Consider the following 57671-nt stretch of genomic DNA (forward strand, 5'->3'; position numbering starts at 1 on the left):
TCAAGCGTTGAATCAAACTTAATGTCGTTCGTTTTCAACCCTTGTGACCGTGAGCGCCTTGCCCCGTGTCAGTGGATGCGCATTATAGGGACCGGCGGATTTTGCGCAAGGGCTTTTTTGTGAAAAAGATAACCTTTTAGTGAGTTTGTCTAAAACTCCATCAAAGTGGCTTTTTTTAGAGCTTTTCTTCCTCCACAACCCGCTCGCTCTGACCCACTCGAGTCACCAGCAGCTGATCGATCTTGTAACTGTCGATATCGACCACCTCGAATTTATAGCCGGCGTGCAGCACAAAGTCGGTACGTTTGGGGATCTTGCGCAGCATGAACATCATAAAGCCGGCAATGGTCTCGTAGTTTTCGTCGTCGGGGAAACTGTCGATACTCAGCACGCGCATTACATCGGCCAGGGGAGTCAGTCCTTCCACCAGCCAGGAGTTGTCATTGCGTGCCACTATCTGCTCTTCCTGAGATTGCACCAGTTCGCCCATCACTATGCTCATCACATCCTTGAGGGTAATGATGCCGACCACCAATGCATATTCATTCATGATGATGGCGAAATCCTCTCCCGCTGTCTTGAAATGCTCCAGCACCTCATACATCGACAGGGTATCGGGGATGATCAGTGGGGTACGGATAATCCCTTCTTTTTGCAATGAAATGGGTTGCTGGTGAAGTACCTGCATCAGGATATCCCGGGAGTCTACATAGCCCACCACCTTATCCAGACTGTCTTCACATACCAGAAACTTGGCATGGGGGTGTTCCGCTATCTTGGCTTTGATATTTTCCTGACTTTCCTTGAGAGTGAAATAGATCAGGCTTTCTCGTGCGGTCATCGCCGAGGTAACGGTACGCGATTCCATCTCGAATACATTTTCTATCAGATGATGTTCCTGCTGCTGGAGCACCCCCGCCTGGGCACCGGCATCCATCATGGCAATGATATCTTCCGGGGTAATCTCGTCCTTGCGCATGGTCGGCACCTTGAACAGACGAAAGAACAGGTTAGCCAGACCATTAAAGAACCATACCAGGGGCTTAAGCAGCAGGATGAAATAGCCCATGGGACCAACCACGGCCACGGCAATGCGTTCTGGCGCTATCATGGCCAGGCGCTTGGGCATCAGATCGGCAAACAGGATAAACAGTGATGTAACGATAAAGAAAGAAGCGATAAAGGCGGCCTGAGGGATCCAGGCACCATCAAAAAACAGTCGCAGCAGTTCGGTGCAAAAGGGGGTAAAGGCCGCCTCCCCCAAAATACCGCCGAGGATCGCCACCGCATTCAGGCCGATTTGCACCACGGTAAAGAAGTTGCCCGGCTGTTCCTGCAGCCAGAGTACCTTTTCAGCATTGGTATCACCATCACTGACCATCAAACGCAGCTTCATTTTTCTCGCTGCGGCCAGGGCAATTTCAGATACAGAAAAGAAGGAACTGATGGCCACCAGCAAGGCGATCACCAATAAATTCTCGAACATGCTCATAGTGATGTACACCAATAACAATAGGAAGAAGGAGAGTATAAAGCCGGGACAAGCGGGCCTGCAGGCTATAAAATTGTATAAAATTTAACAGAATCTGGCTATTTGTGCCATACAGACCAAACAAGGTCACTTCCTCCGTCCGGTGACCTTAGGAGGCGGCTGTGTTGACGATGAGTTCAGGTTTAAAAGATAACCAGATATTTATTCAAATTGGTATAACCCGCCTTGTTACTGCCTCAACTCACCATAAAAAGTTAATATTCAAATGAGGCTTTTTTGCACTACACTGAATCCCTAATCCATATAGCACCTGGATGAGAATGCTTATAAGCCGATTACTTGCCGGTTGGCTACTGACAGGCATGCTGCTCTCTTTACAGGTTTCGGCCGAAAGCCCCGAGTACTGGTCATTCCAGGAGTACCTGCAGACCTTTCCTGAACAACAGCAGAGGTTCAATGCCTTCTCGGTGCGGGTTCGGAACCCCGCCCTCCCCCGGGAAGCGCCGGGAGAGCGACCGGTGCATATCGCTATGATCTATCCCGGAGAGCAGGTTTCGGATTACTGGTATCGCAGCCAGCAAAGTTTTACCGCCCGCCTGCAGGAAATAGGCATTCACTATGCGTTAGAGAGCCATTTTTTTCGACCCGACACCGCGCTCAGAGAGCAGGAGCGGCAGATAGCCGCCGCCCTGAAAAGTGATCCGGACTACCTCATCTTTACCCTCGATGCTCAGCGACACCAGGTATTGATAGAAAAAATCATGGCGCGTGGCCGCCCCAAGCTTATCTTGCAGAATATCACCACCCCCCTGAAACGCTGGAGTGCGCGGCAGCCCTTTTTCTATGTGGGGTTCGATCATGCCACCGGTACCCGGTTACTGACCGAAGCCATAAAAGAAAAAACCGGCGGACAAGCCAATTACCTGATGCTGTATGGCACCCGTGGTTATATCAGCCAGGCAAGGGGGGATGAGTTCATCCGGCTAACCTCTGAGCTACCCGGCTTTGCCCTGCGCCAGACCTTCTACACCGATATCAACAGGAAAAAAGCAACCCGGGCAGTACTTCAGGCCCTGGCAACTGAGCCGGATATCAACCTGATTTATGCCTGTGCCACGGATATCGCCATCGGTGCCATCGACGCCCTGAAAATACTGGGCCGGGAAGATGACGTTATCATCAACGGGTGGGGCGGCGGCAGTGCCGAGCTCGCGGCCCTGCAGCAGGGCTCCCTGGATCTGACCGTCATGCGCATGAATGACGATAATGGCGTCGCCATGGCGGAAGCGATTCGCCTTGATATAGAGGGGAAAAATGACCAGATCCCCCAGGCTTACAGTGGGGACTTTGTTATCATCCACCAGGATACCCCCGCAGCCGAACTGGAGCGACTGCAAGCCTATGCCTTCCGTTACTCAAGATAGTACCCGTGCCAGGCCACTTATCAGGCTGATGCTGCTGGCCCTGCTCCCGGCCTTCTTTTTGCTGGCTATCTCCTTGCTGATATTGACCTACCATAGCGCTTCCCGGGTTATCGATGAAGGAATGCAGAGCCAATTCCAACAGGTCAGCAACCGCCTGCAGCTCAACCTCGACGGCCACCTGAACGAACTGAACACCCTGCTGTCGACCACCGCTGAACATCCTCGCCTGGCTTCCCTGATGTCGGCTAACGATGACACCTCAGTCAACCAGCTGCTGCAAGACACACTACAGAAACAAGGCGGAGAGAATCTGGATATCCTGATGCTGACCCGGCAAGGAAAATATTGGACGGATCTCAACTCTTCCTTCTACGACCTGACACACCCCCTGGGCCAGCTGACGGACGCCTTCCCCATGCATAACCGCTGGTCCTGGCTCGAACTGGAGGCAGCAACGCCCCCCTTAAGCATACTGGTGCATAGCTATCCCGTTCTGTCGCCGCTGTCGGGTCAGGTGGTGGGTTCCTTGCTCGGGGGCCTGGTCCTTGACGACAACCTGACGCTGTCGCATCTACTGGGCCAGGGTATCGAAAATTTCAGCTTTCAGCTGATCATGCAGGGCAAGCCGGTGGGCCCCAGGTATGACAAGGGTGAATTCCCCGCCACCGTGCTTGAATCGGCCTTGGCCAGCCGACTCTCGTCGGGTCAGATCCAGGACTACTATTTCAGCCGACATACCTTACGCTTTGATGATGAACAGCAGCAATTGCAAGTCTTGCTGCTTACCGACAACAAGGCGTTTCAGCAACTGCAGCAAGCCTACTGGAACAATACCCTGCTGGCGCTGTTGCTGGTGTTGGTGGCCGCCCTGGCCCTGGCTCTCTACACCCTTAAGCTGATTTCTTCTCCCCTCGCCAGACTCACCGACTTTGCCGAGCGGGTCAGCCACGACCGGCAGACAGCCTTCAAGCCCGGCCGCATCAAGGAATTCAACTTCCTCGGCCAAAACCTGGAGCAGATGGTCGAAGGCCTGCAACGCAAAAAACAGGATTTCGCCAACCTCTTTAACACCGCAAACTCCGCGACCATCATCCTGGATGACAACGAACGCATTCAGGCCATGAACCCTGCCGCCATACCCCTGTTCGGGCAGGCCAGTGATAGGGTCATTGGTACCGAGCTTGCCCGGCATTTTACCAGCGAACAGCTTTATCCTCTGCAGCAAGCCATCAGCCAGGTGCGAAGGGGGCAAAAAATAAGCGATGTGGAAGCACGACTGACGCCATCCCAGGAACATCCCCGCCATCAGCTCTGGACCCTGGCGCCGATTTTTGAAAACGGGGTGGTCACAGCCGTCCAGGCCCAGGGACAGGACATCACCCGCCTGAAGCAGGCCGAAGCATCATTGCATCTCAATGGGCTGGTGTTAAAAAATATTCTTGAGGCCGTGGTGATCTTCGACCATACACTCAGACCCACCTATGTGAACCATGCCTATACCAAAATTACCGGCTATACCCTGGCCGAAGTGGCCGGTAAGTCGCCATCGAGCGTTCTGCACCTGGAAAACCGGACCCGAGAACTGCAACTCTTATGGCAAACGGTGAATGCGGCCGGATACTGGCAGGGAGAAATCTCCGGATACAGAAAAAGTGGCAAGCGCTATCCACTGTGGTTATCGATTACGGCACTCCGCAACAATAACGATGAAATAAGCCACTATGTCGCCGTTTTTTCCGATATATCCATTCTCAAGGACTCTCAGAGCCAGCTACAAAAAATGGCCCATTACGATCAGCTGACCGGGCTGGCCAACCGCAACCTGTTCAGCAAGCGGCTCGCCCAGTTTCTTGAGCAGGCCGAACAACAGGGTGGCAGCCTGGCCATGTTGTTTATCGACCTGGACAGATTTAAACAGATCAATGACAGCCTGGGCCACCAGGCGGGAGATGATCTGCTGAAGGCGGCCGCCGGCCGAATCAGCCACCATACTCGAAAGGAGGACTTACTGTGCCGGTTTGGAGGGGATGAGTTTATTCTGGTAATCACCAACACCCTATCCCCGCAACAGGCCAGGGGGGCTGCTCAACGCATCATCGACACCTTTGCCACCCCCATGCAGATACGAGGACAAAGCCTCTATGTCAGTGTCAGCATCGGACTGGCTCTCTATCCACAACACGGCATGGATGAAGCAACATTGATGCAGAGCGCAGACATTGCCCTCTACCAGGCCAAAGAAAAGGGACGTAATCAGGTACAGTTATTTGACGCCGAAATGAATACCCGGGCCATGTCCTTGATGAAAATAGAAAATGAATTACGATGCGCGCTGGAACAGGGGCAGCTGGAGCTTCATTACCAGCCTCAGTTCAACCTGAAGAACGGCCGACTGGTCGGGGTAGAGGCACTGGTTCGCTGGAACAAACCGGGGGTAGGCCTGGTCTATCCGGGAGATTTTATTCCTCTCGCCGAACAGAGCGGGATCATAGTTCCCCTGGGACGATGGATACTGGAGACAGCCTGTCGCCAGCTACACCTCTGGCAGCAATCCGGATTTTATAACATCAGGATGGCCGTCAACCTATCGGCCCCTCAGTTCAGACAATTCAGCCTGGCCGGCGACATCGCCGACATACTGAGACAGCTGGCGCTGGATCCCGACCTACTGGAGCTGGAAATAACCGAAAGTATGCTGATGGAGGATATGGATATTGCCATCACCACCATGACAGAGCTAAACCGTCTGGGCATGCATCTGGCCATAGACGACTTCGGGACCGGCTATTCCTCCCTCGCCTATCTGAAAAACTTTCCGGTACGCCGCCTCAAAATCGACAAGTCCTTCGTCAAGGATCTAGCCACCAAGACCGGAGATGCGGCCATCGTCAGTTCCATCATCAGCCTGGCCCACAACATGGGCATCGCCGTTATCGCCGAAGGAATTGAATATCAATCCCAACTTCAGCATCTGCGCCAACTGGGGTGCGACGAGGGACAGGGCTACCTGCTGGCCAAACCGATGCCAGCCGTCAGGATAGACAGACTGCTCAAAGGGGAAAGTGGTCAGTCGTTGACCGGAATAGCTCAACACCGTTAAAAAACCAACCCGGCGGTTGTGTTGCGCCGGGTTGATTGACAAGACATTTGCCGCGAACGCGGCCAGGCCTACTCGACCGTCACCGACTTGGCCAGGTTGCGCGGCTGATCCACGTCCGTACCCTTGATCAGCGCCACATAGTAAGACAGCAACTGCATCGGCACCGTATAAACAATGGGGGCAATCGCCTCGTCTACATGGTTGAGCTGCATCACCCGCATGGTATCGTCACCACGGAAACCGGCCTCCTTGTCGGCAAACACATAGAGGATGCCACCCCGGGCCCGCACCTCTTCCACATTGGACTTCAACTTCTCCAGCAGATCATTATTGGGCGCCACCACGATAATCGGCATGTCCGCATCGATCAGCGCCAGCGGGCCATGCTTTAGCTCGCCGGCGGCATAAGCTTCCGCATGGATATAGGAAATTTCCTTAAGCTTGAGCGCCCCTTCCATGGCGATGGGGTACTGATCGCCCCGCCCCAGGAACAGGCTGTGCTGCTTGTCGGCAAATTCTTCCGCCAGCCCTTCGATATCCTTGGCCAGGGCCAGGGTATCGCTGATGTGGGCCGGAACGGTACGCAATGCCTGTACCAGTTTGGTCTCGGTGTCGGCATCCATATTGCCCCGACAACGGCCGACAGCCGCCACCAGCATCAGCAGACCGGCCAGCTGGGTGGTAAAGGCTTTGGTCGAGGCCACGCCAATTTCGGCACCTGCCCGGGTCATAAAGGCCAGATCCGACTCCCGCACCAGGGAAGAACCTGGCACGTTGCAGATCGCCAGGCTACTCATAAAGCCGGACTCCTTGGCCAGACGTAGCGCCGCCAGGGTATCGGCGGTTTCACCGCTCTGGGACAGGGTGATCAGCAGGCTGTTGGGGCGGACTACCGATTTGCGGTAACGAAACTCGGAGGCAATCTCGATATCACAGGATACGCCCGCCAGGGCCTCAAACCAGTAACGGGCCACCATACCGGAATGATAGGAAGTGCCACAGGCGATGATCTGAATATGCTCGACCTTTTCGAAGATGGTCCGGGCGCCGTTGCCAAACGACTCGACTACCACGGCCGAATCCGTGATCCGTCCTTCCAGGGTATCGGTAATGGACTTGGGCTGCTCATGGATCTCCTTGAGCATATAGTGACGATATTCGCCCTTGTCACCCGCATCGTGAGAGACTTCGGATTCCTGCTCCACCCGACTCACCGGCTGACCATTGACATCAAATACCCGTACCTCACGACGGGTCACTTCCGCCACATCCCCTTCTTCCAGGAACATAAAGCGACGGGTCACCGGCAGCAGCGCCATCTGATCGGAGGCGATAAAGTTTTCACCCAGGCCCAGACCGATCACCAGTGGCGAACCGGAGCGGGCCACCACCAGCCGGGACGGCTCCCGGGTATCCATCAGCACTGTGCCATAAGCGCCTCGCAACTCCTTTACCGCCGTTTGCAGGGCAGCCAGCAGTGAGTCACTGGTCTGACGATAATAATGCACCAGATGGGCAATCACTTCGGTATCGGTATCGGAGACAAATTCGTAGCCTTTGGCCTGCAGCTCGGTCCGCAGTTCCTCATGGTTTTCGATGATGCCGTTGTGCACTACGGTAATGTCGCCGGACACATGCGGATGAGCATTACGCTCAGAAGGCTCGCCATGGGTCGCCCAGCGGGTGTGGGCTATACCTGTGCCGCCAGCCAGGGGCTGTTCGGTAAGCGCATCAGCCAACGCTTGCACCTTGCCCAGACGGCGCACCCGTCCCAGTTCGGTGCCATTGATAATGGCGACACCGGCGGAGTCATAGCCCCGATATTCCAGGCGGCGCAGGCCTTCCACCAGTATTTCTGCCACATCCCGCTGGGCCACAGCCCCTACAATTCCACACATAATGAGTTCCTCAGGATTCGGGGGCAATAATCAGGTTAATGCCCTTTTTCTCTAATTGATGTTTAAATTCGTCCGACAGCCCGTTGTCGGTTATCAGGGTATGAATAACACCCCAGGGCAACTCCAGATTGGGGATCTTGCGGCCTATCTTGTCCGACTCCACCATCACCACCACTTCTCGGGCTACTTCCGCCATCACCCGCGACAGCCCGGTCAACTCGTTGAAGGTGGTAGTTCCCCGCCCGATATCGATACCGTCGGCACCGATAAACAGCTGATCGAAATCGTAGGATCTCAATACCTGCTCGGCTACCTGGCCCTGAAACGACTCGGACGTGGCATCCCAGGTACCTCCCGTCATCAGCAAGGTCGGCTCCGGTTCCAGCTCACGCAGAGCATTGGCGATATTCAGCGAGTTGGTCATCACGATCAGGCCGTGTCTTTGTCCCAGCTCGCCCAGCAGTGCCGCCGTGGTACTGCCGCTGTCGATGATGATGCGGTTATGGTCACGGATCCGTCCGGCTGCGGCATGGGCAATGGCCTGCTTTCGTTTCGAAACCGGCTCACCCGCATTCTCCGTTACCATTTCACTCGGCACCGGCACGGCCCCGCCATAGCGTCGCAGCAGCAGGCCATTCTTTTCCAGGGCGCTCAGATCCTTGCGAATGGTGACTTCGGAGGTTTCAAAACGCTGCGACAGCTCGTCGACGGTCACTTCGCCCTGCTCGTTGAGCAGGCTGACGATAGTATGACGGCGTTGTTGGGTGTTTCGTTTCGACATGACTCAGATAAGTTTCGATTTGAAATTTAATGCTAGCAGATCAAAAGATAAGGGATCAATCGATAGTTTCGCGATTGGGGATTCGATATGAAGAGGCAACAGAATTTTGCCTCCTCCGACACGCTCCAAGTACATCCATATAACGCTCAGCCCATGACATCCCTGTCAGGTGACTGTCGGCTGAGGCAACCTCTTCTTGACGCTCGAGTTAGCTGTTGGCATTACCCACAGACGATACCGGAGCTTCAAGGAGGACAAAGAGATCTGCTCAGCCGACCATTCGCGCCAGGGACGGCGCGGCTGAGCCCCCAGGGAGGGGGTCACAACGAGTCGGCGGAGCTGGCCCTTTGGCCGATGTGCAAACATCGAGCTAAAAAGCCAAGCTGTTCTCCCACTCTGGATTTGTGACCAAGAAACAGACTTACGGCTTCTTCTTCACAGGCCGGGGCCAATCTTTGATATGACGCTGACGCACCCTCGTTATCACCAGCTCGTTCTCTGCCACGTCTTTGGTAACCGTGCTGCCGGCGCCCAGAGTGGCGTTCCTGCCAATACGCACCGGCGCCACAAGCTGGGTATCGGAGCCGACAAAGACACCATCCTCGATCACCGTCTGGAACTTGTTTACCCCGTCGTAGTTGCAGGTGATGGTACCGGCGCCGATATTAACCTTGTCACCAATCTGGGCATCCCCCAGGTAGCTGAGGTGCCCGGCCTTGGAGCCGACCCCGAGCCGGGCCTTTTTCATCTCGACAAAATTCCCTACGTGGGCATCCTCGGCCAGCACGGCGCCGGGACGCAGACGGGCGAAGGGCCCGGCACTACTGGCGGTACCCAGCGCGGCCCCCTCGATGATGCTGTAGGGTTTGATCTCCGCATGATCGGCAATGGTGCAGTCTCTCAGGATACAACCGGCACCGATTTTCACATGATTGCCCAGGCTCACCTGACCTTCGATGATCACGTTCACATCGATGGTCACCTCTTCTCCCACGGTAAGCTCACCACGCAGATCGAAGCGAGCCGGATCCAGCAGAGTCACGCCGTTGCGCATCAGCCGGTCGGCCTGCATGGACTGATAGGCCCGCTCCAAGCCGGCCAGCTGTACCCTGTCATTGGCACCTTCCACCTCGGCGGTGGATTCGGGTTGCACTGTGGCAATCTTGCAGCCGTCGGCATGGGCCATGGCGAAGATATCGGTCAGGTAGTACTCGCCCTGGGCATTGTTGTTGTTCAGCCTGGCCAGCCAACGCTTGAGCTGGCCTGCCTCGGCGACCAGCACCCCGGTATTCACCTCATTGATGGCAAGTTGCTCAGGGCTGGCATCCTTCTGCTCGATAATGCCCACTACCTGGTTATTTTCTCGCACGATACGGCCATAGCCGGCAGGGTTGTCCAGCATGACGGTCAGCAGGCCGATACCATCGGCCGGCTGGGCAGCCAGTAGCCGACGCAGGGTCTCGGGCTGCAGCAGAGGGGTATCGCCATAGAGCACCAACACCCGGTCGCTGTCGGCAATGTCCGGCAGGGCGACAGCCACCGCATGGCCGGTCCCCAGCTGCTCGGCCTGATGCACCCAGTTCAGGCCCGCTTCGTCGATACGGGCCTTGAGCTGCTCGGCACCATGGCCGTAAACCAGATGAATACCGTCCACCTCGCAGGCTTGAGCAGCCTCGATAACATGACCGACCATGGGCTTGCCCGCTACCGGATGCAATACCTTGGGCAAGGGTGAACGCATACGGGTCCCCTTGCCCGCCGCCAAAATAACTGCCTGTGTGTTCATAAAATTAAGGATCCCGTTGATAAAAAAGCGGCTCGCTTAAGCAATATATGGACTCTGTGCCAGGGCGAGAGAAGGAACAGTACGCAGACACGCCCTAAACCCATTCCTGGGGTCTCGGAAATGCCGAAATTGCAGAAGCATTTTTCAGCCCTGGCATTTCACGGTCGGCTTCACTGTTTCCTTCTTCCGCCCTGCAGATATCGATGGTGCCCGACAAAAAAGAGCAGCCCGTCCGCAAAAGCGCCATGATAAAAAACTGCCGTTATTCTGATTTTTTTATAAAAAAAAAGCGACCCTGAGGTCGCTTTTTACACCATATAACTGTTACCGCACATTGTGCTTCAGCAGCTGCAGCACGCGCAGTTTCGCCATAGCCCGGGCCAGTTCGGCAGCCGCCTCTGCATAGTCCACATCATGTGAGGAATTCTGCAGCTTGGCTTCTGCCGCTTTTCTGGCTTCTTCGGCCTTGGCTTTATCCAGATCTTCGGCGCGAATCGCAGTGTCGGCCAAAACCATCACACTGCTGCCCTGCACTTCCAGCATGCCGCCGGAAATATACAGGACTTCTTGTTTACCGGCCTTGGTAACATATTGCACCAGGCCGGGACGGATAGCCGTCAACAAGGGGGCATGTCCGTAACGGATCCCCAATTCACCCTCAGAGCCGGACACAGTCACCGCGGTCACAGTGCCGGAGTACAAACGCTCTTCGGCACTGACGATATCCAGGTGAAAGTTATACTCAGCCATCAGGTACTCCTTCGAGGCTTACAGTTTCTTGGCTTTTTCGACCACTTCGTCGATGGAGCCAACCATGTAGAACGCCTGCTCGGGAAGCGCGTCGTATTCACCGTCCAGAATGCCTTTGAAACCACTGATGGTATCTTTCAGGGACACGTATTTGCCCGGAGAACCGGTAAATACTTCGGCCACGAAGAAAGGCTGGGACAGGAAACGCTCGATCTTACGGGCGCGGGATACGGTCAGCTTGTCGTCTTCTGACAGCTCGTCCATACCCAGGATGGCGATGATGTCTTTCAGCTCTTTATAACGCTGCAGTACGGACTGCACGCCACGGGCTACATCATAGTGCTCCTGACCGATTACCAGCGGGTCCAGCTGACGGCTGGTGGAGTCCAGCGGGTCAACGGCCGGGTAAATACCCAGGGCGGCGATCTGACGGCTCAGTACCACGGTCGCGTCCAGGTGGGCGAAGGTGGTGGCAGGAGACGGATCGGTCAAGTCATCCGCGGGCACGTAAACGGCCTGTACGGAGGTGATGGAGCCAGTCTTGGTCGAGGTGATACGCTCCTGCAGAACGCCCATCTCTTCGGCCAGGGTCGGCTGATAACCTACCGCTGAAGGCATACGGCCCAGCAGTGCGGATACTTCGGTACCGGCCAGGGTGTAACGGTAGATGTTGTCCACAAACAACAGTACGTCACGACCTTCGTCACGGAACTTCTCGGCCATGGTCAGGCCGGTCAGCGCCACACGCAGACGGTTTCCGGGCGGCTCGTTCATCTGACCATATACCAGCGATACCTTGTCGATAACGTTGGAGTCGGTCATTTCGTGGTAGAAGTCGTTACCTTCACGAGTCCGCTCACCTACACCGGCAAATACGGAGTAACCGCTGTGCTCGATGGCGATGTTACGGATCAGTTCCATCATGTTTACGGTCTTGCCTACACCGGCACCACCGAACAGACCGACCTTACCACCCTTGGCGAACGGACATACCAGGTCGATAACCTTGATGCCGGTTTCCAGCAGTTCGGTGCTGTTGGACTGCTCTTCGTAGCTGGGCGCTTCGCGGTGGATGGACCAGCGGTCTTCTTCACCGATGGGGCCCTTCTCATCGATAGGGTTACCCAGCACATCCATGATCCGGCCCAGGGTCTGAATACCGACCGGTACCTTGATGGGGTTGTTGGTGTTTTCAACATCCAGGCCGCGACGCAGGCCGTCGGAGGAACCCATGGCGATACAGCGAACAACGCCGCCGCCGATTTGCTGCTGAACTTCCAGAACCAGACCCTGGCCCTGGCCTTCAGTCGTGATCGTCAGCGCGTCATAAACGTGGGGAACCGCATCTTGCGGAAACTCTACGTCAACTACCGCGCCGATGATTTGGACTATGATACCCTTACTCATGTCAAATCCTCTAAACCTTTGAATACCTTTGCCTTATACGGCACCTGCACCTGCAACTATTTCACTCAGCTCCTGGGTAATCGCAGCCTGACGGGCCTTGTTATACACCAGTTGCAGATCGTCTATCAGGTTGCCGGCATTGTCGGTGGCGGCCTTCATCGCGACCATCCGCGCCGCCTGTTCACTGGCCAGATTCTCTACCACACCCTGATACACCTGTGATTCCACAAAGCGTACCAGCAGCTTGTCCAGCAAAGATTTGGGATCCGGCTCATAGAGATAATCCCAGCTGTGACTGGCCACATTTTCTTCCGACGGCGGCAAAGGCAACAGTTGATCGACCTTGGGCTTCTGGACCATGGTGTTTTCAAACTTGTTGTACACCAGATACAGCCTGTCTATCTCACCCTTGTCGTACGCCTCCAGCATGACATTGACCGAGCCGATCAGCTCGGACAGGGACGGACTGTCACCCAGCCCCGAGGCCTGGGCGATGACCTTACCGCCGTAGCGGTTGAAGAAACCTATCGCCTTGCTGCCGATAAGTCCCAGGTCGATACCCACGCCCTTGTCAGACCATGCCTTCATGTCGGTGATGGCTTTCTTGAACAGGTTGATGTTCAGACCACCACAGAGGCCCCGATCGGTAGAGATGATAATGTACCCGACGCGCTTGACCTCACGGTCTTCCAGATAGGGGTGCTTGTATTCCAAGTTCCCCTGCGCGACGTGGCCGATCACCTTGCGCATGGTTTCAGCGTATGGACGGCTATGAGCCATGCGATCCTGCGCCTTGCGCATTTTCGACGCGGCCACCATCTCCATAGCGCCGGTGATCTTCTGAGTGTTTTTGACACTCCCGATCTTGCTACGTATTTCTTTTGCGCCGGCCATCTCGCTTCTCCAATTCAGGTGGCAGCCTGAGCTGCCACATGGTTACCAGGACTGGGTAGCCTTGAAGCTATCCAGCAACGCCGTCAGCTTGGCTACAACGTCGTTGTTGTAGTCGGCAGACTTGTTGATTTCAGCCATCAACTCGGCGTGTTCTGAATCGGCATAAGCGAGCAGCGCGGCTTCGAACGTGGTGATGAGCTTGAGCTCAACATCGTCCAGATAGCCTTTTTCGGCGGCGAACAGCACCAGACCCTGTTCGGCGACGGACATGGGACGGTATTGCTGCTGTTTCATCAGCTCGGTCACTTTCTGACCATGGCTCAGCTGCTTGCGGGTAGACTCGTCCAGATCGGAAGAGAACTGGGCAAAGGCCGCCAGTTCGCGGTACTGGGCCAGAGCGGTACGGATACCACCGGACAGCTTCTTGACGATCTTGGTCTGCGCCGCGCCACCAACCCGGGATACGGAGATACCCGGATCAACTGCCGGGCGAATACCGGAGTTGAACAGTTCGGTGGTCAGGAAGATCTGGCCATCGGTAATGGAGATCACGTTGGTCGGTACGAACGCGGACACGTCGCCGGCCTGGGTTTCGATGATCGGCAACGCGGTCAGAGAGCCGGTCTTGCCTTTCACTTCACCCTTGGTGAACTTCTCTACATAGTCGGCGGATACGCGGGACGCGCGCTCCAGCAGACGGGAGTGCAGATAGAAGACATCACCGGGATAGGCTTCACGTCCTGGCGGACGGCGCAGCAGCAGGGAGATCTGACGGTAGGCAACGGCCTGCTTGGACAGGTCATCGTATACGATCAGGGCGTCTTCACCGCGGTCGCGGAAGAACTCACCCATGGCACAACCGGAGTAAGGCGCCAGGTATTGCAGGGCGGCAGACTCGGAGGCAGACGCTACAACCACAATGGTGTTGGCCAGGGCGCCGTGCTCTTCCAGCTTGCGGACCACGTTGGAAATGGTGGACGCCTTCTGGCCGATGGCCACGTACACACACTTAATACCGGAGTCTTTCTGGTTGATGATGGCGTCAACGGCCAGGGCGGTCTTACCTACCTGACGGTCACCGATGATCAGCTCACGCTGGCCGCGACCGATGGGGATCATGGCATCAACGGCTTTATAACCGGTTTGTACCGGCTGATCGACCGACTGACGATCGATAACGCCGGGCGCGATCACTTCTACCGGAGAAGATGATTCGGCGTTGATGGCACCCTTGCCGTCGATCGGCTCACCCAGGGTGTTGACCACACGGCCCAGCAGGCTACGGCCTACCGGCACTTCCAGGATACGGCCGGTGGAGTGCACCTTCATGCCTTCGGCCAGGTCCGCATAAGGACCCATGACCACGGCACCGACGGAGTCGCGCTCCAGGTTCAGCGCCAGGGCATAACGATTGCCCGGCAGTTCAATCATTTCACCTTGCATGATGTCAGCAAGGCCGTGAACACGGATGATGCCATCGCTTACAGAGACGATGGTACCTTCGTTTCGTGCTTCACTGACAACATTGAATTGCTCGATACGCTGTTTAATCAGCTCGGCAATTTCAGTTGAATTCAGTTGCATGCTCTATTCCCCAATCAAGATTGCAGCGTTTCAGCCAAGCGGGACAGTCTGCCCCGAACACTTCCGTCGATTACCATGTCACCGGCTTTGATGATGATGCCGGCCATCAGGGCTTTATCAACGCTGCAATTCAGCTTCACCTTGCGCTCCAGGCGCTTTTCAAGTGAGGCCTGAATCTTGGCCACTTGTTGCTTGGTCAGTTTGGTTGCGGAGACCACATCGGCTTCCACTTCCCGGTCCAGCTCCGTCTTCATCGCGACGAATTCCTGTACCACCGCCGGCAACACACTCAAGCGTCCGTTTGCAGCCATCGCCTTTATCAGGTTCTGGCCATGCTCATCGAGCTGTTCGCCACAGACAACCAAAAACACTTCGGCCATCTTTTCCGCGTTCAGATCGCTGCTGAGCACATGGGTCATGTCTTCGTTGCTCGCCACTTCGGCGGCAAAGCTCAACATCGACAACCAGTTCTCAACCGCTTTATTCTCAACGGCAAAATCGAAAGCTGCTTTGGCATAGGGGCGAGCAATGGTTTTCATTTCCATGGCTCTATGTCCCTTACAGTTCAGCTACTACTTTCTCAACGATGTCGCTGTTGGCAGCGGCATCAATCTGACGCTCGAGGATCTTCTCTGCACCCACCAGGGCAAGAGCAGCAATCTGCTTACGCAGTTCCTCTTTGACACGGTTACGCTCAGCTTCAACTTCTGACTGGGCTTGTGCCAAAATCTTTTCACGCTCGGCCTGGGCTTCACGCGTAGCATCCTCGATGATCTGGGCCTTACGCTTGTTGGCCTGCTCAACAATTTGAGCGGACTGCAGCTTGGCTTCCTTCAGCTGTTCGGTTGCATTGTTTTGCGCCAGGGCCAGATCTTTCTTGGCTCTTTCAGCCGAGGACAGGCCTTCGGCAATTTCTTTCTGGCGGCTTTCAATGGCAGCCATGATCGGCGGCCATACAAACTTCATGCAGAACCAAACGAACAGGATAAACGCGATCGTTTGACCGAGGATTGTTGCGTTCATGTTCATCGCAACTCTCCTTTAAAATGGTTAGCAGACTGATTGATATACCGGGCCATTAGGCAACGGCGAAGATCAGGTACAGGGCCATACCAACAGTGATCATGGGGATGGCGTCAACCAGACCAACCACGATAAAGAAGTTACCGCGCAGGGCAGGCAGCATGTCCGGCTGGCGAGCCGCACTTTCCAGGAATTTGCCACCCAGCATAGAAATACCGATAGCACCACCGATGGCAGCCAGACCCAGCATAAGAGCGGCAGCGATAAAAATCATTTCCATTGTTTTTCTCCAATTATTAGTGGTTAAAATGACAGCTTGTTAATGTATTGTTATCTTTTTTGATTAATGCTCTTCATAGGCCATCGACATATAGACGACGGTCAGGATCATGAAGATGAAAGCCTGCAGGGTGATGACCAGGATGTGGAAAATCGCCCAAGGCACATTAAGGACCCATTGAGACCACCACGGCAGCAAACCGGCGATGAGGATAAAGATCATCTCACCCGCGTACATGTTACCGAACAGTCGCAAACCCAGAGAGATGGGCTTAGCGATCAGGGACACGGTCTCAAGCACCAAGTTAACAGGGATCATGGACCAGTGGTTCAGCGGTTGCATGGTCAGCTCTTTGACAAAGCCGGACACGCCCTTCATCTTGATGCTGTAGAAAATGATCAAGAAGAAGACACCGAACGCCATGGACATGGTGATGTTAACATCGGCGGAAGGAACAACCCTCAGGTAGGGAACACCCAACAGGGCGGCGCCATGAGGCAGATAGTCGACCGGGATAAGGTCCATCAGGTTCATCAGGAAGACCCAGACAAAAATGGTCAGCGCCAGGGGCGCAATCAACGCACTCTTGCCATGGAACACGTCCTTGACGGATTTATCCACGAATTCAACCAACAGCTCAACGGCACATTGCCACTTTCCCGGAACTCCACTGGTTGCACGGGATGCAACCTTACTGAAGCCCCACAAGAACAGCATTCCCAGGACAACGGAAACAAGCAAAGAATCGATATTTAACGCCCAAAACCCCGAACCGACCTGCAAGTGTTGCAGATGGTGAGAGATATAACCCTGGGAAGTTAAGACATCTCCTGTTGCAGCCATGTGTTTTCCTAGTAACGGTTGTTGAGAGTGAATGAAAGAATCCACTGCATCAGCAATGCTAGGGCGTAAGCCGTGTACAGGGGGCCATGTAACACCTCCACGTACTTGAGCACTATCACGAACAACAGGATAGTACTGCCGAACTTAATCCCTGCCCCGCTGTAAAAGTCCGCCACAACACCACGCGGCGTGGGATCCTTGGCGCCGAACGCCAGCACCCGCACACTAAACAGGCATTGGGGGACCCAGTAGATTCCGCCCCCAATCAGGGCGGAACGAGCGGCAGCTTCGCCGGCCTGGTAATAAAACAGACTGGCGGAACCAACCACCAGGAGCAATTGCCAAAACAGAATCGCCAGCGCCACTTGCCTTTCGCTGAGGAGCCACTTTTTCTGCTTCACAACAACTCCTGACACAGTTAGGGGCCCGCTGACTACGCCCAAACAGAGTAGCCAGATAAGCCCCAAAAAAGCAGGTCAAATTATACCCGTGCATGGCGCAAATGCAATTGCAGTAAATCCTTATTTTGCGCGGTTTCCGGTGATTTTTTTGACTATGATAGATAAGTGAAAGTGATCAAATTATTACTACAAAATCAGGTGGCGGACTTGTCATCCACACCGAGGATGCTTGTTATTTTATCAAGCTCATTCAATGAGTTATAGGATATAACGAGCTTCCCCTTATTCTTGTTTGTTGATTTTATTTCAACCTTTGTACCGATTTTTTCAAAAATAGCCTGCTCAATCTGGCTGATTAGCGGGGACTTGGCCCGAGATACCGGGGCATTTTTTGGTGTAATCGTCTGTTTGACCAGTTTTTCGGTTTCCCGCACGGTCAAACCGCGCTGGGCAACCTTGAGCGCCAGCGCCGACTGCAACTCGCCTTCCACCGCCAGCAGGGCACGGGCATGGCCCATTTCCAGATCGCCGTGCTCGACCAATCGCTTGACGTCGTCATTGAGCAGATTCAGTCTCAGCAGATTGGTGACCGTGCTGCGGCTTTTGCCCACCGCCTCGGCCACCGTCTGATGGGTAAAGGAAAACTCCTCGATCAGCCGGGCCAGGGCCTGGGCTTCTTCGATGGCATTGAGATCTTCGCGCTGGATATTCTCGATAAGGCCAATAGCCATGGCCTGGGTATCATCGGCGTCCTTGAGCAAACAAGGCACCCTGCTCAGTCCGGCCAGACGGGCCGCCCGCCAACGGCGTTCGCCGGCCAGAATTTCGTAGCCGCCGCTTTCCAGGCTGCGCACCACTATAGGCTGAATGATACCCTGTTGCCGGATGGAAGCAGCCAGCTCTTCCAGCGCCTGTTGGGACATGTCCTTGCGTGGCTGATATTTGCCCGGCTGGAGCTTGCCCAGCTCCAGGCTGAGTAAGTCCCCACTCACTCCATCCCGGGAGAGGATCTCGGCCTGCTGATGCCGCTGGTTGGCTGCCGAGCTGGTGCTAAGCAGGGCATCCAGCCCCTTGCCGAGGCCGCGTCGTTTAATGGTCATACTGTATGTTCCGCATTGTCGGTGGCTATTGCTTGATGCTCGCTCCGTCTCAGCATTTCTCCCGCCAGAGCCAGATAGGCCTTCGCGCCCAACGAAGTCTTGTCGTAATACATGGCAGGCGAACCAAAGCTGGGCGCCTCGGCCAAGCGCACATTACGCGGGATAACGGTGCGATAAACCTTGTCGCCGAAATGCCCTTTTAGCTGATCGGACACCTCATTGGACAGGCGGTTGCGGTGATCGAACATGGTACGCAGTATGCCTTCGATCTTCAGGTTGGGATTAACCACAGCTGCCAGTTTGCTGATGGTATCCACCAGGGCGGTCAGCCCTTCGAGGGCAAAGTATTCACACTGCATGGGGACCAACACCGAATCTGCCGCCGACATGGCATTGACCGTCAGCAGGTTCAGCGAGGGAGGGCAATCGATAAAGATATAATCGTACTGATCCCGTACGGTTGCCAGGGCGGTCCGCAGGCGGACTTCGCGAGCAAATACCTCCATCAGTCTGATTTCGGCGGCAGTCACATCACCGTTGGCGGCAATCAGGTGATAGCCGCCACTGGTTTCCCGCTCCAGCACCTGTTCCACCGGCAATTCGTCCACCAGTAAATCGTAAGCCGTGCTGGCAACCTGATATTTGTCGACACCGCTGGCCATGGTGGCATTGCCCTGGGGGTCCAGGTCGATGACCAGCACCTTGCGCTGGGTGGCCGCCATGGATGCCGCCAGGTTGATACAGGTTGTAGTTTTACCTACACCGCCTTTCTGATTGGCAATGGCAATGACTTTTCCCACCGAAAACCCCTAATGACTGGTTTGTTTAATGACCACCAGGTGGCGGTCCCCTTCTTGTTCGGGTACGGTCAACGGATAGACCCGCTGCAATTCAAGGTGAGCCGGCAAGGTTGCCAGTTCCTGCTCCGGATATTGTCCCTTCAGCGCCAGGAACCGACCGTCGGCCGTCGGCAGATGACCACACCAGCCGAGCATATCGTCGAGGGAAGCAAAGGCTCGACTGATAACACCGTCGAATTTCTGCTCCGGATGAAAGTCCTCCACCCGGCTTTGCACTGCCTCGACATTGGCCAGGCCCAGGTGATGTACTGCCATGCGGATAAAACGGATGCGTTTGCCCAGGCTGTCGAGCAACACAAACTGTTTGTCCGGGTTGATGATCGCCAGCGGCAAACCTGGCAGGCCGGGACCGGTCCCCACATCGATAAAGCGCTGCCCCTGAAGGTAAGGGCTCACTACCAGGCTGTCCATAATATGGCGGACCAGCATGGCATCCGGATCCCGTACCGAGGTGAGATTATAGGCCTTGTTCCATTTATTCAACAAAGCAACCAGTTCAACCAGTTGTTCAGCCTGAGCCTGGCTGACCCGCAGCCCTGCCTGGGCCAGCAACTGCAGCAATCGTTCGAGCATATAAGTCCTTAAGCCGACTTGCGCAGCAAGCCGCGTTTTTTCAGGTTAACCAGCAACAGCGAGATGGCCGCCGGGGTGACGCCAGAGATGCGCGAGGCCTGTCCCAGGGTTTCGGGTTTGGCCTGATTTAGCTTGGCGATCACCTCGTTGGACAGGCCGGATACTTCGTTGTAATCCAGATCAAGCGGCAGTCGGGTATGTTCGTTGCGCAGCTGCTTTTCAATTTCATCCCGCTGACGTTCGATGTAACCGGCATATTTTATCTGAATCTCCACCTGTTCGGCCGCCTGTTCGTGAGCCAGGCCCGGGCCCAGCTCGGACACAGCCATCAACCGACGATAATCCACTTCGGGGCGACGCAATAATTCTTCCAGGCTGTGCTCCCGGCCAAGCGGGGTCTTGAGAATACCGTTGAGGGCATCGGCTGCCAGATGTCTTGGATTTACCCAGGTTTCCTTTAGTCGCTGTTTTTCCTGCTCGATCTTTTCCAGCTTGTCACTGAACAGCGTCCAGCGACGATCGTCGATCAGGCCCAGCTTGCGGCCTGCTTCGGTCAGCCGCAGATCGGCATTGTCTTCACGAAGCAGCAAGCGGTATTCAGCGCGGCTGGTAAACATGCGATAGGGCTCCTGGGTACCCAGGGTAGACAGATCGTCCATCATCACGCCCATATAGGCCTGATCTCGACGGGGAGACCAGGCCTCCTTGTCGAAAGCGCGCAAGGCGGCGTTGGTGCCTGCCAGCAACCCCTGGGCGCCGGCTTCCTCGTAGCCGGTGGTACCGTTGATCTGCCCGGCGAAGAACAGGTTATGCAGGCACTTGTTTTCCATGTTGGACTTCAGATCCCGGGGATCGAAATAATCATATTCGATGGCATAACCGGGGCGAACAATATGGGCTTGCTCGAATCCCTTTATCGAGCGGACAACTGCCACCTGCACGTCGTAGGGCAAGCTGGTTGAGATCCCGTTCGGATACAACTCGTTGCTGGTCAGGCCTTCCGGCTCGACAAAGATCTGGTGAGAGATCTTGTCGGCGAAACGCATGATCTTATCTTCGATCGACGGGCAATAGCGCGGGCCGATCCCTTCGATCACCCCGGCATACATGGGGCTACGATCCAGATTCTGGCGGATCACCTCATGGGTTTGTTCGTTGGTGTGGGTGATATAACAGGGCACCTGGCGGGGTTGATCCTGCCGGCTGCCGATAAACGAAAATACCGGTGTCGGATCATCTCCCGGCTGCGGCTGCATCACCGAGAAGTCCACACTGCGGGCATCGATCCTCGGGGGGGTTCCGGTTTTCAGTCGATCGATCCGCAAGGGTAATTCGCGTAATCGCTGTGCCAGGGCTATCGAGGGAGGATCCCCGGCACGCCCGCCCTGAAAGTTATCCATGCCGATATGGATCCGGCCGTTGAGGAAAGTGCCGACGGTCAATACCACTGACTTGGCCCGGAATCTGAGTCCGGCCTGGGTGATCACGCCAACCACAGTATCGCCTTCCAGCATGAGATCATCACAGGCTTGCTGAAAGATTTTCAGATTGGGTTGGTTTTCCAACAAGGTTCTGACAGCGGCTTTGTACAACTGACGATCCGCCTGGGCCCGGGTTGCCCTGACGGCCGGGCCCTTGGATGCATTGAGGGTCCTGAACTGAATACCCGCACGGTCGGCGGCGATAGCCATGACACCACCCAGGGCATCGATTTCCTTGACCAGATGACCCTTGCCGATGCCCCCTATTGCCGGATTGCATGACATCTGCCCCAAGGTATCTATGTTATGGGTCAGCAAAAGGGTATTGGCACCCATACGTGCAGCAGCGGTCGCTGCTTCGGTGCCGGCATGTCCGCCACCTACCACAATTACGTCAAACCATTCTTCATATTGCATAACAAATACTCTTGAAACGTGCAGTCTGTTGGATCCCGAAGGGCGGATCATTTTAGCCGTTTTGCGGCAAGGATGGAAACGAGATCAAGAGAGGATCACCCGATCCTATTAGATCTTAGATCTCTAGATCGATCTTCTGTTGGATCTATTATTAGTGTCATCCAGATCTGTTAATAACCGATTTTTGATCAGCAAGATCATGCGGTTAGTAACGATCAATTGATGTGGAAAAAGGGCCGGGTACCCGGGTAAAGCCGGTGTTTAACCTGCCATGTTATCAACAGGCAGTGGCTGGTATTAAAACAATTAATAGGATAACTATAGGTTTATAACCGGTTTATAGGGTAGTTATTAACAAGAGGTGGAGGAGGAGGCGGGTTTTAATGAATTGTTAATTCGTCAGGATCTGTTGATAACTTGGTGGAAAGAAATTGACGGGGCCTGGGATCTTCTGATAGCCAGGCCCTGGATCTGGGCCGCACTCGCGGGATCTAACGTTGATTGAGCCACTGATCCAACCAGATCTCGGCGGTTTGTTCGGGAGGATCCACCTGGCTGACATCGATTTCCAGCCGGGATCCGATCCGTTCCGCGCCCAGCCTGACCAGTTGATGATCCAGCTTCTGGATGGCCGCACAGAAGGTGTCGTAGCTGGAATCACCCAGGCCAATGGCGCCAAAGCGAAGGCCGTCCAGCTCGGGAAGCCGCTGCACCAGCTGCTGGTAGAAGGCCTCTATATTATCGGGCAGCTCGCCGGCTCCGTGAGTCGAGCAAATCAGTAGAAGAAAATGCTCCGGTTTGATCAAGATGTGATCAAGCTGGGGAGAAGTGTGAATAACCGTTTGATGACCCAGATCCCGCAGCTTCTCGGCCAGATGATCGGCCAGATCTTCGGCGCTGCCCAGGGTGGTGCCGATCAGTAGAGTAAAATGACTCATGGTGTCCTGTTGCAGATGAAATTTTCGGCATTCTACCCCTATCACCGGAAAAAGCATCCGCTTTGCCCGGTTCGATAACGGCGGGGCAACTCGGATATCCTAGCTGCCGACGGATCTCATATGAAACTCATGCCCTTCAAAGTTGAGTATTACCCCCAGGGGGGTGATGCTTTTTAACCGTAACGTTGGTGATATGTTTTGGCCTTCGCGCAACATCCGATCATTGATCTTGACCATGCGATGTTCGGCATTGTCCGAGTAGATATGCACCGACAGGCTGAGTGTGGGCAACCTGGACTGGAGCGCGGAAGGCAGCTGCCGCAGATCGATGACGCCGGGATCCTGGGGCCGTTCGGGTACTGGAGCTGGTGACGTTATGGGGGGAATTGGAGTCTGCTGTGCCAGGCCAGGCTTGGGCCGAGCCGACGGCTCGATCGTGATTTGGCTGACAGGGGGCTTGTCGAGGCGGATTTGCAATCGGGCCAGCTCAGGCGATGATGAAACCGTTGGCGCCTCGGGGGCGACGATGATGGATGTGCTCGGAAGGAGGGGGGGCTGTTCGAGCTGACCCTTCAACCGGGACGAAATACGGTCCTGTTGCAGCCAGTCTCCTCCCACCATCCCCAGTGCATAGCCTATCCCAAGGGCTGACAAAATAAATATTATCAAGGCCAGTGGGCCCCGCCAGCGTCTGACGGCTGGCTCTGTCGTGGCGGCCTCCGGCATCATACGGACGTTATGAATATTCAGGGGCCGGGCCTGCCGACGCTGGCGTTCGGATTGCCTGAGCGCATCGAGGATATACGACACCTAACCTCCCTCCCGGCTGAGCAGCGGCAAGCCTTGCACCAGACTGGCGTTAAGGTAAATACCGGTATTGGGGCCGAAAATGCCGTCCGGGTTCAGGCCGTGCGCCTGCTGAAAGGCCTTTACCTCTTTCATTAGCTGCTCATCATAGCGCGCGGCCGGACGCGGGGGGCGACCCTGCCAGCGGGCCAGCTGTTGCTCCAGCCAGGTGACTGTCTTGCCCTGGCTGCCCGGGTAGAGGGGATCCTGATAATCGGGTGGCGGGCGCCAGAGCAGGACATAGCTGCCGGGCCAGTAATCTTCCAGTTCTGCTAGGGAAAGGGATGTCATTCGGTCACCAATGATCAGGCTGGCCCGATCCTGCTCGGTATCAATATGGGTAAGGGTGGCATAAACGGCTGCGCCGTCCGGCCTGGTCAACTTGAACACGGCCGGGTGGTTCTGCTGTCGCAAGGTGCCGAGACCGGCTTCCTGAAAGGAGCAATCCAGCTGTCGGCTGCGGGCAAAGCGGCATACCACGGGATGATCCGCCGGCTGATATTCGATACCCCAGAGGGAAAACAGCCGTTGGTAGGCCAGGATCTGGCTGAAATCCGTGGTTAGGGTAGGGGGCCATTGCCAGATATCCTCGCTGTCTATCGGCCCCGTGCTCAGAGATGCCACCCGTTCGGTTGCGGTCTTGTCCACTGGCCCGGATTCGACCTGTTGGATGTCTGGTGTCGGCCAGAAGCGTGGCCCGTCTAGCTGGCTGCCGGCCAGCAGGCCGATAGCGAGCAGCAGCAGGCCACCAGCCCAGGCGAGGGGACGGCGGAATTTGCTGATGTCTGGTTTACCCAACACTTCATACGCCGCCTTATTGAGGGTGGCCAGCTCTACCCTGGGCTGTCGCTGGACATAGGCACCGAGCAGGGCCCGGTCGCAGATTACATTGACCAATCTGGGGATGCCCTGGGTAATTCGATAGAGCTTTTTCAGGCTGGCGGGTTGGAACAGGGGAGCTTCGATGCCGGCCACCGCCAGCCGGTGGGCAATATAGGCCTGCATTTCCTTGTAACAGAGGGGAGCCAGGTGATAACGGGCGGTAATGCGTTGGGCCAGCTGGCGCAATTCGGGGTGGTTCAGCTTTTCCAGCAGTTCGGGCTGGCCCAGCAGGATGATCTGTAACAGCTTATGTTGATTGGTTTCCAGGTTGGTTAGCAGCCGGATCTGTTCCAGCACCTCGGTGGACAGATTCTGCGCCTCGTCGATGATCAGCACGATACGGCGCCCCTGGCCGTGGGCCTGGAGCAAGTGGGTGTTGATGGCATCGGTCAGTGGTTTGAGCCTGTGTTCTCCTTCTTCAATCGGGATTTCCAGTTCGTCACAGATGGCGGACAGTAACTCCTGAGCGTTACATCTGGGGTTCAGGATAAAAGCCAGATCGGTTTGCGCAGGAACCTGTTCCAACAGGCAACGGCAGACGGTGGTCTTGCCCGTGCCCACCTCACCGGTGAGCAGCACGAAGCCACCGTCACTGTTCAGGCCATAATGCAGATGGGCAAGCGCTTCTCTGTGTTGCTGGCTGAGATAGAGGTAGCGAGGATCCGGTGCAATGGAAAAGGGTAATTCGCTCAGGCCGAAATAGTTGCCGTACATGATAACCATCCCTGTGCTCTCGTCATGTTAACTATAGAAGCTCACCCGCTGCTTTAGCTATATGCCGTCAGGTTCTTTATACCAGTGAGTGAACAATATTTTCGAATTGACAGATTTTTGCGGCTTGGTGGGAAAAAGACAGGGGGAGGTGCATATGTACTAAACTGGGAATAGTCTGTTCCAGGAAAGGATAGGACGCAAGGATGATACAACAACAGGCAGGATGCAGAGTTAAACAAGAACAGGAACCCAGAAAAGTAATATATGTCAATCTATCCCAGTCACAAGAGCAGGCTCCGGCAGCATTACTGGATGAATGGCAGCTGATCCAGGTCAGTTCATTAGAAGCGGCCAGTGATGTGTTAAATAAGCATATGTTTCATGTGGGGCTTGTTCGCCTGGGAAAGCTGGCAGAGGATGAACGCGCAGAGCTGGAGCATTTTTTTGAACAGATGCCCTCGCTGTTCTGGATTGCTCTGATTGATGAATCCTGCATCCCGAAAGACGAGCTCAGTCGGTTGGTTTATGAGTATTTCTTTGATTATTACACCTTGCCGCTAACGGATGATGGCCATTTTCTGTCTGCCACCCTGGGACATACCTATGGCCTGGGACTGTTGAAGGAATATGAGTGGCGGCAACGCCAGTACCGGGAGGAATATCAGATGGTGGGCGCCAGCCCGGCCATCATGCTGGTGTTCAGCCAGATCCGTAAGGTTGCCGGAGTGGATGCTGCTGTACTGCTTACCGGCAGCAGCGGCACCGGTAAGGAGCTGATCGCCCGCGCCATTCACCAGCGCTCCCGCCGCCAATCGGGGCCATTTATCGCAATCAACTGTGGCGCCCTGCCCGGCAGCCTGGTTCAGGCTGAATTATTCGGTCATGAGAAAGGTGCCTTTACCGGGGCGCACTGCCGTAAAACCGGACGGATTGAAGCGGCCGCAGGGGGTACCCTGTTTCTTGATGAAATCGGCGATCTCCCCCTGGAACAACAGGTTAATCTGCTGCGCTTTTTGCAAGAAGAAACCATAGAACGGTTGGGGGGGACAGAGAGCCTGCATATCGATGCTCGGGTGATAGCGGCGACTCATGTTGATCTTGAGGCGGCGGTTCGGGATGGAGCGTTCAGGGAAGATCTTTACTATCGACTGGATGTACTCAGCATCTATGTGCCGGATCTCAAGGAGCGGGATGGTGACATCGAACTGCTGGCCAACTACTTTTTTCGGAAATTCACCCAGGATCAGCATTGCCGGATCAGGGGCTTTAGCCGCCAGGCCATTATCGCCATGAACAATCATGACTGGCCGGGAAATATCCGTGAACTGATCAACCGGGTGCGCAAGGCCATAGTGATGAGTGAAAATCGCTTGCTGACCCCGTCCGATTTGGGGCTGGAGGAGGTCGAAGCCAGCCAGTGCTTGCCGACCCTGGAGCAGGTACGGGAGCAGGCCGAGGTGTCGGCCATCAAACATAGTCTTATTCATACCGGTAATAATGTATCGTCTGCAGCTCGTATGCTGGGAATATCTCGGGTGACCCTATATCGGCTGATGGATAAATATGGGATAGGAGGAACCTCCAAAGAACGGTCTGGATAAGTGTATCTTACATGCAACACTTTTTTTGGGGCTCGATCCTCGTCCTGTTATTTATATTTAATTTCAGATAGTTGCTTATTTGGTGTGGTTTTTGCCTTTAGTTTAAGATGGTCAACGGCTGGATTGCGACAGGATAATGAATAAGGTTGTACGAATACAGGTAATGCGACGGAAAACGGGAAATGGGAGTCAGGTTATACGTGATAAAGTACCCTATTTCGGGGGCTGCGTTGAAGAGCGCTGGCCACCATATATCGTGTTATGGGATGAATACTTCCCGCGTTTTTCAGATAAAAGGCGACGGCTTATTTAGGCTAATTCTCATTTGAGTCAAAGTGCGTATTAGATGATTTTTAGGTGGCTGCAGATGATGCTCCTGCCATTCAGCACTTCATTATTAATAAATATTCGTTTTGTTCATTCATTAATGAAAAACCGAGAACTTGGCTACTGAATGCCCTTGCCGGGATGCCGAAAAACCCTTACCTGCTGGTGTCCTGGCACACCTACATTGTGACTCCTTTCAGCTTTTTCCGGTATTCCTGGGTGACAGAGCGGGCATCCTGCTGATTGGTGACTGCGGTAGGGGTAATCAGCACCACCAGTTCGGTGCGTCTGACATTGGTGCCGCTGCTGCCGAATAACCAGCCCAGGATCGGTACATGACGGAGACCGGGAACTCCCTGGCTGTCCTGAGTCTTGTTTTCCCGGATCAACCCCCCCAGCACCAGGGTTTCTCCGCTCTGAATTGCTACCCGGGTGTCTATCTTGCGCTGGGTGATGGTGGGGGAGTCGATACCCGAGGTGGTGGTTTTTGCCACATCGTTGACCTCCTGGGCTATTTCCAACACCACCATGCCGCCGGCATTGACCCTGGGGGTTACCTCGAGCAGTACCCCGGTATCCTTGAACTGGATATTGCTGGTGATATTGAGATTGTCGCTGCTGGTGTTGGTGGTTTCCGAGGTACGCACCGGTACCTGGTCGCCGACCCGTATTATGGCGGTGTGGTTATCCAGCACCATCAATGAGGGTGAAGACACCACATTGAGCTTGGAGTCGCTGGCCAGGGCGGTCAGCAGGGCACGGGTGCCGCTGGCATTGAAGACTTCATAGGTCGCCGAGGCCGCGACGCCGCCATCGAAGGGGGAGGGAATGGGCAGGCTGCCGACGGCGCCGACCCCGGTACGGCCTCCTCCCAGGTTGTGCTTGAAGAACCACTGCAGGCCATAGCGAAGTTCGTCCTCCAGGCTGACTTCCACTATGGTGGCTTCTACCAGAACTTGTAACGGCTGGATATCCAGACGCTTGATGGCCTGCTCCACCTTTTCATAATCGTTGCTGGAGGCCATTACCACCAGGGCGTTACGCTCCAGATCGGCGATGATACTGACATCGCCCACACCCAGGTTGGGCCCCTGAAGGCCAGCCAGGTTAGCAGTCGTGTTTGCAGATGAAGGCTCAGGACGACTCCGTGATGACGACTCTGTTGTTTTGGTTTTTAAGGAAGCGGCTTCAGGGCGACCCCTGTCGTTGCTAACGCTGTTTCTGCGCTGATGTTCAAACAGTTGATCCAGCAATTCGGCCAGGTTGTCGGCTCTGCCGTTTTGCACATGGTATACATACATATTCAGGCCTCGGGGATTTTCCGCCCGATCAAGCCGTTCTATCCAGATGCGGGCATCGGTCAGGTAGCGCTCCTGGGGGGTGATCACCAGCAGGGCATTGAGCCGCTCTATGGGCAGATAACGGACCATGCCGGCCAGCGGACCTTCGGCCTGATCGCCAAATATGGCCTGCAGCTCGTTGACCATGATGTCGGCGCTGGTGGCCTGCAGCCGGAACAGGCCGACCGACATGCCCCTCAGCTGATCCACATCGAAAATGCCGACCGTATCGCGGATATTTTGCAGTTCATCCCGGGTGCCAACCAGGGTCAGTATATTGCGTCTGTCGTCTACCACCAGTACCCCCTGACTGGGTTTGATGGGTTCTAGGATCTTTTCCATTTCCCGGGCGCCTATGTAGCGCATGGGCAGGATCAGCATCTGGTAGCCCCGTTCGGCGGCCAGTGCCAGGCGAGGGTTCAGGGAAGCAGGAGGCACTTCGGTGGCGGGCACTATCTCGAACAGGTTGTTGCGCTGGGTCAGGGCGGCGCCGTGGGTATGTAACAGGCTTTCCAGGGTGGGCAGCAGGGCTTCCCGCGTGATAGGGCGGCTGGTTTGCAGGTATACCTGACCGCGTACCCTGTCATCCAGGCTGTAGTTCAGCTGTAGTATGTCGCCCAGTATGGTTTTGACAACCTCGGCAATATCCGAACCCTGGAAGTTAAGTGTGATATCGCCGGGCTCCGGTTCAACTGCCGCCACCCGGCCGGCTTGTCCCAGATTGACGAAATTGCCTGACCCCCGGTAGATTTCGGATCGGTTTTGTCGGGCGACCGGGTTTTCTGCAGCCTGAATTTGTACCTGGGGAGGGCGAGGACTGCTTTGCTGAGGTTCTCGTACCTGAACCCTGTTACCGGCGGAGCCGGGTGTACTCCAGGGTTTGTCCATGGCACTCCTGTCCCCGGTGGGTGTGGTACAGGCGATTAACACGACACTGGCGAGGGCGGTAAACAGCCATTTTGTTTGGTGTGAAGTTGTCATAGTGGCACTCGCTGTTATCCCTGGTTGTCATTATTTATTTCGGTTGCCGCTTTGGTGTTTGCGTGTTGCTCCGGCTTTTCCTGCTGCGGATCTGGCTTGGTTATGCTTTCCGGCTCCGGAAGCCGCCTGGGCTCCCGGAGCTCCAACAGCAGCTGCTGCTCGCCATCCGTCAGGATAACGGCCTCGGCCTGTATTTCTTCCAGCTGCCAGCCCCCATCCAGGTACATGCCGGCTTCAAGCCGGAGGCGAGCTTCGCCCCGGCGTTGACTAAGCAGTGCCAGTTGTTGCTCGCCCTTCCATACCACCCCGGTCAGCCGCCATTTTTCCTTTAGCGCCGCCGCCGTTTCGCTGGTGTCATCGCTATCTTCGGTTTGCCGGGGACGGCGGCGGTCGTCGAACAAGGGACGGACGATGATTTCCTGAAAACTGTCAAGGGGAGGGTAGGCCGGCTGGCCCGTTCCGTTATCGCTGTTCGGCTGGGCATCAGCCGGCAAGGCCAGCAATGCCGGCAAGGTGATAATCAGCAGACGACCGAGCAGGCTGTTCATGGCACCCTCTTTTGGCTGTAACCAAGCAAATTGAAGCGGATATCCAGGGAGGGAATGTTCTGGTAGCTGGGATCCCGGCGTCGGTTGATCGGCAGATTACGGATGACCCTGATATTTCTGCGTCTGTGGCTGGCCGAGATCACCAGGTCGTTGATAAACAACATGGGCCGGCCGGATTCCAGGGCATGGAACAGGGGGACCAGCTGTCCTATCTCTCCCCTCAGATGCACCCTGATGGCGATACCAGGAAGCGGGGTCATGGTTTTGAGTTCGACGTTTTGAATACTGACCAGCTGACCACCACTGTGGCTGACCAGTTGGTTAAGGTGCTGTTGCAGCCAGGCGGAGGACAGGGAGGGGCGGGTTTCGGGCAGGTAGAGTTCGGCACTGGGATTTTCTCTTTGCAGCCTCTGCAGGGTCAGTTCGGTCTGTTCCAGATCATCGGACAAATGCCGGTAGTGGCTAAGCTGGTTTTCTAGCCGGTCCAGAGTGGCGCCCTGTTGGATAAACAGGCTGAACAGGGGATGGATAAGCAGGATGAATACCAGCAGCAGGGCACAGACCAGGATGGCGACGGCGGCCAGCTGTTGTTGTCTGGCACCGAGCCTCATGGCGCCGCCTCTTCCCCAAAACGGGCGGCCATCATGAATCTGTCTTTACCGGTGGCCGGATTGTTGGTTACCGGAGAGCTGAAACGCACATCATAAAACAGCGACGATGCTTCTATCTGGCCGATCAGTTCGGAGGCACTGGCCGACTCTCCTCTTATTTGCAGCGAGTCCTTGTTAAGTTCGAAGTGATTGAGCCAGGTATGGTCCGGCAGTAGCCGGGTCAGTTCATCAAGCAGCATCAACACGGAAGGGGCGCTTGCTTTTTCTTTCACCAGGAATAATCGGTTTGCCTGCAACGCCTCCAGCTGTTGCTTGAGTTGAGCCGTCTTTTCAGCCCGGCTCTTGGGTATCGCCAGCTCGGCCGACAGTGATTCAATTCTGGCCTGGCGCTGGTAGAGGGGGATGGCGATCACCAGCAACAGCATCACCAGTATCAGCATGCCGTTGAGGGCACGCAGGCGTTGTACCTTGCTAAGCCCGGCATTTTTCGGGGAGTTAAGGGGAATGACGGGGGAGTCCGGCAGATCGGCGGCCTGCAGTCCGGAGGGCTGTATGCCCATCTCCCTGAGTTCGGCCAGCCGGGGATCAAGCCGTGCCTTGGGGATCAGCAATAGCCCGACCAGGATCAAGGCGTTGTCTTTTTGCCACTCCAGTATGCGATAGCCAAAATAGACCTGTTGAGCCTGAAAAGGGGTATGTTTATCCATTTCGAAGGTCAGCACATTGCTCAGCTTGGCGGCGGTGATGGCGGGGAGCCGGAGCCGGGTATACAGCAATTCGGTGATGGGCAGGTAGAGCTGGATTTGTTCGGCCTGGGCCAGTAACTGTTTTTGCTCCCTGCTTGGTTGACCTTCGAGCTCCAGCGGGCTATCGAGAGAACCGGACACCAGCCGGTAGCGGCCCTGCTCAAGGTGGACGATCAGTTGTTGTTTGTGCCTGAACAGCCAGCTACGCATCCGGGCTGGCAGCAACGCAAACAGCTGGCCAGTCCACCAGTGCCAGCATCCGGATACTGTCTGGAGCAGGGGCTGGCCCCAGTGTTGCAGGCTATGCGTTAACTTTTCCCCATCCATAGGGAATCTCCATTACGAGTCGGGCTTGGCAAATAACGGTACTTTTTCTCTTGTTATTTGTTCCAGCTCTGGTTGTCCATGCCGCCAGCGCAGGGAGGCGGAAAGGCGGTAGCGACTACCTGTATCCATTCGGACTTCCGTATAGATAGTGTAGTTGACGCTGGGAGGGCCACCATACAGGAACTGCCGGGGAAGGACATGGAGGGCTGGGGGGGGCAGACCCTGCTCATGGTTGCTACGCCTGTTTTCGACAAACTGCTCAACCTGAGTTTCATCTATCTCGGGCAGGGCCAGCAGCACCTGGCGCGGTGCATACAGGGGATTGATGCCGTTGCGGGGGTTACGGACGGTCAGGCTATGACGGATATTCCGATAGATCTCCCGGGTCATCCCCAATACCTGGCGAACCTCTTCTACCGTTTCAAAGGGACCATCTCGGGGACCATAATTCCGAGCGGCAGTCCGATAGTCGTCATATTCTGCCCCGTTGAGCCGCCTGAGGTCATCCCTGTCCCGCCAGTCCTGGATGGCGTCCACCAGCTCGGCGCGTTGGTGGTCTTCCACTCCGGCGGTCCTCAGCAGGCCATCCAGCAATGCCGGACCGGCGGTATTCAGATCGATGAGACCGCTTTCGTTGAAGATGGCGATCCAGATTTCGTTGCCATCCATCGGCACGAGATAGGGACTGCCATCGGCCAGCCAGGGCCTTTGTGCTTCGGTCATTCCCTGATTGACCAGCGCCAGTTGTATACCTGCTTCGGCGAGGTAGCGAGCCTGTACTGCACCAACGATATTGCTGCTCTGTTGCCCCTGGCTTCGGCTGGTCAGTGACAGGCTGGTGGCGAGCAGGGTCAGCAGCATCAGCACCCAGAGTACGCTGACCAGGGCTATGCCCCGCTGCCGGTCAGAAGTCATCTTTGGTCTCATATACATTGTTCCTGGGGGTAACCATCAGCGCCGGCCAGACACCCTGCTCCCGGTCGTCCTCCATCTGCAGCAGTATCAATTCCGGCAACCTGTCTTCATTCAGCCATTCCTGCTGCCAGTCGGGCGGGGTGTCTGTCTCCTTGGCCCGGTAGGACAGGGTCAGGCCATCGACGGACAGGGTCAGCAGCGGTGCTATCAGCCCTTGTGTTCGGAAGTCTGACTGCAGCAAAGCCCAGTCCACACTTTGTTCATTCTCATTCTGACCGAAGGGCTGGGTTTTAAGTTGCAGTAGTGGACGCTGTGGATCGGTTTCGTCCAGAGCCAGATAAAACCAGGCATTTTGTGCCACGCTTGCTGACGGCCGGGATGTCAGCAGCTGTTGCGGCAGGGGGGCCAGGAAGATCAGTTCACTTTCGGTGCCCTGAAAAGACAGCAGCTGGTTGTCTGCCGGATCCCAGATATCCATGGATATGGCCTGTTCCAGCTGGCGGCGCAGGAAATGCTGTACCTGCACTCCTTCACTGATCGTCACACTGTGGGTATTGACGGTTTCCCAGGTCCTGCTCGCCAGGCGAAAACCGCTGAAGATCAGGCCGGCCAGCAGGGTCAGCAGCATCAGCGCCACCATCAGTTCCAGCAGGGTAAAGCCGCGTGGCTTCTTCATGGCCCGGCTTCCCTGACCAGACGCAGGGTGGACAGGCTGAGAGCCTGTTCCCTTCCCCAGCCCACGGTTACCGATAGCCGGTAGGGCACCAAGGGGGTATCCTGGTCGGTCATCTGGTGCAGATCGAATGGCTCGATTCGTGTTTGCCACCAGTATTTGTCATCGAAGCGACCCTGGTCTCGTCCCGCTTGCAGGGTCCGGCCGGCGGCCAGTTCCACCAACTTGGACTCGGCCAGCAACAGCGCCATTTGTTGTTCTCCGGCCACCTGGGCGGTACGGGTAGCAAGCGAGAAGAGTTGTAGCAAAACGCCCAGGGTGACCGTCAGCACCGCGAATGCCACCAGTACTTCCAGCAGGGAAAAACCGCGGGCCTTATTCATGTACGTTTACCTTCCCGGTCAGCCAGTTGACCTCGATAAGGTATTGCCGGGACGAGGACGAGACGATAACCATGCCGCCACTGGCGCTGCCGTCCGGATAAAAAACAAGCAATGGGGGCTGTGCCGCCTGGGAGTCGTTTGTCGGCTGCAGCTGCAGCCCGATATTATCCGGCCAGGGATAGACATTGTCGGCTACCCGGGTTTCCCGTGCCTCTGCATCTAAGTTCAGGGCCACCTCTTCCCCCCGGCTGATGGCCTGGCTGCGCGCCAACCGCAGCAGGGCTGCGGTTTGTCGGCTATAGACTTTCAACTCGACGCCGGGCAGCAGGGCGGCAAACCTGGGCGTCACCACCGCCAGTGCCAGCATGGCGATTACCAGCACCACCAGGAGCTCCAGCAGGGTAAAGCCGCGCTTCACGTTATTCCCAGCTGCCCACATCCCGAGCTTCACCCTCGCCGCCTTCCTGGTTGTCCGAACCCAGGCTGAACAGATCGTATTCGCCATACTGGCCCGGATTGCGGTACTGGTAGTCGTTGCCCCAGGGATCCCGGGGGATATTTTTCTTGGTGAGGTAGGGGCCGTTCCAGCCGCGGGTGTCGGTGGGTCGGGTGAGCAGGGCCTCCAGTCCCTCGGAGGAGGAGGGGTAACGGCCGACTTCCAGCCGGTACAGATCGAGCGCCGTACCCAGCTCCTTAATCTGCAGGCTGGCGGTTTTGGTCTTGGAGCCCCCCAGTTGTTTGAATACCTGGGGGCCGACCAGGCTGGCCAGCAGGCCGAGGATCACCAGTACCACCAGCAGTTCCAACAGGGTAAAACCAAGCAAGAAATGACGGATCCTGTTATACACAGTTACCTCCCTATACAGGCAGTTCGCTGATGCTGAGTATCGCCACCAGGATGGAGATGATGATACCGGCGATGATGATACCCAGGCCGACGATCAGCAGCGGCTCCAGTATGGTCAGTAGTCGGTGAATGGCATTTTCCACCTCCCGGTCGTAGGTATCCGCCACCTTGAGCAGCATCTCCTCCAGTTGCCCGGTTTCTTCCCCCACCTGGATCATCTGTATCGCCAGCGGGGGAAACTGCCCCGATGCCAGCAGCGGGGCGGCCAGGCGTTTGCCCGACTTCAGGCTGTCTGCCGCGGCGGCCAGGGTCCTGGTCATCTGGCTGTTGACCAGGGTATCCCTGGCGATGTTCAGGGCGTTTAGAAGGGGCACGCCACCTTTCATCAGGGTGCCCAGGCTGCGGCTGAAGCGGGCCACTTCCAGCCGCCTGATCAGTTCGCCCGCCAGCGGCAGCCGAAGCAGGAAGCCATCCCAGGCCAGCCGTTTTTCGGGCCGCTGCAGCTGGCGTTGTCCGGCAATCAGTATCAGCAACAGCGCCAGCAGCAGCCAGAGTCCCATATCCCTGAGGAATTCGGCGACCCCGATCACCACCCGGGTAGCCAGTGGCAGGGTCTGGCCCATATCGGCAAACAGTTGTTGAAACTGGGGGATGACATAGGTGAGGATGATCAGCAGGGAGGCGGCCGAGACCAGCAGCAGTATGGCCGGGTAGAGCAGGGCCGATAGCGCCTTTTCCTTGAGCTGGCGGCTGCGCTCCATATAGATGGCGAGATCAGTCAGCCCCTGCTCCAGGGTACCGGCCACTTCGGCGGCCTTGACCATGTTGAGATAAAAATGGGAGAAGGCGGCCTCCTGCTCGGCCAGCACATGGGACAGGGACTGGCCGCGGCGCACCCCTTCCTGGATCTGTCCGAGCAGTTTGATATCGGCGGGATTGTTGCGTACCTGCATCATGATGCCCAGGGCCCGCTCCAGTGGGATACCCGCCTTGAGCAGGGCGGCCAGGTCCTGGGTCAGTACCTGGATCTGGCGTTCACCCACGGCCTTTTTTGTCAGTCGCAGGCTGAAGCCTGCCGGTTTACCCTGATGGCCATTCGTCGGCTCTACCGAAAGGGGGATCAGGCCCCTGTGCTGCAGCAGGTGCACTATGGCCTGCTGATTGCTGCCTTCCAGCCGCCCTTCCTGGGTCTCGCCCTGCTGATTGACCGCCTTGAAGTAATAGAGCGCCATCTCAGGACTCCTGGGTGACGCGGATCACCTCTTCCACATTGGTGAGCCCGGCCAACGCCTTTTGAATGCCGTCGCCGTACATGGTTCGCATGCCGCTGTTAATCGCGGTCTGCTGGATCTTGCCGGCGTCGGCGTGGCTTAGAACCAGCTTGCGAATGTCGTCATTCATGGTGAGCAGCTCCTGAATGGCCAGCCGACCGTGGTAGCCGGTACCGGCGCACCGGTTGCAGCCTGTGGGCCGGTACAGCCTTATGTTGCCGCCAGGCCTGGATGATGTGAGCCTGAGTTCGCTAACCAGCTCAGGTAGCGGGCTGTACTCTTCCTTGCAGTGGGCGCAGAGCACCCGTACCAGCCGTTGACCGATCACCCCATTGAGGGTGGAGGTGAGCAGATAGTCTTCCACCCCCATTTCCAATAGCCGGGTAACGCTGCTGGCGGCATCATTGGTGTGCAAGGTGGATAGTACCAGGTGGCCGGTGAGCGCCGACTGTACGCAGATGCGGGCGGTTTCAAGATCGCGCATTTCCCCTACCATGATCACATCCGGATCCTGGCGCACTATGGATCTGAGGGCGCTGGCGAAGGTCAGCCCGATACCGGGTTTGACATGGATTTGGTTGATCCCCTCCAGCTGATACTCGACAGGGTCTTCCACCGTGATCAGCTTGCGCTCTATGGTATTGAGCTGATTTAACGCCGTGTACAGGGTGGTGGTTTTGCCGCTGCCGGTGGGGCCAGTGACCATGACCATGCCGTGGGGGATTTTGAGCACCTTTTGCAGCCTGGTCTTGGTGTCATCGGCAAAGCCCAGGGTGTCGAAGTCGAGCACCACGCTTTCCCGGTTCAGCAAGCGCATCACCAGGCTTTCGCCATGCATGGTGGGCACGGTAGAGACCCGGATATCCAGATCCTGCCCCTGGATTTTCAGCTCGATACGGCCGTCCTGGGGCAGCCGTCGCTCGGCGATATTGAGCCGGGCCATGATCTTGATGCGGGAAATGATGGCCGGCGTCATGTTGACCGGCGGCGCCTCGCTTTCCTGCATTACCCCGTCAATGCGATAGCGGATCTTGAGGCGGTTTTCGAAGGGCTCGACATGGATATCGGAGGCCCTCAGTTCCACCGCTTTCTGGATGATCAGGTTCACCAGGCGGATCACCGGGGCCTCGCTGGCCATGTCCTTCAGCTGCTCTATGCTTTCTTCCCCTTCGTCCTGCTGATCCACCGACGACATGATATCGCCCATCTGGCTCTGACCCTCCCCGTAGAACTTTTCTATCGCCGTCGCTATCTCCGAGCCGACGCCTACCTGCAGCCGGATCGGCTGCTGGCAAGCCATGGTCAGGGCCTTGATGGCAAAGTCATGCCGGGGATTGGCGATGGCCACCACCAGGGCGTCTTGTTCCTGGCGCAAGGGGACCAGCTGGTGTTCTTTCAGGAAGCGGTAGGACAAGGGGGTGTCGATGGGCGATGACAAGGGGTATTCATCGCTCCGGCTCAGGGGTAATGCGGTTATCTCCGCCAGGCACCTGGCCAAATCCCGTTCGGACACCATGCCCAGGTTAAGCAGCAGTGAGGTCAGCGGGGCTGTGCCAGGCTGGCTGTTGCGCATTCGCTCGACACGCAGCAGGTCTTTTTCGGTAATATGTCCGGCCTTGAGCAGCGCCTGTCCCAGCGACTCCTGGCCTGTTAACGGCTGCTGTCCCGTGTCCATACTGCTCCCTCCCTGGGCATACAGATAAAGCATAGACGGCTTTGGCCTGGCACAGGGGGAGGGTGGGTCAGACATTATGGGGAGTGCTGTATAAATATTTTAAATTTAAGAATATTTATTTATATGGTTACCATTGACGGCGTCCCGGTTTTCATATTTCAATGGGCGCCCCAATCTGTGTCTCAGATAGGACTTTTAAAACATAATAACAAGGACAGGTGATGACCTATATCCATGACACCATCGTCAGACTCCAAAAAACCAGCCCGGCACAAGCAGAATTCTATCAGGCAGTAGAGGAAGTATTGGACTCATTGCAGCCTATCCTCGAAACCAGCGAGCAATACAAGCGACACGCCATTATCGAGCGCATAGTCGAACCCGAGCGGCAGATCATGTTCCGGGTACCCTGGGTCGATGATCAGGGCAACGTGCAGGTGAACAAGGGTTACCGCATCGAGTTCAACTCGGCCCTGGGCCCGTACAAGGGCGGCCTGCGTTTTCACCCCAGCGTCAACGCCGGTATCATCAAGTTTCTCGGTTTTGAACAGATCTTCAAAAACGCCCTGACCGGCCTGCCCATCGGCGGCGGCAAGGGGGGCGCTAACTTCGATCCCAAGGGCAAATCTGACGGCGAAATCATGCGTTTCTGCCAGTCATTTATCAATGAGCTGTATCGTCATATCGGCCCGACCACGGACGTGCCGGCCGGTGATATCGGCGTGGGAGCCCGCGAGATCGGTTATATGTTCGGCCAGTACAAGCGTCTGACCGGCAACTACGACGGCGTGTTCACCGGCAAGAGCCTGCTGTGGGGAGGCTCCCTGGTGCGCAAGGAAGCCACCGGCTATGGTTGCGTCTACTTCGCCCAGTATATGCTGGAAGCCAAGGGTGACACCCTGGCCGGCAAGCGCTGCCTGGTATCCGGTGCCGGCAACGTGGCCATCTACACCATCGAGAAGCTATATCAGCTGGGGGCCCGACCGGTGACCTGCTCCGACTCCAGCGGGACTGTCTACCACGAAACAGGTATTAACCTGGAGACCCTGAAAGAGCTCAAGGAAGTACGCAAGGTGCGTCTGAACGAGTACGTGACCGCTCATCCGGAAGCCAAGTTCATCCCCGCCGCCGACTACCCGGCAGACGGCAACGCGGTATGGCGTATACCGGCCGAGCTGGCCTTCCCCTGTGCCACCCAGAACGAGCTGTCCGAAGCCGATGCCCAGGCCCTGGTGGCCAACGGTGTTATCGGTGTGTCCGAAGGCGCCAACATGCCGTCCACCCAGGATGCGGTAGAAGTGTTCCTGGATGCCAAAATCTGCTACGGCCCGGGCAAGGCCGCCAACGCCGGCGGTGTGGCCACCAGCCAGCTGGAAATGGCCCAGAACGCCAGCATGCAGCGCTGGAGTTTCGAGGAAGTGGACGAAAAGCTGAAGGTGATCATGAAGAACATCTTCCTGAGCGCCAGCGGAACCGCAGCCGAGTTCGGTGAGCCCCACAACCTGGTGTTGGGCGCCAACATCGCCGGTTTCCGTCGGGTTGCCGACGCCATGATAGAGCAGGGCGTGGTGTAAGCTCAGCCCATGCCACTGTCATGATGTGAAAAAGCCCGGTTTTCCGGGCTTTACTTTTTTCAGCGCCAGGGTGGATGCCTATCGTTCGGCGGCCACCACCGAAATTTCCACCAGCAGCTCGGGACGGGCCATGGCGGCCTCGACACAGGCGCGGGCCGGGGCATGACCCTCGGGTACCCAGGCATCCCAAACCGCGTTCATGGCGGCGAAGTCGGCCATGGTGTTCAGGTAGATGGTGGCGGACAGCATATGCTCGCGGCTGGAACCGGCCTGAGTCAGCAGCTCATCCACTTTTTCCAGCATGGTGCGGGTCTGTTCGGTAATATCCTGGGTGGCGTCTTTGCAGACCTGACCACAGAGGTAAATGGTACCATTGTGTTTGACGATGCGGCTCATCCGCTGACCGACTTCCTGACGTGTAATGGTCATTAATACTCCTTTTATGCGATAAAGATGGCGGTATATCCTAGCAGCTTATGGAAAGGCTGTCGGCCTGAACTGTTTTTTGTGTGAGCGAGGCGAAAAGTATGGCGTTGATCAGCGATCTGTATCTGTATCCCATCAAATCGGCGGCGGCCATCCGTGTGTCCGAAGCCTGGGTGTCCCGAGAAGGGTTGCAAGGTGATCGCCGCTATATGCTGGCCAGACCCGACGGCACTTTTGTGACCGCCCGTACCCATCCCCGGTTACAACAGGTACTGGTGAGCCGGGCCGCCGACGGACTCGGCGTCGAGTATCCCGGGCTGCCCGGATTGAAGGTGCGGGTGGCGGATTTCAAGTGCCAGCCGGTGGCCACCAGGGTCTGGAGCGACAGTTTTAGCGCCTGGAGCACCCACCCGGATTATGACGCCTGGTTCAGTCGGGTTGCCGGTGAGCCGGTGCAGCTGCTGTGGGTGGGAGAGCAGTCCGGCCGCTATCGGGAAAAGCAGGGTATCCGCGTCGGCTTTGCCGATGGCTATCCGCTGTTGCTGATCTCACAGGCTTCGCTTGCGGATCTCAACCTGCGGGCCGATGCCGTGCAGCAGATGTCCCAGTTTCGCACCAACCTGGTGGTAGCGGGTACCCGACCATTCGAAGAAGACGGCTGGCGGCGGATCCGTATCGGCGAGGTGGAGTTCCGGGTAGCCAAGCCCTGTAGTCGCTGCATCATGACCACCATAGAGCCGGGCAGTGGGCGTTTCAACCGTATGAAAGAGCCGCTTGCCACTCTGACCCGCTACCGTCGAGGTGACGACGGCGAGGTCTATTTCGGCCAAAACCTGGTGGCGCTCAACGAGGGCGAAATCCGGGCAGGGGATGAGGTAGAAGTGCTGGAGTATGCCCCGGCACCGGACTATCCGGATGCGGCTCCCAAACGGCGTGCCTTGCTCTGTGTCGAACGGGAGCCGCTGGCCCGGGATATGGACACCTACTGGCTGGAAGCATTGGACGGCAAGCCGCTGGCCGATTACCAGCCGGGTCAGCATCTTCCGGTAGCCCTGGATATCGATGGCAAGCGGCATCTGCGCCATTACACCCTGAGTTCCAGCCCGACCCGTCCAGGTCGCTACGGCATCAGTGTCAAGCGCCATCCGCATGGTCTGGTGTCCAACTGGCTGGGGCGCGTCCTGCAGCCCGGCTCCCAACTGCTGGCCCATGCGCCGGCGGGCAGCTTCTGTTTAAAGCCGGCGACCAGCTACCTGCTGTTGTCGGCGGGCTCGGGCGTCACGCCCATGCTGTCCATGGTGCGGGCCATGGCGGATCTCGATCAGCTGCAGGATGTGGTCTTTATGCATGTCTGCCGCGAGGAACGGGATATTCCCGCACGCGCAGAACTGACCGCGCTGGCCGCCCTTCATCCGGGCCTGCGCCTGATCTTTATCCTGACCCGGCCGGGGCGGGACTGGTCCGGGCCTTCCGGCCGGCTTGAGCCGGGCCACCTGGTCGGCATCCCGGACTTGCAGCAAAGACAGGTGTATCAGTGCGGACCGGCAGACTTCATGGATAAGGCCGGCGCCTGGCTGCAGGCCTTGGGTGTGCCTGCCCGGCAGATTGCCCGGGAGAGTTTCGGTGGCCTGGTCGCATCGGATGTTTCACGTGAAACACGGGCGGTGAAGATACGGCTGGGCCGACAGGAGTTTACCGGCAATAACCAGCAGGATCTGCTGACTCAGGCGGAAGGACAGGGCATCAACCTGCCCTGGTCCTGCCGGGCCGGAATCTGCGGCAGTTGCAAGCAGAGCCTGAAAACGGGCGAGGTGGTCCAGCCGGATGCGCCGGCCTTGTCCAGGGTTGAACGGGAGGCCGGGGTTATCCTGGCCTGCTGCTGCGTGCCGCTAACGGATGTGGAGCTGGAATAAGGGCCCTGGTTGCCGGGCCTTGGCCCGACGATTACCGGCTGGCTTCATCCACCAGATAGAGGATCGACTCGTAGTTGATGCCGCTGTGGTGGCTGAGGCCGATTTCACAGGTACGGCTGTTGCTGATACCTCGGCGGCAGCCGGGCGGCACCTGGGCCTTGAGCGGGCTCAGCGCCGCTGCATTCAGTTCGGGGGTGGTGAAGCCCTTGTCACCGGCAAAGCCGCAGCATTCGATATGCTCGGGTACCACCACTCGGGTAGCGCAGCGACGAGCCAGTTGCAGCATCTTGTCGGCCAGCCCCATCCGCCGGCTGCTGCAGGTGATATGCAGCAGCAGGGTTTCATCAACCGGTTCCAGTTCGAGCCGGTCGGCGGCCTGTTCCAGCACAAACGCCACCGGCTCATACACCTTGAGCGGCAGGCTGAAGCCTTCCTGGCTGTGCTGGGCACAGGGACTGGTATCCATCAGCACCGGCCATCTGCCTTGTTCCGAGGCCTGCCATAGCCGGGCTTCCAGCTCGTCGACCTTTTCCCGGGCGAGTTCCGCCATGCCTTTGCTCTGATAGGGCATGCCACAACACAGTTGTGTCAGTGTCCCGGGCATGATCACATCGAAGCCGGCCTTTTCCAGTACCGACAAGGTCACCTCGGTCAAGGGGCGCTGGTCGCTGGCCTGGGGCGACTGGCCCATGGTGCGGCTGGCGCAGGAAGGGAAATACACCACCCTGGGCCTGCCCCGAGCCGTGCCGTGGGGCTGGTGGCGGTTGGCGGTCGGGGTTTCCGGCAGCCACAGCGGTACCTTGTTATGGCTGAGGGTGCGCAGGCCGCTGTTCAGTCTACTCATGACCCTGTCACCTAACACCTTGTCGGCCAGCCGGCTCGCGGCCAGTCCCAGCCTGACTGCGCCTGTGGTGGCGGCGAAGTGCTCCGCGGTCCAGCGCGCGATAGGCTGAAATTTCCGGTAGTGATGGGTGCGCAGCTTGCGCACCAGGGTGCCAGTGTTGATGCCCACCGGGCAGCGCTGCTCGCACAGGCCGGTGGCGGCGCAGGTATCCACCCCCTGATACTGGAATACCTGGTGCAGGGTGTCGTCGATGATGGCTCCGGCTGCCTCCCGCCGTTGTAGTTCACGATAGAGCACGATGCGCTGGCGGGGGGTCAGGCTCAGGTCCCGGGACGGGCACACCGCCTCGCAGAAGCCACACTCTATGCACTTGTCAACGATGTCGTCGGCGGCGGGCAGGGGTTTGAGATCTTTCAGGTGGGCCTGATGGTCGTCATTGAGGATCACCCCCGGGTTGAGCAGGCTGTGCGGATCGAACAGCGCCTTGATGCGTTGCATCAGGGCATAGCCCTCCTTGCCCCACTCCAGTTCCACATAGGGGGCCATATTACGGCCGGTACCGTGCTCGGCCTTGAGCGACCCCTGATAATCGACCGCCACCAGCCGGGCAACCGCGTCCATAAAACCGCCGTAGCGATCCAGTTCCGCCTGGGAATCGAAACCCTGGGTAAACACGAAATGCAGGTTGCCGGCCAGGGCATGGCCGAAGATGATGGCCTCGTCATAGCCAAACCGATCAAAGAGCTCGGTGAGTTGACGCACCGCCGGTGCCAATTGTTCCACGGGGAACGCCACGTCCTCGATGATTACGCTGGTGCCGGTTTCGCGCACCGCGCCTACCGCCGGGAACATCCCCTTGCGCATGGCCCACAGGGTGGCACAGGTGGTCTTGTCCTGGGTAAAGGGCACCTCGTTGCGTCGCCTGAAGCCGGAAACCGCCTGCATGGCCTGCTCGCAGCGGGCCAACAACTCGGCTTCGCTGTCGCCGTGTATTTCTACCAGTAGGGCGGCCGCTTCCAGATCCAGACCTTTGATGAAATCCGGCATTTCCGGCTTGTCGGCGATGGAGCGAAGGGCCCGGCCGTCCATCAATTCCACCGCCGCTACCTGGGTATTGGCCAGGGCGGTGACCGCCAGGCAGGTGCTTTCTATCTCCGGGTAGACCAGCAGGCAGGAAGCCTTGAAGGCATGGTCGGGTACTGTGTGATAGGTCACCTCGGCGATAAACCCCAGGGTACCTTCCGAGCCTATCATCAGATGGCTGAGCATATCGAAGGGATCCTCGAAGTCCACCAGCGCATTCAGGCTGTAGCCGGTGGTGTTTTTCAGCCGGTATTTATGGCGGATGCGCTCGGCCAGCTCGGGGTTGGCCTTCACCTGTTCGCTCAGCTGCGCCAGCCCGGCCAACAGTTCCGGTTTTTGCTCGGCAAAGCGGGCTCTGCTTTGTGCATCCCGGGTATCCAGCCGGCTGCCGTCGGCGAGCACCAGGCTCATGCCGGCCAGGGTGCGGTAGGAGTTCTGGGCCGTGCCGCAGCACATGCCGGAGGCATTGTTGGCGGCGATGCCGCCTATCTTGCAGCTGTTGATAGAGGCCGGATCCGGACCTATCTTGCGGCCGAAGGGCGCCAGGTAGCGGTTGGCGTCGGCACCGATCACCCCGGGTTGCAGGCTGATCAGGAGGCCGTCGTCCAGGATCTGATGCCGGCGCCAGTCATCGGTGAGGGTGATCAGCACCGAGTCGGAGATGGCCTGGCCGGACAGGCTGGTACCGGCGGCGCGGAAGGTGCAGTGAATACCGTGTTTCCCGCACAGCTGCAGCACTCGAACCACCTCGTCCAGGCTTGCCAGGCGCAATACCAGCCTGGGCAGCAGGCGATAGAAGCTGGCATCGGTGCCGTACGCCAGGCACAGGGAGGGGTCGGAAATGATGCGTGCCGCGGGCAGACACTGCGCCAGTTCATCGGCCAGCAGGCGGTAACTCTGTTCCATCAGGTGTCCTCTAGGGTCAATACTAAAAATCTTTCGGGCCGTGGGCGCCACAGGCCAGGGCCCGCTGCGATAACTGAGCGGTCATCAGGCGTCCTCCAGGATCAGCACCAGCAGTTGTTTCGGGCCGTGGGCGCCACAGGCCAGGGCCCGCTGCGGTAACTGGGCGGTCATCAGGCGTCCTCCAGGAGCAGCACCAGCAGTTGTTTCGGGCCGTGGGCGCCATAGGCCAGGGTCTGCTGGATATCCGCCGTCTTGGAAGGGCCGGACACCAATAGCAGGTTGGTGGGCATGCCCCTGGCCCAGCCTTGGTCGGCCATCATCGCTGGCAGGTTAGCATACAGGGTAGAGGCCTTGAGGATGGCGATATGGCAGGGTGGCACCAGTGACAGGGTACGGGGTTCACTCGCATCCGGCCAGAGTACCAGACTACCGGTGGCGGCGATGGCACCGTGACAGCCGGTGATGCCCGCGTCGACCTGGCTGAACAGCTCCTCTTTCCACTGTTCCAGGGGGCGGGTGAAGGGTACCTGTTCGGTGCTTCCGGTCAGCGCCTGGGTGATCTCCACCAGAAATTCGCCACCGGTGCCGGTGGCAATGCGCCTGAGTCCGGCCTGTTCGATATGGTCCTTGAGGGTCGCCACCAATTCGCGACGGTTCAGCCTGATCACCTCGGCATGATTCTGGCTCAGCAGCTCGCTCAGCCGCTCCAGCAACTCGTCCGGATTGCTCGGATGCCAGAGCGGATAGTCCGGGTTGTTGACCGGCAGTGGTTGGGCACCGGCCTGGCGCAGCCGGTTGAGAATGGCGTTTCGGGCAGTCGACATCTTATTTGTTCCTCTTGGCCATCTGCTCGCGCAGGGTCCTGGCGGCGGGTTTGGGGGCGGTACGGCAGCGGGTCCAGGGGCCCAATCGGTTGGGGATCAGCCCGCGGAAACGGGTCGCGCACCAGCTCAGCATGCGGTACAGGGCTGGCTTGCTGGTGAGCAGGCCGAAGCTGCGCCAGACGAAGGCCTCCAGCCTGTTCTTGGCCGCCCCTTGGCCGCGCAGGGCCGGCACCCCGGGGCGGGGATCCTGTTTGGCCTCGCGGCGCAGCCGCTGCAGCAGGTTGGGGATGGGGATGCGCACCGGGCACACCTCACCGCAGGCCCCGCACAGGCTGGAGGCGGTAGGCAGCTCTTGGGTGGCCTCCAGCCCCATCAGGTGGGGCGAGATGATCTTGCCGATGGGGCCCGGGTAGACGGTGCCGTAGGCGTGGCCACCGATGCGGGTATAGACAGGGCAGTGGTTCATGCAGGCACCGCAGCGGATGCACTGCAGAGTCTGGCGCATTTCTTCATCCACAAAGGCCTGGCTGCGGCCGTTGTCGAGCAGCACCAGGTGTACCTCTTTCGGGCCGTCTAGCTCATCGTCCTTGCGCGGCCCGTTTATCATATTGAAGTAAGTAGTGATCGCCTGGCCGGTGGCGGAGCGGGTCAAGGCACTGAACAGCGGTGGTACGTCGGCCAGCAGCTCCACCACCTTTTCGATGCCGGTGACGGCGATATGCACTTCGGGCACTGTGGTGCACATGCGGCCGTTGCCTTCGTTTTCAACCAGGCACAGGGTACCGGTCTCGGCCACCGCGAAATTGACCCCGGATATGCCCACCTGGGCCTCGCGGAATTTCTGGCGCAGCACATTACGGCCGGTCTGGATCAGGGTATCCACATCCAGGGTATGGCTGAAGCCGGGCACATGCTCGGCGAACAGATCCGCCACCTGGCGTTTGTTCTTGTGGATGGCGGGCATGATGATATGCGACGGCGTCTCGTTGCCGAGCTGGACGATATATTCGCCCATGTCGCTTTCCAGGCAGCTGATGCCTTCCTTGGCCAGCTCATGGTTGAGCTCGATTTCTTCGCTGACCATGGACTTGCCCTTGACTGCCAGGGTGCCGCCGTGGGACTGGATGATATCGGTGAAAATGGCATTGGCCTGGGCCGCATCCTCTGCCCAGTGCACCCGGATGCCGTTGGCGATGCAGTTGGCTTCCAGCTGCTCCAGCAGTGTGGGCAGCTTGCTCAGGCAGCGTCTGCGGATGGCCTCGGCCCGGTCGCGGATGGCGGCTTCTTCGTCCGGATCGGCGAAGGCGGCCTGGCGCTTGTCGCGCAGGTAGTCCATGGCACCGCGGAAGTTGGCGCGCAGTTCCTTATTGGCCAGTGCCGCCTCGGCCTGGGGGTGAAACAGCTGGGGTCGGTTATGCATGATCGCCCTCCAGTCGGCCGAGCAGGAAACTGGCCAGGTGTGTGCCTTGCAGGTTTTTACCCTGGAATTCTAGGGCGCCGTTGATATTGAGCAGGCAACCCCAGTCGGCACTTATCAGCTGCGAGGCACCCGTGTCGTTCAGGTGTTGGGTCTTGTCCTGCACCATGGCTTCGCTGATCGCCGGATGGCGTACCGAGAAGGTACCGCCGAAGCCGCAGCACTCACTTTCGTAGGCCTGCTCGCGCAGTTCCACCTGATCCAGCTGGTCCAGCAGCTGGCGGGCGGTGACATGGACCTTCATTTCCCGCCGCGCGGCGCAGGAGGTATGCAGCACCACGGAGGTGGCCGGTCCCTGATCCTGCAGCCGGATGCGGCATACCTGCACCAGGAATTCGGTCAGTTCGAATACCCGATCACAGAATTGATTCACGTCCTGCTCCAGTTTACTGCCGGCAAACAGCCGGCGATAGTGGTGATGCATCATGCCGCCGCAGGAGCCGGACAGCACGATCACCGGCCAGGACTCGGGAAATAGCGCCATCTGGCTCAGAGCCGTGGTCTTGGCATCATCTTCGTAGCCGGAGGAGTAGGCGGGCTGGCCGCAACAGGTCTGCTTGGGCACATAGATGACTTCGACTCCGGCCAGTTCCAACAGGCGGATGGCGTCCAGCCCGCTCTGGGGGGAAAACATGTCCACCAGGCAGGTGGCGTAGACATACACCTTGGCGGGTTTGGCCGGATAGATGCGAATAGCGGACGACATAAGGCAATTCCTTTAATTAACAGCTTTCATTCAGGTTCAGACATCAGCACAGGCAGAACGCGGATGCCGATGCATGGAGCAGGATGGTAAGAGGATTCGCGCTGCCGACACGCCATCAATACCTCCCTGTAGGCTCCGCTGCGCCATCCATGGCGCAGAGGGTCGGCCGAGCGAATGCCCCTTATCATCACCTGAGCTCCTGGTTGCTTGATGACAGCTCATCATTTAGTTAGCCATTAGCCAGGCGCAACAGCGGATCCGACAGCCCCAGGCCATAGATGGCGACCATGCCGATAATGCCGGTGGCGACAAGGTAATAGAGGGTCGGCAGCGCCGTCTTGCGCAGCGTGGTGCCTTCCCGGCCCAGCAGGCCGACGGTGGCGGAGGCGGCCACCACGTTGTGGATGGCGATCATGTTGCCGGCGGCGGCGCCCACCGCCTGCAGCGCCACCATCAGCGCGGTGGACACGTTCAGGGTCTGGGCCACCTCAAACTGGAACTGGGAAAACATCATGTTGGAAACGGTGTTGGAGCCGGCGATAAAGGCCCCCAGGGCACCGATCACTGCGCTGATGGCCGGGAAAAACCCACCCACCAGGTCGGCGGCAAAGTTGGCGGCCATCACCGGCATGCTGGCGAGATCGGCACTGTTCACCCCGGAGTTGATAAAAATACGCACCATGGGCACGGTAAACATCAACACGAAGCCGGCGCCGATTAGGGTCCGGGAGGACTCCGTCACCGCCGGCACAAAATCTTTGAGCGAGCGGGTCTGGGTCAGCACCGCGACCAAGGAAACAAACACCAGTATGCCGCCGGGCAGGTACAGGGGCTGGATGCCGGCGCTGATACCGGCTTCGCCGAGGATATCGCTGAAGGCGATATTCCAGCCGGTGAGCAGGCTTTTTAAGCCATCACTGGTCCGGCTCAGCACCAGCAGCACCGGCAGCAGCAGATAGGGGAACCAAGCCAGGCCAAGGCTGATGGGCTTTTTCTGCAAGTCTTCCTTGTGGATGGCGAGCGAGCCCAGCCACTCGGCCGGCCAGTCTTTTTCTTCAGGGAATTCAAAGGTGGTCCTGGGCACCAGGAAGCCCTTGCGGGCGGCGGTAACCACTATGGCCAGACCCACCAGGCCACCGACCAGGGAAGGAAATTCGGGGCCCAGCAAGATGCCGGTGAGGGCGTAGGGAATGGTGAACGCCAGGCCGGCGAAGATGGCGAACGGCAGTATGTCCAGACCTTCCTTCCAGCATTTGTTGCGGCCGAAGAAGCGGGTCAGCATCATGCACATAAACAGCGGCATCAGGATGCCGACCAGGCCGTGGATCACCGCCACATTGCCGGTGACGGTTTGCAGATAGGCACCCCAGCCGGAGCCGGCTGTACTCAGGGTCTGGTCGATGGCGCCGTTATCCAGGCCGGTGGTGACGCCGACTATGATGGGAGTACCCACGGCGCCGAAAGAGACCGGAGTACTCTGGATCATCATGCCCATTACCACGGCGGCGAGGGCCGGGAAGCCCAGTGCCACCATGAGCGGTGCGGCGACCGCGGCGGGGGTGCCGAAGCCGGAGGCGCCTTCGATAAAGCAGCCGAAGCACCAGGCGACGATGATGGCCTGGATGCGTCGGTCGGGCGAAATGGCGGTAAAGCCGTTGCGGATGGTGGTAATGGCGCCGGTATGCTTTAAGGTATTGAGCAGCAGTATGGCGCCGAAGATGATCCACAGCAGCGACAGGGAAATGGCGAACCCCTGCAGGCTGGAGGCCAGCACACGGGTCGGGCTCATCTCCCAGGTCATGAGGGCGATGATCACGGTGAGGGCAAATGCCAGCGGCATGGCCCGCTTTGCCGGCCATTGCAGGCCGACCAGCAGGATGGCGGCGAGTACTATGGGGGCAAATGCCAGCAACGCCAGTAAGGTTGTATCGATCATAAGGGTCACTTCCATTGTTTAACCAGTGTCCCCACAGGCACATATTTAACTGTAGGGTATGAGTCGTCATCCTTGTGTTAAGGAGATGTAACCTTAAGGCCTTACTATTTGTAGATATATAGAGATAATGAAACACATTATTTCCAAAACTGGATAAATATGCCGAGAACCGATGACCTCATCCTGTTTGCCCAGGTGATCGAGCTGGGCTCGTTCAGCAAGGCGGCGGAAGCCAATGACCTGACCAATTCGGTGGTCAGCAAGCGTATCGCTCGCCTGGAGGAAGAGCTGGGCAGTACCCTGATACACCGCTCCACCCGGCGGCTGACCCTGAGTGATGCAGGGCGGGTGCTGTATCAGCGCGCCCGTCTGGTGGCCCAGTCGGCACAGGAGGCATTTGATGCCGTAACCGGTTATAGCCAGGCGCTGGAGGGACATATACGGATATCGGTGCCGACCATTTCCGGCGAGCTGCTGCTGGCGGCGGCGGTGGCCGAATTTTGTGATCTGCATCCGGCTATTTCGATCGATATGTCGTTGGAGAATCGCTTCGTCGACCTGGTCGGGGAGGGCTATGATCTGGTGATCCGCACCGGCCATCTGGATGATTCCAACCTTATTGCCCGTCATATACTGGACTCCCGCTGGACCATCTGTGCCGCTCCCGCCTATATCAGCCGGCGTGGCAAGCCCCTGGTGCCGGAGGATTTACTCAAGCATAACTGCCTGATTTACAGTTATCAGGAAAGCGGGGCCCGAGACTGGCTGTTCAGCCGCCAGGATGAGATTTATCCGCTGCGGGTTGCCGGCAACTTTTCCACCGATAATGCCGCCGCCCTGCGCAAGGCGGCCATTGCCGGTTACGGCCTGGCCTATGTGCCCCGCTGCCTGGTGTATCCGGATCTGCAGGCCGGTCGCCTGGTGGAGCTGCTGCCCAAACAGGTGGGCAAGGTGCTGGGCATCTATGCGGTCTATCCCTACAGCCGCCAGCCGCCACGCAAGATAAAGCTGTTGATCGAACATATCCGCACTCGCTACATGGATATTAAACACTATTTCTGAACCGCGACGGCGGACTAGCAACAAGGCTAAATGAATGGAACTACTGGGCAAGAAAGCCTTTTATCTTAATCAGATTGCCCTTTGCGGCGGCATACGGGCTGCGGCCGAATCCCTGGGCGTGAATGCTTCCGTGGTCAGCCGGCACATCAGCCAGCTGGAGCTGGAAACGGGGATTGCACTGCTCGAAAGGAAGGGGCGCAACGTTTCCCTGACCCAGGCCGGTCGGATGATCGTCGATACCTATGCTGCCCAGCAACGGCTGCACAGTGAACTGTCCGACTCCCTGTCGCGGATGAAGACCCTGAAGGGCGGCAGCGTGGTCGTGTCGGTCGGCGATGGCTTTATCGAGAGCTTTATCCAGTCGGTGCTGTTGCGGGTGTCTCAGCAGTACCCGGACGTGTTTATCGAACTGAAGACGGGGGTGTACTTTCCGCGTGAACCCCACGAAATGGTGCTGGAGGATGAGGTCGACATCGCTATCACCTACGGGCCCGTGTCCGATCCCCGGTTGCGGGTGCGCAGTTTCAGCCGGGGCCCTCTGTGTGCCCTGATGCATCCGGCACACCCCCTGGCCGGGCGCAAAAGCGTGTCGGCGGCGGTGCTGGCCGAGCACAAGCTGATCTTCCTGCCCGATCTGTCGGGTACCCAGTCCTGCTTGAGTGCCATCTTGCGTGACAGCGGCTTGGCGGTGACGCCAACCTACCGCTGCAACCTGCATTCGGTGGCCAAGCTGATGGCGGCTGCCGGTATAGGTATCAGCTTTATGACCGCCTGGGGGGCCCGGCGGGAGATCGACAGCGGTAAGCTGGTGGCCGTGCCCATTGCCCATCCGGTGGCAGAAGAAACCTACGGCAATCTGGTGTGTCGTGCCGGCCGCAGCCTGAGCCCGGCAGCCCGCTACCTGTGGAAGTTGATGAGCGGTATGCGCTAACCAAAATCGGCGCCCGAGGGCGCCGATCTGACGGTTACTGCATCATGAACACGCCGGGTCCCAGTGGCAGCCCCAGGGTCAGCCATAACAGCAGGAACAGGGTCCAGCAGATCAGGAAGCCAATCGACAGGGGCAGCATGGTCGAGATCAGGGTGCCCAGCCCCATATTCGGTACATAACGCTGCATGTATACCAGGGCGACCGAGAAGTAGGGGCTCATCGGTGAAATGATATTGGTGGTCGAATCTCCGATGCGGAACATGGCCTGTACAAAGGCCGGGTTGAAATCGGACAGCATCAGCATGGGCACGAATACCGGTGCCATCAGGGCCCACTGGGCCGAACCACTGGTCATGAAAATATTCAGCACCGCGGTCATCAGGATAAAGGACACCACCAGCGGCAGGCCGGTAAAGCCGGTGCTTTCGAGGATGTTGGAGCCTTCTATTGCGATGAACTGCCCCAGCTCGGACCACTTGAAGTAGGCGATAAACTGGGCAATGGCGAAGAACAGCACCAGGGTGGTGGCCAGCTCCTTGGTGGATTCCGCCATCAACTCGGGAACGTCGCGGCTGGAGCGGATTTTACCGACGCTGATGCCGTAGGTCAGGCCTATGATCACGAAGAAGCCGAACAGAATGGGTACAAAAGACTTCAGGAAGGGTGAGGGTACTAGCCCGCCTTCCGGGTTACGCAGCGGCGAGGTTTCCGGCAGGACCACCAGTATCACCAGACCCAGGTACAGCAGGGTGGCCCACATGACCCGCTTTAGACCGCGTTTTTCGCCTTCATTCAACTCGACCAGCACGGGGCCGGACATCCGCTTGTGGCCGGAGATCGGCAGGGTGCGGTTCAGGTAGGGTTCGACGAAGCGATCGATGATCACCGTACCTACCGTGGCCAGCACCAGCACCGAGCTGGCGACGAAGTAGTAATTATCGAGCGGCGAGATATAGGCTTGCGGGTCCAGGGTGCGGGCCGCCTCGGTGGTGATTCCGGAGAACAGGGCGTCGCCCACGGTCACGAACAGGCTGGCATCATAGCCGGCTCCGGCGGCGGCATAGGCGGCGGCGGCGCCAGCCAGGGGATGGCGGCCGACCGAATGGAAAACCATGGCGGCCAGCGGGATCAGGATCAGGTAGTTGGCATCGGAGGCTACACTGCCGCAGATACCGGCCAGGAAGACCACTAAGGTCAGCATGGCGGGAGGCGCCTTGGCCACGCTGACCTGCATCAGGCTGGACATCAGTCCTACCTTGTCGGCCAGGCCGATGCCAAACATGACCACCAGGATCAGGCCGAGGGGCGGGAAGTTGACGAAGTTGGAAACCATGCTGGTCAGCATGAACACTATGCCTTCATCCGACAGCAGGCTTTTGACCGTGACCACGGCGTTTGTCTTGGGATTGACCGCACTGATGCCGGCGGCGTCCAGCAGTGCCGACAACAGCACTATGAATATCCCCAGGGTCACGAACAGGATGAAGGGGTGAGGGAGTTTGTTACCGGCCCGCTCAATGGAGCCCAGTATCCTTTGCATATTGGTTATTCCTTCAATGGTTATGGTTGATTGAACGCGAGCATCTCTTTGGTGATGGCCAGAAAGGTCTTGGCTGCACTGGCCAGGATGTCGTCGTTGAATTCGTAATGTGAGTTATGCAGGTAAGCGGAATCCATGCCGTTGCCGACAAAGAAGAAACACCCCGGTACCTGCTCCAGGTAGAAGGCGAAATCCTCTGATCCCATGGTCGGCATATAGTCAATTTGTTCTATCTGCTCGCTGACCTGGTGCCTGTGGGCGGCGTCGATCAGCCGCCTGGTCCAGCCGGTGTCGTTGACCAGGGGGGGCACATGATGGACGTGCTCAAGCCGGTAGTCGGCGTCGTAGGGAGCACAGATGCCGGCAATCAGCGTATCGAGCCTGCCAACCAGCTGGTTGCGGGTATCGGGCCTGTCGTTGCGAATATTGAGCAGCAATCGGGCTTCGCCGGGAATCACGTTGGCACTGGAGCTGGCTTCGAACGAGGATACTGTAATGACCCCCGATTGCAGTGGTGATTTAACCCGTCCGGCGATGCCCTGCAGCTGCTGTACCAGACAGGACCCCAGGTAGATGGGATCGACCGCCAAATGGGGCATGGCCGCATGACCGGACTTGCCTATCAGGGTGACGGCATAGGTGTCGCTGCCGGCCATGGCGGGCCCCGCCTTGGCGAAGACAAGGCCGGCCTCGAACCCGGGTCTGTTATGGTAGCCGAAGATGGCATCCACCCTGGGATTTTCCAGCACCCCTTCCTTGATCATCACCTCGGCGCCGTTGCCGCCTTCCTCACCAGGCTGGAACAGGATCTTGACCATGCCGCACAGGCTGTCTCTGGCTTCCATGATCAGCTCTGCCGCCAACAGCATGGTTGCGGTGTGGCCGTCGTGCCCGCATGCGTGCATGCAGCCGGGTCGTTGCGACTTGTGCTCGAAGTCATTGGCTTCGGTAATGGGCAGGGCGTCCATGTCGGCGCGCAGGCCAATAACAGGGCCAGGTCGGCCGGTATCCAAGAGGCCGACCACGCCGGTAACGGCGACTCCCGTGGTCACCTGGTAGCCGAGGGCCCGCAGCCTTTCGGCCACCAGGGCGGCCGTGTCGAACTCCTCGAACTTCAGTTCCGGGTGTCTGTGCAGCTGGCGGCGGGTGCTGATGGTGTGTTCCAGTTGTGTGTTTTTCAAGGTGGTGGTGCCGTGCGCAGTTGAATGGTGCTAGCATTTTATCGTCTGCCCGGTGATTAAAAATGAATAAACCGGTATGCCTTTGTTGCTTTTTTGTCAACAAAGCGTGTGTTGGGGCTGCTCTGTCATGGTGCTGTTGTTATCGGACTGGCCCCGTTACCTGGGGAATCCTGCATTACTTCACGACGAGGTTTTCACATGATCAAAACCGCTGTGATTGGTTACGGTCAGTCGGCCAGTATTTTTCACCTGCCCTTTATCGATGCCCTGCCCGACTTCGAGCTGGTGGCCATCAGCAGCTCCAAACCGGAGCGCGTGGCCAGAGACTGGCCGGAAATCAAGGTATATACGCGGGTGGACGAGATGCTCGTTCAGTCGGGCGCCGAGCTGGTGGTGATCACGGCACCGAACGAGGTGCATTATCAGCTGGGCCGTCAGGCACTGGAGTTGGGTATGCATGTGGTGATGGAAAAGCCCATGGTTACCCAGCTTAATCAGGGGGCAGAACTGATGCAGCTGGCGGCGGAGAAAGAGCTGTGCCTGATCCCGTTTCACAACCGGCGCTGGGATAGTGATTTCCTCACTATCAAGAAGCTGATCGCCGAGGCGCGTCTGGGCACTATCCATGGCTTTGAATCCCATTTCGATCGATTCCGTCCCACCCCGGGTCAGCGCTGGCGGGAACGGCCCGGGGAAGGGGTGGGGTCCTGGTTCGATCTGGGCGCCCATCTGGTGGATCAGGTGCTGGTGCTGTTCGGCAAGCCGCTGGCGGTGACCGGTCGCTGCCTGGCGATGCGTCCGGGATCAAGGGTGACTGATTACTTCCATGTGCAGCTGCATTACAGCGATAAGGAAGTACTGCTGCACTCCAGCCCTTACCATCCCGGGCCGACTCTGCGTTTCAAGCTGCAGGGAGAGCTGGGTTGTTACATCAAGCGTGGCTTCGATCCCCAGGAAGAGCGGCTGCGCGACGGCATAGTGCCCGATTCGCCTTTCCTGGCTAAGGAAGCCGAGACGGACTACGGCATGCTTTATTCCGACGATGAGCCGGCGGTGATCCCGTCGGCGATTGGCGGCTATCGTTATTTTTACGAGGCCACCGCCAGGGCCATTCGGGGCGAGGGAGCCGTGCCTGTCGCCATCCAGGATGCCCTGGACGGGTTGAATATCATCAAGCTGGCGATACAAAGCTCGGAACAGGGCAAGACACTGCCGGTAGGTACCACGACTTACTGAGTGTTCAGGGAGCTGGGGACTCACTTATATGGGGTTCTGTTGAGCGCCACTTGTCCCTTTACGAGCGAGGGCATACCGACTTTGGGTCCGGGGGCGGCAAGGCTGGGGCCAGTCAGCGGTGTTTATTTCAAGACGGGGCCTGGCGGCCCCTCCTTTACCATCAGGTTGACCAGTAGCTGTAGCAGGTAACCACCGCCAGGGCGGCGCTGACAAAGTAGGCGATATTCACGCCGGATTGTTCATTGCCGCTCAGCTTCTTCATTAGCCATTTCAGGATCCCTGAACTGAGCAGGTAGTAAAAGGCAAATGGGATGGCGAAGGTGGTCAGCCCGAACAGCATCTCCAATAACGTATCCATGTCTGTAAGCATGATTCTATCCTCCCTGGACAACTTTCATTTTAGTCGCTGGCTGGTTGTTTTTTGAGCTCCTCAACGAAACGGGTCCATTAAAACACCCGGGGGTTTACAAGGGGTTTTCATTTGGTTCTACTTCGGCGATGTGTATGGTCCTAATAAATGACCGGGACTGCCTTATGATCGCTGCTCGATTGGGTATCTGACATAACAATAACGACGGCCGAGCCGTGGTAAGCGGGAGATAACGATGCGTTTAAAGCAGGGCCTCAGGGCATGGGGAGTGGCGACACTGTGTCTGGCAACGCTGATAAGTACCGAGGCGGCAGCCCGGATCAAGCCTTTTAAGATGGCACTGGGTGATGGTGCGGGCAGCCCCCAGCATGTTATGGGGCAGCGGTTTGTCGAGTTGCTGGAGCAGAAAACCGGTGGCCGGCACGGTACCCTGATGTTTCTTAACGGTCAGCTTGGGGATGAACAGAGCACTATCAACGATGCCTCCATGGGGCTGGTGGACTTTACCATGGTTGCCATCAACAACGTCACGCCGTTCTCTCCCAGTGTGGGAGTACTTACTCTGCCCTATATGATGCAGAGCCTGGACGATGCCATTACCCTGACCCAGGGGGAAGTGGGACGGCAGCTGATCGCCAATACGGTGCGGGATGCCAATATTCGTATCATCGGCTGGACCTATACCGGTTTTCGGGTATTGACCAACGCCAGGCGGCCCGTCCACCGGTTGAGCGATCTCACCGGCCTGAAGGTGCGGGTACCGGCCAATGACATCATGATAGATACCTATCGTGCCTGGGGCATCAACCCTACCCCCATGGCCTGGTCGGAAACCTTTACCGGGTTGCAGCTGGGGGTGGTGGACGGGCAGGACAACCCCTATATGACTATCCACGCGATGAAATTCAGCGAGGTGCAGGATTACATCACCAATATTCGCTACCTGTTCTCGATAGAGCCGCTGATTGTCAGTGAAGAGATATACCAGGCGCAGAGCGACGAGTTACAACAGGCGATACGCGCTGCGGGGCAGGAGGCAACTGCGTTCAGTGCCCGTTATCTTGTTGAGCAGGAAGATAAAATTCGTGCCGAACTGGTCAGCCAGGGGATGGCGATCATCGAACCGGCCAACGAGCAGGAATGGATGGACAGGGCCATCGACCAGGTCTGGCCCAAGTACTACGAGCGGCTGGGTGGCAAGGAGCAGCTGAATCGGATACTGGCGGTGTTGGGCCGGGAAGCCATCTGAGGCTTCAGGCAGCGCACCGGCGCTGCCCTGAAAGCGGATTAATGGCGCGAGTGCAGGGCCAGGCCCTGCAGGAAATTACGCAGGAACTGATCGCCGCAGGCTTGGTAGTGCTTGTGTCCCGGCTTGCGGAACAGGGCGGTCAGCTCGGTTTTGCTGACCTTGAAGCCGGCCAGGGCCAGCATGCCCAGGATATCCTCTTCTTTCAGCTCCAGGGCCACCCTCAGTTTCTTGAAGATCAGGTTGTTAATTTGTTCGCTGACCGGCGGGCGGGGGGCGGTATCACCGTCCTTCGGGCCGCGGCGTTGCAGGATCAGGCCATCGAGGAAGCCCAGGATCTGCGCATCGCTGCAGCTGTGGTAATGGGGTTCTTCTTCTTTGGCCAGCAGGGCCAGCAGCTGGTCTTGGGTGAGTTCGATCCCGGCCAGCCGGAACAGCTCGACGGCTTGCTGGTCGGGCAGATCCAGGGCATAACGGATACGCCTTAAGATATCGTTATTGGTCATCGCTGCTTTTCGCCTCGCTCGCTTCTGCCTTCTTCACCCGGATCTTCTGGCCATCCACTTCAATGCCGTTCAGGCTCTTGATGGCGGCCTTGGCCTGGGATGGATTGGGCATAAAGGCAAAGCCGAACCCTTTGGAGTTACCTGTATTACTGTCTTTCACCAGGTGAAAGTAGTGCACCAGGCCATAGGGG

The 57671-nt window shown here is 57.6% G+C and carries 51 protein-coding genes (1 of these 51 running past the window's edge); 9 read left to right on the plus strand and 42 right to left on the minus strand.

Annotated features, from left to right (window positions below; genetic code table 11):
• Nucleotides 1-175: 175 nt before the first annotated feature.
• Nucleotides 176-1492 carry a hemolysin family protein gene (locus tag DCS96_RS16080; RefSeq protein WP_198650112.1) on the minus strand — a complete coding sequence of 439 codons (1317 nt, stop codon included), beginning with the start codon at nt 1490-1492 and terminating at the stop codon, nt 176-178.
• A gap of 362 nt (nt 1493-1854) precedes the next feature.
• Between DCS96_RS16080 and DCS96_RS16085 the strand changes: the two genes are divergently transcribed.
• Complete coding sequence (locus DCS96_RS16085; RefSeq protein ID WP_232818302.1) at nt 1855-2916, plus strand: substrate-binding domain-containing protein; 1062 nt, start codon at nt 1855-1857, stop codon at nt 2914-2916.
• Nucleotides 2894-6016: an EAL domain-containing protein gene (locus DCS96_RS16090; protein ID WP_116475429.1), complete on the plus strand. Its 3123-nt coding sequence runs from the start codon at nt 2894-2896 to the stop codon at nt 6014-6016. Before DCS96_RS16085 ends, DCS96_RS16090 begins: the two co-directional genes overlap by 23 nt.
• Nucleotides 6017-6084: 68 nt before the next feature.
• Here DCS96_RS16090 and glmS read toward each other — a convergent pair whose 3' ends face one another.
• The 19 genes from glmS to DCS96_RS16185 all read right to left on the minus strand — a co-directional run bounded on the left by glmS (nt 6085) and on the right by DCS96_RS16185 (nt 25474).
• A complete protein-coding gene (gene glmS, locus DCS96_RS16095; protein ID WP_116475430.1) occupies nt 6085-7914 on the minus strand; it encodes a glutamine--fructose-6-phosphate transaminase (isomerizing) in 1830 nt (609 codons plus the stop codon).
• A 10-nt stretch (nt 7915-7924) separates the two neighbouring features.
• Entirely contained in the window at nt 7925-8695 is a 771-nt protein-coding gene (locus DCS96_RS16100) for a DeoR/GlpR family DNA-binding transcription regulator (protein ID WP_116475431.1), read from the minus strand.
• Between the two features lie 421 nt (nt 8696-9116).
• The gene (gene glmU / locus DCS96_RS16105) at nt 9117-10481 is read right to left on the minus strand and encodes a bifunctional UDP-N-acetylglucosamine diphosphorylase/glucosamine-1-phosphate N-acetyltransferase GlmU (RefSeq protein WP_116475432.1); all 1365 of its coding nucleotides are present in this window, start codon (nt 10479-10481) and stop codon (nt 9117-9119) included.
• A 324-nt stretch (nt 10482-10805) separates the two neighbouring features.
• Nucleotides 10806-11231: a F0F1 ATP synthase subunit epsilon gene (locus tag DCS96_RS16110; RefSeq protein ID WP_116475433.1), complete on the minus strand. Its 426-nt coding sequence runs from the start codon at nt 11229-11231 to the stop codon at nt 10806-10808.
• Nucleotides 11232-11249: 18 nt separating this feature from the next.
• A complete protein-coding gene (atpD, locus tag DCS96_RS16115) occupies nt 11250-12638 on the minus strand; it encodes a F0F1 ATP synthase subunit beta (RefSeq protein WP_116475434.1) in 1389 nt (462 codons plus the stop codon).
• 33 nt (nt 12639-12671) lie between these two features.
• On the minus strand, nt 12672-13532 hold the full coding sequence (gene atpG / locus DCS96_RS16120; RefSeq protein WP_116475435.1) for a F0F1 ATP synthase subunit gamma: 861 nt from the start codon (nt 13530-13532) through the stop codon (nt 12672-12674).
• Between the two features lie 42 nt (nt 13533-13574).
• Complete coding sequence (gene atpA / locus DCS96_RS16125; RefSeq protein ID WP_116475436.1) at nt 13575-15116, minus strand: F0F1 ATP synthase subunit alpha; 1542 nt, start codon at nt 15114-15116, stop codon at nt 13575-13577.
• A 14-nt stretch (nt 15117-15130) separates the two neighbouring features.
• A complete protein-coding gene (gene atpH, locus DCS96_RS16130; protein ID WP_116475437.1) occupies nt 15131-15661 on the minus strand; it encodes a F0F1 ATP synthase subunit delta in 531 nt (176 codons plus the stop codon).
• 13 nt (nt 15662-15674) lie between these two features.
• On the minus strand, nt 15675-16145 hold the full coding sequence (gene atpF / locus DCS96_RS16135) for a F0F1 ATP synthase subunit B (RefSeq protein WP_116475438.1): 471 nt from the start codon (nt 16143-16145) through the stop codon (nt 15675-15677).
• Between the two features lie 49 nt (nt 16146-16194).
• Nucleotides 16195-16419 carry a F0F1 ATP synthase subunit C gene (gene atpE / locus DCS96_RS16140; RefSeq protein ID WP_116475439.1) on the minus strand — a complete coding sequence of 75 codons (225 nt, stop codon included), beginning with the start codon at nt 16417-16419 and terminating at the stop codon, nt 16195-16197.
• Nucleotides 16420-16482: 63 nt separating this feature from the next.
• On the minus strand, nt 16483-17262 hold the full coding sequence (atpB, locus tag DCS96_RS16145) for a F0F1 ATP synthase subunit A (RefSeq protein WP_116475440.1): 780 nt from the start codon (nt 17260-17262) through the stop codon (nt 16483-16485).
• An 8-nt stretch (nt 17263-17270) separates the two neighbouring features.
• On the minus strand, nt 17271-17663 hold the full coding sequence (locus DCS96_RS16150; RefSeq protein WP_116475441.1) for an ATP synthase subunit I: 393 nt from the start codon (nt 17661-17663) through the stop codon (nt 17271-17273).
• A 194-nt stretch (nt 17664-17857) separates the two neighbouring features.
• Entirely contained in the window at nt 17858-18763 is a 906-nt protein-coding gene (locus DCS96_RS16155) for a ParB/RepB/Spo0J family partition protein (protein ID WP_116475442.1), read from the minus strand.
• The gene (locus tag DCS96_RS16160) at nt 18760-19563 is read right to left on the minus strand and encodes a ParA family protein (RefSeq protein ID WP_116475443.1); all 804 of its coding nucleotides are present in this window, start codon (nt 19561-19563) and stop codon (nt 18760-18762) included. The genes DCS96_RS16155 and DCS96_RS16160 overlap by 4 nt, the downstream gene beginning before the upstream one ends.
• A 9-nt stretch (nt 19564-19572) precedes the next feature.
• Entirely contained in the window at nt 19573-20196 is a 624-nt protein-coding gene (rsmG, locus tag DCS96_RS16165; protein WP_116475444.1) for a 16S rRNA (guanine(527)-N(7))-methyltransferase RsmG, read from the minus strand.
• An 8-nt stretch (nt 20197-20204) separates the two neighbouring features.
• Entirely contained in the window at nt 20205-22094 is a 1890-nt protein-coding gene (mnmG, locus tag DCS96_RS16170; protein ID WP_116475445.1) for a tRNA uridine-5-carboxymethylaminomethyl(34) synthesis enzyme MnmG, read from the minus strand.
• Between the two features lie 491 nt (nt 22095-22585).
• Nucleotides 22586-23032: an FMN-binding protein MioC gene (mioC, locus tag DCS96_RS16175; protein ID WP_116475543.1), complete on the minus strand. Its 447-nt coding sequence runs from the start codon at nt 23030-23032 to the stop codon at nt 22586-22588.
• A 99-nt stretch (nt 23033-23131) separates the two neighbouring features.
• Nucleotides 23132-23842, minus strand: a complete 711-nt coding sequence (locus DCS96_RS16180; RefSeq protein WP_116475446.1) for a general secretion pathway protein GspB — start codon at nt 23840-23842, stop codon at nt 23132-23134.
• Complete coding sequence (locus tag DCS96_RS16185; protein ID WP_116475447.1) at nt 23843-25474, minus strand: ExeA family protein; 1632 nt, start codon at nt 25472-25474, stop codon at nt 23843-23845.
• Between the two features lie 203 nt (nt 25475-25677).
• Here DCS96_RS16185 and DCS96_RS16190 point away from each other — a divergent pair, with 203 nt between their 5' ends.
• Nucleotides 25678-27075 carry a sigma-54 dependent transcriptional regulator gene (locus DCS96_RS16190; protein ID WP_116475448.1) on the plus strand — a complete coding sequence of 466 codons (1398 nt, stop codon included), beginning with the start codon at nt 25678-25680 and terminating at the stop codon, nt 27073-27075.
• Nucleotides 27076-27581: 506 nt separating this feature from the next.
• Here the strand turns inward: DCS96_RS16190 and gspD are convergent.
• Genes gspD through gspE form a run of 11 tightly spaced genes read right to left on the minus strand, consistent with a single transcriptional unit; the run spans nt 27582 to nt 37719 of the window.
• On the minus strand, nt 27582-29723 hold the full coding sequence (gspD, locus tag DCS96_RS16195) for a type II secretion system secretin GspD (RefSeq protein ID WP_116475449.1): 2142 nt from the start codon (nt 29721-29723) through the stop codon (nt 27582-27584).
• A gap of 14 nt (nt 29724-29737) precedes the next feature.
• On the minus strand, nt 29738-30271 hold the full coding sequence (locus tag DCS96_RS16200) for a DNA utilization family protein (RefSeq protein WP_116475450.1): 534 nt from the start codon (nt 30269-30271) through the stop codon (nt 29738-29740).
• Nucleotides 30268-30882, minus strand: a complete 615-nt coding sequence (gspM, locus tag DCS96_RS16205; protein WP_116475451.1) for a type II secretion system protein GspM — start codon at nt 30880-30882, stop codon at nt 30268-30270. Before gspM ends, DCS96_RS16200 begins: the two co-directional genes overlap by 4 nt.
• On the minus strand, nt 30879-31955 hold the full coding sequence (locus DCS96_RS16210) for a PilN domain-containing protein (protein WP_116475452.1): 1077 nt from the start codon (nt 31953-31955) through the stop codon (nt 30879-30881). Before DCS96_RS16210 ends, gspM begins: the two co-directional genes overlap by 4 nt.
• A 12-nt stretch (nt 31956-31967) precedes the next feature.
• Nucleotides 31968-32870: a type II secretion system minor pseudopilin gene (locus DCS96_RS16215; protein ID WP_116475453.1), complete on the minus strand. Its 903-nt coding sequence runs from the start codon at nt 32868-32870 to the stop codon at nt 31968-31970.
• Nucleotides 32860-33546 (minus strand): prepilin-type N-terminal cleavage/methylation domain-containing protein, encoded by a 687-nt coding sequence (locus DCS96_RS16220; protein ID WP_116475454.1) that lies wholly within the window; start codon nt 33544-33546, stop codon nt 32860-32862. The genes DCS96_RS16215 and DCS96_RS16220 overlap by 11 nt, the downstream gene beginning before the upstream one ends.
• Nucleotides 33543-33926 (minus strand): type IV pilus modification PilV family protein, encoded by a 384-nt coding sequence (locus DCS96_RS16225; RefSeq protein ID WP_116475455.1) that lies wholly within the window; start codon nt 33924-33926, stop codon nt 33543-33545. The genes DCS96_RS16220 and DCS96_RS16225 overlap by 4 nt, the downstream gene beginning before the upstream one ends.
• Nucleotides 33919-34344: a GspH/FimT family pseudopilin gene (locus DCS96_RS16230; RefSeq protein WP_232818303.1), complete on the minus strand. Its 426-nt coding sequence runs from the start codon at nt 34342-34344 to the stop codon at nt 33919-33921. The genes DCS96_RS16225 and DCS96_RS16230 overlap by 8 nt, the downstream gene beginning before the upstream one ends.
• A gap of 1 nt (nt 34345) precedes the next feature.
• A complete protein-coding gene (gspG, locus tag DCS96_RS16235) occupies nt 34346-34774 on the minus strand; it encodes a type II secretion system major pseudopilin GspG (protein ID WP_116475457.1) in 429 nt (142 codons plus the stop codon).
• A 10-nt stretch (nt 34775-34784) separates the two neighbouring features.
• Nucleotides 34785-36005 (minus strand): type II secretion system F family protein, encoded by a 1221-nt coding sequence (locus DCS96_RS16240; protein ID WP_116475458.1) that lies wholly within the window; start codon nt 36003-36005, stop codon nt 34785-34787.
• Nucleotide 36006: 1 nt separating this feature from the next.
• The gene (gspE, locus tag DCS96_RS16245) at nt 36007-37719 is read right to left on the minus strand and encodes a type II secretion system ATPase GspE (RefSeq protein ID WP_116475459.1); all 1713 of its coding nucleotides are present in this window, start codon (nt 37717-37719) and stop codon (nt 36007-36009) included.
• 221 nt (nt 37720-37940) lie between these two features.
• On the opposite strand from gspE, the gene gdhA reads away from it, so the two are divergent.
• The gene (gene gdhA, locus DCS96_RS16250; RefSeq protein WP_116475460.1) at nt 37941-39293 is read left to right on the plus strand and encodes an NADP-specific glutamate dehydrogenase; all 1353 of its coding nucleotides are present in this window, start codon (nt 37941-37943) and stop codon (nt 39291-39293) included.
• 78 nt (nt 39294-39371) lie between these two features.
• Here the strand turns inward: gdhA and DCS96_RS16255 are convergent, their stop codons facing one another.
• Nucleotides 39372-39722: a RidA family protein gene (locus tag DCS96_RS16255; protein ID WP_116475461.1), complete on the minus strand. Its 351-nt coding sequence runs from the start codon at nt 39720-39722 to the stop codon at nt 39372-39374.
• Between the two features lie 98 nt (nt 39723-39820).
• On the opposite strand from DCS96_RS16255, the gene DCS96_RS16260 reads away from it, so the two are divergent.
• Complete coding sequence (locus tag DCS96_RS16260) at nt 39821-41632, plus strand: hybrid-cluster NAD(P)-dependent oxidoreductase (RefSeq protein ID WP_116475462.1); 1812 nt, start codon at nt 39821-39823, stop codon at nt 41630-41632.
• 31 nt (nt 41633-41663) lie between these two features.
• Here the strand turns inward: DCS96_RS16260 and DCS96_RS16265 are convergent, their stop codons facing one another.
• The 5 genes from DCS96_RS16265 to DCS96_RS16285 all read right to left on the minus strand — a co-directional run bounded on the left by DCS96_RS16265 (nt 41664) and on the right by DCS96_RS16285 (nt 49408).
• Nucleotides 41664-44465 (minus strand): FAD-binding and (Fe-S)-binding domain-containing protein, encoded by a 2802-nt coding sequence (locus DCS96_RS16265; protein ID WP_116475463.1) that lies wholly within the window; start codon nt 44463-44465, stop codon nt 41664-41666.
• A gap of 170 nt (nt 44466-44635) precedes the next feature.
• Nucleotides 44636-45289, minus strand: coding sequence for a LutC/YkgG family protein (locus DCS96_RS16270; protein ID WP_116475464.1), 654 nt, complete (start codon nt 45287-45289; stop codon nt 44636-44638).
• A 1-nt stretch (nt 45290) separates the two neighbouring features.
• Nucleotides 45291-46709 (minus strand): LutB/LldF family L-lactate oxidation iron-sulfur protein, encoded by a 1419-nt coding sequence (locus DCS96_RS16275; protein ID WP_116475465.1) that lies wholly within the window; start codon nt 46707-46709, stop codon nt 45291-45293.
• A complete protein-coding gene (locus DCS96_RS16280) occupies nt 46702-47472 on the minus strand; it encodes a (Fe-S)-binding protein (protein ID WP_116475466.1) in 771 nt (256 codons plus the stop codon). Before DCS96_RS16280 ends, DCS96_RS16275 begins: the two co-directional genes overlap by 8 nt.
• A 229-nt stretch (nt 47473-47701) precedes the next feature.
• Nucleotides 47702-49408 (minus strand): L-lactate permease, encoded by a 1707-nt coding sequence (locus tag DCS96_RS16285; RefSeq protein WP_232818304.1) that lies wholly within the window; start codon nt 49406-49408, stop codon nt 47702-47704.
• 159 nt (nt 49409-49567) lie between these two features.
• Between DCS96_RS16285 and DCS96_RS16290 the strand changes: the two genes are divergently transcribed.
• Nucleotides 49568-50470 carry a LysR family transcriptional regulator gene (locus tag DCS96_RS16290; protein WP_116475467.1) on the plus strand — a complete coding sequence of 301 codons (903 nt, stop codon included), beginning with the start codon at nt 49568-49570 and terminating at the stop codon, nt 50468-50470.
• A 34-nt stretch (nt 50471-50504) separates the two neighbouring features.
• Complete coding sequence (locus tag DCS96_RS16295; protein ID WP_116475468.1) at nt 50505-51401, plus strand: LysR family transcriptional regulator; 897 nt, start codon at nt 50505-50507, stop codon at nt 51399-51401.
• Nucleotides 51402-51435: 34 nt separating this feature from the next.
• Here DCS96_RS16295 and DCS96_RS16300 read toward each other — a convergent pair whose 3' ends face one another.
• Entirely contained in the window at nt 51436-52941 is a 1506-nt protein-coding gene (locus DCS96_RS16300) for an AbgT family transporter (RefSeq protein ID WP_116475469.1), read from the minus strand.
• A 20-nt stretch (nt 52942-52961) separates the two neighbouring features.
• Entirely contained in the window at nt 52962-54122 is a 1161-nt protein-coding gene (locus DCS96_RS16305; RefSeq protein WP_116475470.1) for a M20 metallopeptidase family protein, read from the minus strand.
• A 198-nt stretch (nt 54123-54320) separates the two neighbouring features.
• Here DCS96_RS16305 and DCS96_RS16310 point away from each other — a divergent pair, with 198 nt between their 5' ends.
• Nucleotides 54321-55358: a Gfo/Idh/MocA family oxidoreductase gene (locus tag DCS96_RS16310; RefSeq protein ID WP_116475471.1), complete on the plus strand. Its 1038-nt coding sequence runs from the start codon at nt 54321-54323 to the stop codon at nt 55356-55358.
• 160 nt (nt 55359-55518) lie between these two features.
• Here DCS96_RS16310 and DCS96_RS16315 read toward each other — a convergent pair whose 3' ends face one another.
• A complete protein-coding gene (locus DCS96_RS16315; RefSeq protein ID WP_157953648.1) occupies nt 55519-55728 on the minus strand; it encodes a hypothetical protein in 210 nt (69 codons plus the stop codon).
• A 235-nt stretch (nt 55729-55963) separates the two neighbouring features.
• On the opposite strand from DCS96_RS16315, the gene DCS96_RS16320 reads away from it, so the two are divergent.
• Nucleotides 55964-56977, plus strand: a complete 1014-nt coding sequence (locus DCS96_RS16320) for a TRAP transporter substrate-binding protein (protein ID WP_116475473.1) — start codon at nt 55964-55966, stop codon at nt 56975-56977.
• Between the two features lie 38 nt (nt 56978-57015).
• On the opposite strand, the gene DCS96_RS16325 is transcribed toward DCS96_RS16320, so the two are convergent.
• A complete protein-coding gene (locus tag DCS96_RS16325; RefSeq protein WP_116475474.1) occupies nt 57016-57480 on the minus strand; it encodes a YehS family protein in 465 nt (154 codons plus the stop codon).
• On the minus strand, nt 57470-57671 hold the 3' portion of the coding sequence (locus DCS96_RS16330) for an RNA recognition motif domain-containing protein (protein ID WP_116475475.1). 65 nt of this gene lie beyond the right edge of the window; 202 of the gene's 267 nt are visible here — the last part of the coding sequence; its start codon lies off the right edge, out of view — the gene reads right to left on this strand; its stop codon occupies nt 57470-57472. Before DCS96_RS16330 ends, DCS96_RS16325 begins: the two co-directional genes overlap by 11 nt.

This window comes from Zobellella maritima (assembly GCF_003075035.1).
Taxonomy (GTDB): Bacteria; Pseudomonadota; Gammaproteobacteria; order Enterobacterales; family Aeromonadaceae; genus Oceanimonas; species Oceanimonas maritima.

Coding starts and splice junctions, on each gene's coding strand:
- DCS96_RS16240 (WP_116475458.1), bottom strand. CDS start 36,005: ATGGCGCTCTATTACTTCAAGGCGGTCAATCAGCAGGGCGAGACCCAG.
- atpE (WP_116475439.1), bottom strand. CDS start 16,419: ATGGAAATGATTTTTATCGCTGCCGCTCTTATGCTGGGTCTGGCTGCC.
- DCS96_RS16220 (WP_116475454.1), bottom strand. CDS start 33,546: ATGAAGAAGCCACGCGGCTTTACCCTGCTGGAACTGATGGTGGCGCTG.
- DCS96_RS16185 (WP_116475447.1), bottom strand. CDS start 25,474: ATGTACGGCAACTATTTCGGCCTGAGCGAATTACCCTTTTCCATTGCA.
- DCS96_RS16290 (WP_116475467.1), top strand. CDS start 49,568: ATGCCGAGAACCGATGACCTCATCCTGTTTGCCCAGGTGATCGAGCTG.
- atpF (WP_116475438.1), bottom strand. CDS start 16,145: ATGAACATGAACGCAACAATCCTCGGTCAAACGATCGCGTTTATCCTG.
- DCS96_RS16155 (WP_116475442.1), bottom strand. CDS start 18,763: ATGACCATTAAACGACGCGGCCTCGGCAAGGGGCTGGATGCCCTGCTT.
- DCS96_RS16110 (WP_116475433.1), bottom strand. CDS start 11,231: ATGGCTGAGTATAACTTTCACCTGGATATCGTCAGTGCCGAAGAGCGT.
- DCS96_RS16100 (WP_116475431.1), bottom strand. CDS start 8,695: ATGTCGAAACGAAACACCCAACAACGCCGTCATACTATCGTCAGCCTG.
- DCS96_RS16315 (WP_157953648.1), bottom strand. CDS start 55,728: ATGCTTACAGACATGGATACGTTATTGGAGATGCTGTTCGGGCTGACC.
- gspE (WP_116475459.1), bottom strand. CDS start 37,719: ATGGACACGGGACAGCAGCCGTTAACAGGCCAGGAGTCGCTGGGACAG.
- atpD (WP_116475434.1), bottom strand. CDS start 12,638: ATGAGTAAGGGTATCATAGTCCAAATCATCGGCGCGGTAGTTGACGTA.
- DCS96_RS16265 (WP_116475463.1), bottom strand. CDS start 44,465: ATGGAACAGAGTTACCGCCTGCTGGCCGATGAACTGGCGCAGTGTCTG.
- atpB (WP_116475440.1), bottom strand. CDS start 17,262: ATGGCTGCAACAGGAGATGTCTTAACTTCCCAGGGTTATATCTCTCAC.
- DCS96_RS16295 (WP_116475468.1), top strand. CDS start 50,505: ATGGAACTACTGGGCAAGAAAGCCTTTTATCTTAATCAGATTGCCCTT.
- DCS96_RS16275 (WP_116475465.1), bottom strand. CDS start 46,709: ATGCATAACCGACCCCAGCTGTTTCACCCCCAGGCCGAGGCGGCACTG.
- DCS96_RS16225 (WP_116475455.1), bottom strand. CDS start 33,926: ATGAATAAGGCCCGCGGTTTTTCCCTGCTGGAAGTACTGGTGGCATTC.
- DCS96_RS16285 (WP_232818304.1), bottom strand. CDS start 49,408: ATGATCGATACAACCTTACTGGCGTTGCTGGCATTTGCCCCCATAGTA.
- atpA (WP_116475436.1), bottom strand. CDS start 15,116: ATGCAACTGAATTCAACTGAAATTGCCGAGCTGATTAAACAGCGTATC.
- DCS96_RS16215 (WP_116475453.1), bottom strand. CDS start 32,870: ATGACTTCTGACCGGCAGCGGGGCATAGCCCTGGTCAGCGTACTCTGG.
- DCS96_RS16325 (WP_116475474.1), bottom strand. CDS start 57,480: ATGACCAATAACGATATCTTAAGGCGTATCCGTTATGCCCTGGATCTG.
- DCS96_RS16090 (WP_116475429.1), top strand. CDS start 2,894: ATGCCTTCCGTTACTCAAGATAGTACCCGTGCCAGGCCACTTATCAGG.
- DCS96_RS16085 (WP_232818302.1), top strand. CDS start 1,855: ATGCTGCTCTCTTTACAGGTTTCGGCCGAAAGCCCCGAGTACTGGTCA.
- DCS96_RS16320 (WP_116475473.1), top strand. CDS start 55,964: ATGCGTTTAAAGCAGGGCCTCAGGGCATGGGGAGTGGCGACACTGTGT.
- atpG (WP_116475435.1), bottom strand. CDS start 13,532: ATGGCCGGCGCAAAAGAAATACGTAGCAAGATCGGGAGTGTCAAAAAC.
- DCS96_RS16190 (WP_116475448.1), top strand. CDS start 25,678: ATGATACAACAACAGGCAGGATGCAGAGTTAAACAAGAACAGGAACCC.
- DCS96_RS16080 (WP_198650112.1), bottom strand. CDS start 1,492: ATGAGCATGTTCGAGAATTTATTGGTGATCGCCTTGCTGGTGGCCATC.
- DCS96_RS16270 (WP_116475464.1), bottom strand. CDS start 45,289: ATGTCGACTGCCCGAAACGCCATTCTCAACCGGCTGCGCCAGGCCGGT.
- DCS96_RS16300 (WP_116475469.1), bottom strand. CDS start 52,941: ATGCAAAGGATACTGGGCTCCATTGAGCGGGCCGGTAACAAACTCCCT.
- mnmG (WP_116475445.1), bottom strand. CDS start 22,094: ATGCAATATGAAGAATGGTTTGACGTAATTGTGGTAGGTGGCGGACAT.
- DCS96_RS16280 (WP_116475466.1), bottom strand. CDS start 47,472: ATGTCGTCCGCTATTCGCATCTATCCGGCCAAACCCGCCAAGGTGTAT.
- DCS96_RS16200 (WP_116475450.1), bottom strand. CDS start 30,271: ATGAACAGCCTGCTCGGTCGTCTGCTGATTATCACCTTGCCGGCATTG.
- atpH (WP_116475437.1), bottom strand. CDS start 15,661: ATGGAAATGAAAACCATTGCTCGCCCCTATGCCAAAGCAGCTTTCGAT.
- mioC (WP_116475543.1), bottom strand. CDS start 23,032: ATGAGTCATTTTACTCTACTGATCGGCACCACCCTGGGCAGCGCCGAA.
- glmS (WP_116475430.1), bottom strand. CDS start 7,914: ATGTGTGGAATTGTAGGGGCTGTGGCCCAGCGGGATGTGGCAGAAATA.
- DCS96_RS16260 (WP_116475462.1), top strand. CDS start 39,821: ATGGCGTTGATCAGCGATCTGTATCTGTATCCCATCAAATCGGCGGCG.
- gspM (WP_116475451.1), bottom strand. CDS start 30,882: ATGAGGCTCGGTGCCAGACAACAACAGCTGGCCGCCGTCGCCATCCTG.
- gdhA (WP_116475460.1), top strand. CDS start 37,941: ATGACCTATATCCATGACACCATCGTCAGACTCCAAAAAACCAGCCCG.
- glmU (WP_116475432.1), bottom strand. CDS start 10,481: ATGAACACACAGGCAGTTATTTTGGCGGCGGGCAAGGGGACCCGTATG.
- rsmG (WP_116475444.1), bottom strand. CDS start 20,196: ATGCTCGAACGATTGCTGCAGTTGCTGGCCCAGGCAGGGCTGCGGGTC.
- gspD (WP_116475449.1), bottom strand. CDS start 29,723: ATGACAACTTCACACCAAACAAAATGGCTGTTTACCGCCCTCGCCAGT.
- DCS96_RS16210 (WP_116475452.1), bottom strand. CDS start 31,955: ATGGATGGGGAAAAGTTAACGCATAGCCTGCAACACTGGGGCCAGCCC.
- DCS96_RS16310 (WP_116475471.1), top strand. CDS start 54,321: ATGATCAAAACCGCTGTGATTGGTTACGGTCAGTCGGCCAGTATTTTT.
- DCS96_RS16255 (WP_116475461.1), bottom strand. CDS start 39,722: ATGACCATTACACGTCAGGAAGTCGGTCAGCGGATGAGCCGCATCGTC.